Source organism: Klebsiella sp. 141153 (assembly GCF_032601995.1).
Classification (GTDB): Bacteria; Pseudomonadota; Gammaproteobacteria; order Enterobacterales; family Enterobacteriaceae; genus Klebsiella; species Klebsiella aerogenes.
This window is the reverse complement of the sequence record NZ_JAQIRJ010000007.1, coordinates 1-57671: the sequence shown is the minus strand read 5'-3', so window position 1 is coordinate 57671 and position 57671 is coordinate 1. Positions and strand designations below refer to the sequence as shown.

The window sequence follows — 57671 nt, the reverse complement described above, 5'->3', positions numbered from 1 at the left end:
AACGTTTCAAACAGGTAACGACGATGAAAATTGCTTTTGATGTCGATGTGATTCGAGATCTCGGGATCACCAGAATGGTCCAGCAGGTGGCGGAGTGGGGCTACAAATACATTGAGCAGTCGCCGCACCCGCAGATTAACCCGTTCTACAAGCATCCGCGCGCCAGCCGGGAGATCATGGCCGAATATAAGCAGGCGCTGCGTGACAACGGCGTTGAACTCTCCTCGTTCATCTGCGTTTATCGTTGGTCTGGCCCGGATGAGCTGCGCCGACAGGCGGCGGTGAAGAACTGGAAGCGGCTAATCGAAGTGGCGGTGGAGATGGGTGTGCAGGTTATCAACACCGAATTTTCCGGCGATCCTAACCAGCCGGAAATTTGCGAAGAGATGTTCTACCGCTCGATGGAAGAGCTGCTGCCGATATTCGAACGTGAAGGTATCCGCCTCGAAATCCAGGCCCATCCGTGGGACTTCTGCGAAGAAAACAACGAGACGGTGGATATCGTTAAGTCCTTCCGCAGCGACAACGTGAAGTATGTCTACAGCGTGCCGCACACCTTTTTCTACGACAAAGGCAAAGGTGAAGTTGAGAAGATGCTGCGCTATGCCGGGCAGGACCTGTCGCACGTGTTGATTGCCGATACCCGCAACCACACCAAACACTGCCGCTATATCGTTAATCCGCCGGGCGTTGATGCCGCCGTACACCAGCACGTCGGTGTCGGCGAGGGGGATGTCGATTTCAATGCTCTGTTTAGCACCCTGCGCGATATGCGCTTCGCTGAACAGACCTTCAAAGTTGGCGGTGAACCGATCGTCTGCACCTCGCTGTTTGGTTACCCGGAAAAGATGAAATACCAGGCCGTGGAAACGCGTGAACTTATCGAACGTGAACTGCTGCGCCGGTAAGGCGCGGCGGCAGGAGCATCAAAATGAACAAAGACAACGTCAAACTGGCTATCGCCCCTATCGGTTGGACTAACGACGATATGCCTGAGCTGGGGAGCGAAAACACCTTTCAGCAAACGGTCAGCGAAATGGCGCTGGCCGGGTTTACCGGCAGCGAAGTTGGCAGCAAATATCCGCGCGACCCGGCGGTGCTGAAGCCGATGCTGGATGTTCGCGGCATGCAAATTTGCAACGCCTGGTTCAGCACCTTCTTCGCGGATGGCCAAAGAGAAAAAACCATCGATGAATTCGTTAACCACATGAATTTCCTCCATGCGATGGGCGCGAAGGTGATTGGCTGCTCTGAGCAAAGCGGCAGTATCCAGGGGCTCGATAAACCGATTCTCGGCGATGCGAAGCCGTGCTTTAGCGACGAAGAGTGGCAGCGGGTAGCCGAAGGTTATAACGCGCTTGGCAAACTGGCGGCAGAGAAGGGGATGCAGGTTTGTCTGCATCACCATATGGGCACCGGCATTCAGACTACCGCGGAGATCGACAAGTTTATGTCGCTGGTGGACGAACGCGTCTTCCTGCTCTATGACACCGGTCACGCCTGGTATTCAGAGGGCGGCGAGGCGCCGATGCTGGCGATCCTGAAAAAATATCTGCCGCGCATCAACCACGTGCATCTGAAAGACGTCCGCCCCGCGGTGATTGAGCAGGTGCGCCGTGAAGGGCTCTCATTCCTCGACGGCGTCAAGAAAGGCACCTTTACCGTACCGGGAGATGGCGCCATCGATTTCCGTCCGGTTTTCCAGATGCTGGATGACTACGGCTATAAGGGGTGGATGGTGGTGGAAGCCGAACAAGACCCCGCGCTGGCGAACCCCTTCGAATACGCGGTGAAAGCGCGTAAATACATCCGCGAAACGGCAGGAATCTGATCGTTGATGCATTTCAGGCCACACAGCTGCGTGGCCTGCTTTTTCTAAACCTCAATTGAACCACACGATAACGACACGTCCGTGAGGCTGGAGGCCTCTGTATTCAGACAAGAGCATATCTTCCCCCTACAAGGTAGGTTACTGGAGTCTTCTATGTCACAGGAACAATATCTCACACTCAATAAAGCGTCGGGGCCGAATAGCGACGCCCCGGCAACGCCGTTTGTTAAGATCGTCGCGTTGATCGCCACCTTAGGCGGTTTACTCTTTGGCTACGACACCGGGGTGATTTCCGGCGCCCTGCTGTTTATGGGTAATGAACTGCACCTCACGCCGTTTACCACCGGGCTGGTGACCAGCTCGCTGCTGTTCGGCGCCGCATTCGGCGCACTGCTTTCTGGCCATCTGGCCAGCGCCGCAGGCAGAAAGAAAATCATCCTCTGGCTGGCGGTGATCTTCGCTATTGGCGCGGTGGGTACCGCCCTTGCGCCGGACGTCAACTGGATGATTTTCTTCCGCCTGGTACTCGGCGTAGCGGTTGGCGGCGCGGCGGCGACGGTGCCGGTATATATCGCTGAGATGGCGCCCGCCAACAAACGCGGGCAACTGGTCACGCTGCAGGAGCTGATGATCGTCTCCGGCCAGCTGCTGGCCTATATCTCTAACGCCACCTTCCATGAGCTGTGGGGCGGCGAGAGCACCTGGCGCTGGATGCTGGCGGTGGCGACGCTGCCTGCCGTGCTGCTGTGGTTTGGCATGATGTTTATGCCGGATACCCCGCGCTGGTACGCGATGAAAGGCCGACTGGCGGAAGCGCGCCGGGTGCTGGAGCGTACGCGGCGTAAAGATGATGTCGAATGGGAGCTAATGGAGATTACGGAAACTCTCGACGAGCAGCGCAATCTCGGTAAGCCAAAAATTCGTGAAATCATGACTCCGTGGCTGTTTAAGCTGTTCATGATCGGTATCGGCGTGGCGGTTATTCAGCAGCTTACCGGCGTCAATACCATTATGTACTATGCGCCGACGGTGCTGACCTCGGTCGGTATGACCGATAACGCCGCGCTGTTCGCCACCATTGCCAACGGCGTGGTTTCGGTACTGATGACCTTTGTTGGCATCTGGATGCTGGGGAAGATAGGCCGTCGCCCGATGACCATGATCGGCCAGTTCGGCTGTACCGCCTGCCTGGTGTTTATCGGCGCGGTGAGCTACCTGCTGCCGGAAACGGTCAATGGTCAGCCGGATGCGCTGCGCGCCTATATGGTACTGGCGGGAATGCTGCTGTTCCTGAGCTTCCAGCAGGGGGCGCTGTCGCCGGTGACCTGGCTGCTGTTGTCGGAAATTTTCCCAACCCGGATGCGCGGGATGTTTATGGGCGGGGCGGTGTTCTCAATGTGGATTGCCAACTTCCTGATCTCGCTGTTCTTCCCGATGCTGCTGTCGTGGGTCGGCCTGTCCGGAACCTTCTTTATCTTTGCGGCAATCGGCATCTTCGGCGCGATCTTCGTGATCAAATGCGTGCCGGAAACGCGCAACCGCAGCCTTGAGCAGATCGAGCACTATCTGCGCGAGAAGCTGGATACCAGCCCGGCGGGAAAAGCCTACGCGCGTAAATCCTGGGCTTCGTCGCAGGCGGATAAAATCTAAGGCTTCACAAAATCTCCCCGGCGCATCCTGCGCTGGGGGCGGTTGGTCACCCGGCCTGGGCGTTTACGCCGCAAGCCGGGCGCCCCGCAACCGATCTGTGCTACTTCACTTCTCCCAGCGCGGTCTTATCAACATAAGGTTTCATTAGCGCGTCAGCTTCCTTCTGTGCCGCCTGTACCGCGGCTTCCGGCGTTACTTTGGCATCGTTGACCACCGCCGCCAGCTGGTTCTCCATCGCCTTACGCACGGCGACGGTCTCCCTGGTGGAGTACCACGGATGCGCGTACTTCAGCTGTTCAAGGGCGATCGCCGCCCGCGGATCCTGCTGCAGATATGCTTTCATCTCCGGCGTATCGTAAGAAGCCTTGCGCGGCGAGAAGTAGCCGGTAAAGCGGCTCCACGCCCCGTTCACCTGCGGGCTTACCAGATAAGTCAGGAACTGGTAGGCCGCTTTCTTCTGCGCGTCGTTGATGCCTTTAAAGCTTACCAGGCTGGCGCCGCCGATCGGCACCGCGCGCTGCTCCTTGGCTGGTAGCATGGCGACGCCGAGTTCAAAATCTTTACTGTTCTCGCGCATAAAGCCCAGCGCGCCGGTGCTGAGCATCGCCATGCCAAGTTTGCCGGAGAAGAATGAAGCGCTGATCTGCTTCGAATTCAGTACCCCGGAAGGCATCACTTTGTCTTTGTAGATCAGATCCTGCCAGAAGCGCAGAGCGCCGATAGCGGTCGGCGAGTTGTAATAAACCTCACCCGGATAGTCTTCATTGAAATATTTACCGCCGTTGGCGCGCACCAGCGCCGAGAAGATCCAGCCGCCGTAGTCGTCGTTGGTCGACGGCAGCATGATCCCCCACTGGCCTTTGCTCTCGTCGGTCAGCTTTTTTGCATCGGCCAGCAGCTCGGCCCAGGTCTGCGGTGGTTGGGCGATACCAGCCCGATCGAACAGCGTCTTGTTGTAGTAGAGGATTGGCGTCGAGTTATGGAATGGGATCGCATAGGTGGTGCCCATCACCTGGGCGTTCTTATGCATCGCAGGCCAGAATTCCTTTTGCAGAAAATCGCCAGCCTTTTGATCGCCATATTTAAACAGTTCGTCCATCGGCAGGATCTCATCCTTCAGCGCCAGATCGGTAGTGAAGTTGGCGGACATGATCACCAGCGCCGGCGGTTGTCCGGCCTTCTGTGCGGATTCGGCTTTGATCTTGGTGGTGTCATAGTTGCCGGTGAAGATGCCGCGAACTTCGACATCCTGCTGCGAGTCGTTGAACGTTTTAATAACGCGTGTCATCTCCATCGTCAGCTTGCCGTCGACCGGGGCCGGGAACATGAAGTCTATTTTCTCTTTCGCCAGCGCCGCGCCGCTCAGGGCGAGGCTGAGCCCAACCGTCAGGGCGGTGAGGGGGTTAAACATGGTCTGTCTCCATCAGTAAATTATGCTGGGTCTCAGCATGAAAAAGATGCACATCGGCAGGCGAGAAGCCGAGGATCAGCGATTCGCCTTTTTCAGGTACCGTGCCGCGGTGGCGGCGGCTAAAGCGCAGGGTGCCGATCGGCGTTCTGACGTGGAGCAGATAATCGGCCCCCATCAGTTCTCGTTGCAGGACGGTGCCCGGCAGGCGCAGATGGCCTTGCTCCACGCGGTCGGTAATATGTTCCGGGCGAATGCCCAGCCAGACGCGGGTCTGGCTGCGGTGGCGCGGCGGTAGCGGATGGCGTAGTTCGCCAAGCTGAACGTTGCCGTCAACGCAGGGGAGCGATAGCAGGTTCATCGCTGGCGAACCGATAAATCCGGCCACGAACAGATTGGCCGGGTTGGCATACAGATATTCTGGCCGTCCTACCTGCTGCACGTGGCCGCCGTTCATCACCACGATGCGGTCGGCCATCGACATCGCCTCGGTCTGATCGTGGGTGACGTAGACGGTACTGGTTTTCAACTGCTGGTGGAGGTCCATAATGCTGTCACGGACTTCGCTGCGCAGGCGGGCGTCGAGGTTGGACAGCGGTTCATCCATTAAGAACAGCCGCGGATTACGCACGATCGCCCGCGCCATCGCTACCCGCTGCCGTTGGCCGCCGGAGAGCTTCGCCGGTTTGCGATCGAGCAGCGCCTCCAGCTGCAGCATCTGCGCGACTTTATCTACCCGCGGCTGCCAGCCGCTTTTCTCTTCCTTGCGTACCTTCATGCCGAAGGTGATGTTGTCGCGCACAGAGAGATGTGGAAACAGCGCATAGTTCTGGAAGATCATCGCAAAATTGCGTTCGCGCGGCGTGGTGTCGGTGATGTTCTCATCATGCAGCCAGATTTCGCCTTCGCTGACCTGATCCAACCCGGCAAGCAGGCGCAGTAGGGTGCTTTTACCACAGCCCGACGGGCCGACCAGCACCACAAATTCGCCTTCGTGGATATCAAGCGACAGCGCGCTGAGCGCTGGTTTACCGTCGAAATGTTTACTGATGTTTTGCAGACTGAGCATGGCGGTTAGCGCTCTTCCGTTGGACAACTGATGTTTTCGTCGTACAGCCACGGCCCGGCGTAGTGGGCCAGCGAGTGCTGGTAGCTTACCCACTGCTCGCCGACCTGGCGGTGCATCAGGCACGAAGCCGGCGAGAGATCGTAATACGGGCGAGTGTCTTCGTGGCAGTAAGGCACCTGATGGACAGTGCCGGGGAGGGTGGAGATCAGCGTCTGGCGATACTGGGTCATGGTCAGGCTATGGTTATGTCCGCAAAAGATGCGCGTCAGCGACGGGAAACGCTCCACCAACGCCAGCAGACGGTGGCCGTTTTCACAGGCAATCGGGTCCATCTGCGCATTGCCCAGCGGCAGCGGCGGGTGGTGCATAAACACCGTTGCCGGTTTGTCGCCGCCCTCGAACAGCTGCTCCTCCAGCCAGCTGATGGTCTCGTCGGTCAGCCAGCCTTTTGAAGTGCCGGCGCGGCTGGAGTCGATGAACAGCAGGCGGGTAGCGAAGTCGTCAACCGCATAGCGCATATTATTGGCATCGCTGCCGAGCTGCGGGCACAGCGGCTGCAGGTACTCCAGAAACAGCGCTTTATCATCGTGGTTGCCGGGGATCGGATACAGCGGATAATTCAGGCTGCCGAGGATCTGGCGGGCGACCTGATACTCCTCCGGGCGGCCGCAGTTGACGATATCGCCGCTCACCACCACCGCATCCGGGCGTTCGCGCAGCGCGTTAAGTTGAGAAACCACATCAGCATTGGCGGCATTGACGTCGATAAAACCGTACAGCTTTTCGCCGCGGCTGCGGAAATGGGTATCGGAAATGTGCGCTAACAGCATGAATAACTCCTTATTTGATCCCGGAGAAGCCGAAGCTTCGCAGGAACTGTTTCTGGAAAAGGATGAACGCCAGCATCAGCGGCAGGCAGACCATCAGCGTCCCGGCGCCGATGGTGCCCCATTGGCCGCCGGATTCAGCGCCCATGGCGAAAGAGACCAGCCCGACGGTCAGCACCTGCTTATCGGGATCGTTGAGCATCATCAGTGGCCACAGGTACTCGTTCCAGTGGTAGGTAATGCTGACGGTGGCGAAGGCCAGCACCGACGGCCAGGAGATCGGCAGCAGTACGCGGAATAGCACCTGCCACCAGCGGCAGCCCTCCATCAACGCTGCCTCTTCCAGCTCTTTCGGGATGGCGAGGAACGCCTGGCGCATCAGAAACACGCCGAACGCCGAGGTAAAGTAAGGCATCATCACGCCGGTCAGAGTGTTGAGCAGGCCGAAGGTTTTCAGAGTCAGCATGTTCGGCACCATCATCACCACCGGCATGATCATCAGCTGGACGAGGAACAGCAGAAACAGCGTTTTCTTGCCGCGAAATTCGTGGCAGGCGAAGACATAGCCGGCGGTGGTGATGGTGAGTAGCTGCACGAAGAAAGTGCCGAAGGTAAAGATAAGGGTGTTGGCGTACAGGCTCAGCCAGTCGGCGCTGTCCCAGGCGTCGCGGAAGTTATCGAGAGTCAGCGGCAGACGGGGCAGCAATGAGGCCATATCTTCGCCGAAGGTGGTGGCGCTGAACGAGGTCGCCAGCATCCAGATAAACGGGCTCACCCATAGCAGCGCCAGGCAGCACATGATTACCGTCAGGGTAAAGGGCTGTGAGCGTCGCAGGCGCAACCACAGCGGACGCGCAGCGGCGGGCGAGCGGACCATCAGCGGTGAGATTTCAGCGCTCATAGTGGGCTCCTTTTTCCAGCAATTTCAGGTTAATCAGCGAGAAGGCAAACAGCCCGGCCAGCGTCAGGAAGGTGGCGGCGGAGGCTTTGCCGAGGTCGTGGGTATCCCAGGCGAGATTCTGGATGTAATAGAGCAGCACTGTCGTGGCGTTATCCGGCCCGCCGCGCGTCATCACCGCGACGTGATCAATTTGGGTAATGGAGTAAATCAGCGCGGTGGTGATAACAAAGCTCAGCGTCGGGCGCAGCAGCGGCAGCGTGACCTTAAAAAACACCTGGGTGCGGCTGGCCCCTTCCATCAGCGCCGCTTCCCGCGTCGAGGCCGGAATGCTCTGCAGCCCGGCGAGGAAAAACAGCATGTAGTAGCCAGCGAATTTCCACACGCCAATCAGCGCCAGCGCCAGCAGCGCGCTGTTGCTGCGCCCCAGCCAGTTGTTGTTCTGAGGGCCAAATAGCTTCGCCAGATAGTGATCGAGCAGGCCGAGGCCGGGCATAAAAATAAACAGCCACAGCGCGGCGGCGCTGACCATCGGGATAATCATCGGGAAGAAAAAGGCGGTGCGCAGCCAGCGGTTGACGCGGTGATTCTCGCTCAGCGCCACCGCCAGCAGCAGAGCGAGCGTCACGCCGGGTACCACCGTCAGCAGGATATAGAGCAGATTATTGACCAGCGATTGCCAGAAAACGCCGTCGGCAAACAGGCGGGCGAAGTTATCCAGTCCGACGTACTGCGCGCCGTCGCTGGCCATGCGGGTATCAAACAGGCTGTCATAGACCGAACGGCCAAGCGGAAACCAGGTAAACAGCAGTAAAAACAACAGGGAAGGCGACAGTATCAGCCAGGGGAGCCAGCGCTTATTCATGGTGACGGGCGTCTCGTTCAGGCGTTTATGGAAGCCCGGATTGTGGGAAGCGATGACTACAGGGGAATGGCGGGGAGATGACGGTTTGATGAAGCAAGAAGAAAAGCGCCGGGCGCATGGGACGCCCGGCGGTAAATACCAATCAGAAGTCGGCTTTTAGTACCGCGCGATAGCGGGCTTTACCTTCGCGCACGTGTTTCAGCGCTTCGTTAATTTGCGACATCGGGAACAGTTCGGTGGTTGGCGCCACTTTGCTACGCCCGGCGAATTTCATCAGCTTACGCAGTTCGGACGGATTACCGGTCGCCGAGCCGGAGATGCTGCGGTCGCCGCCGATAAGGGTAAAGGCCGGTACCGGGAACGGCTTCATCACCGCGCCGACGGTGTGGAAGTTGCCGCCGTAGGCCAGCGCCTGGAAGTACGGCTGCCAGTCAAGGTCCACCGCCACGGTGTTGATGATCAGATCGAACTGACCGGCCAGCGCGGTTAACGCCTGCGGATCGCGGCTGTTCACCACGCGGTCGGCACCCATTGCCAGCACTTCCTGCTCTTTCGCCGGGTTGGAACTGAAAGCGGTCACTTCCGCCCCCATCGCCCGCAGCAGTTTAATCGCGATATGGCCGAGACCGCCGATACCAATCACGCCGACGCGGCTGGTGGCGGTCACGTGGTGGGTCAGCAGCGGTTTGAAGACGGTGATGCCGCCGCACAGCATCGGGCCGGCGGAAGCCAGATCGATGCTCTCCGGCAGCGGGATCACCCATTGCCAGTCGGCGCGCAGCTTATCGGCGAAGCCGCCGCGGTTCATGATGGTCGGTACCGAGCCTTCCAGGCAGTTGATCTGATTACCGCTGATACAGGCGTCGCAGTGGCCGCAGCTGCGAGCCGTCCAGCCGATACCGACCTTCTGACCAATCTTCAGCCCTTTATCCTGCGCCGCGCTACCCAGCGCCGCCACCCGGCCAATAACCTCGTGACCGGCGACCAGCGGGTAGCTCGACATGCCCCATTCGTTATCGATCATCGACAGGTCCGAATGACAAATCCCGCAGTACTCCACTTCGACTTCAACATCTTCCGGCAACAGTTCGCCGGCATCGTACTCCCATAGCGACAGATCGGCGCCCGCTTCTTTGGCGGCGTAACTTTTAATGATGCTCATGTTTGTTTCCTTGGGGTTGGCGTAGTAACGAAGAAAGTGTAGAGCATGGCAACAGGCGTCGCTTGGCATTAGGAGGGGTGGATAAGCGGGCGGACCAGCCGCCCGGGAGACGGTCAGCGGCTGGCAAGCGGCCACTGATTGAGGCGGATACCGCGCTGCGGCGCGCTCTCGGCAAAATCATCCAGCACCGCCTGCACATCCGGGTCAAGGTAGCCGACGTTATCGTGCTCGACGATCACCACGCTCTTTTCCGGAATTTTCGCCAGCAGCGCCAGCAGATGCGGATTGTGTAAAAAGGTCAGGTTCTGCTGGATGCGCAGCACGTAGTGGTCGTCGTAGCGCGCCAGCTGCAGCGAATGGCGATGGCTACGCCAGATGCTGAACGCCACCTGGGTGGCGAGGCCAATGCCGATCCCCGCCAGCATGCCGAAGCCGATAATTCCGCCAATGGTGGCAAGGAAGGGGACGTACTGTGCGGCGCCCTGGCGGAACTGTTCAATGAACAGCCGCGGCGTCGCCAGCTTATAGCCGGTATACAGCAGCACGGCAGCGAGGCTGGCGAGCGGGATTAACGTCAGCAGGCCGCTAAACCACAGTCCGCAGATCAGTAGCAGTACGCCGTGGATAAAGATCGACAGTTTGCTCTGTGCGCCGTTGCTGACGTTGACCGAGCTGCGGACGATGACCGCGGTGATCGGCATCGCCCCGAGTACGCCGGAGAGCAGGTTGCCGACGCCCTGGGCGACCATTTCGCGGTTCGGCGAAGGCGGCGGATTTTGCGGACGCAGTTTTTTCAGCGCCTCCTGGCTGAGCAGGGTTTCGAGGCCGGCGACCAGCGCGAGGGTCAGTGCCACCACCCACACCGACGGATTACGCCACGCGCTCCACGCAGGAGACTCCAGCTCGCCCAGCAGATCGCCGAGGCTACCGAACTCCGGCAGGGTAATGCGCGGCAGGGAGGCAAGCTGCTGTGGCGCGGCCTGGGTCATTAATACGGTGGTGGCACAACCGAGCAGGACAGCGATCAGCGGGCCGGGGATCCAGCGCAGGCTCGTCACCCGGCGGATAAGCGGCGAACCCCACAGCCATAGCACCAGCAGGCCGCCCAGGGCGACGGCGATAGCGCTGAGGGAGAAGGTGGCGTTACCCTGTACGATATCGGCGAGCCCGGTCTCTTCTGCGCTGCCAAGCGCGACGGGGATCTGCTGCATAATCAGCAGGATGCCGATCGCCGCAAGCATACCTTTGATGACGCTGGCGGGAACCAGCGAAATAAAGCGCCCGGCCCGCAGAATGCCGAACAGCAGCTGCAGCACGCCGGCCAGCACCAGCGCCATCAGGAAGATGGAGAAGGAACCCAGGGATTCGATGGCGGCGACGACGATGGTGACCAGTCCGGCGGCGGGGCCGCTGACGGCGAAGCGGGAAGGACTGAGGGCGGTGACGACCAGGCCGCCGATGATACCGGTCAGCAGACCGACAAAGGGCGGTAAGCCGCTGGCCTGGGCGATGCCGAGGCACAGCGGCAGGGCGACAAGGAAGACGACAATGCCTGCGAGAGAGTCCTGACGAAGAGTATTCATGGGGCATGCTCCTGAGGTGAGAGATGTTCGACGAGAGTGGTCAGATGGCCGGATGCCAGATCGTAGACGCAGCCGTGCAGGCTGAGCGGCCGTCCGCTGGCGAGCAGCGTCTGTACGGGGTCACAGTCAAGCAGGCGGCTGAACTGGGCGCGAACGTTGGCCTCCACCAGGGCGTTGAGCGCTTCGGCCGCGTCGGTGTCAGTGTCAGTGTCAGTGAGCGTCAGAGCAGCGATATCACCTTGCAGGGTATCGCGCAGCGAGCCGATGCGGCGGGCCAGCGCCGAGGACTCGTGGGCCAGCGGCATCTCCGGCAACGACAGCGCCGCCTGCACGCCGCCGCAGCCGTAGTGGCCGCAGAGCACCACCCGTTCGACCTCGAGATAGTGGAGGGCATATTGCAGTACGCTCATAAAGTTGTCGTCGGCAGGGTCAATCATGTTAGCGATATTACGGTGGACGAAGAGTTCGCCGGGATGGCTGCCGGTGAGCACTTCGGCGGGAACGCGGCTATCGGAGCAGCCAATCCACAGCGAATGCGGCCGCTGCCCGGCTACCAGTTTTTCAAAATATTCCGGGTCATGCTGGCACTTCTGCAGCGCCCAGCTGCGGTTACGCGCCAGTAAAGGTTTTAAGGTAGTCACAGTCTTTCTCCTGAGTAAATTCACCGAGTGAAGATGTCCATCGAGACTCGTACAGCGACTAGTAAAAATAGTATTTACCGGAACTTTCACGCCTGAGGAAAATCCTGGAATAAAGAGCGAAAACAAAACTTTTCATTAATGTAAAGTTATAAAAATATTGACGTAATTAATAAATTCTTAAGGATTGCGGTAATAAGAAAAAGCGATGGAGTAGTTTTTTATGGAATATATAAATTAATTACTTTAATTATTCTGGAATCTTATATTGAGTGTTTGAGGAAGCGTAAATGCTTATGGTTGGCGGCGATAAAACGTTGGCGCGATGAGGGGGTAATGTGAGATGGATTTGAGAAAAGTTGGGGCGGAATTGGTGATGTGTCGGTCGTAGGGGCAGGGAAGCGAAGGCCAGGGAGCCGGTTTGCTGCGCATTGATGACTGAAAAATGTGACGCCGCACCGCTCGTTTGTGGGATTGCGCTGTTTTTTTCAACACTTAGCACGACTGATGCACGCTGTCGCTTGCATGGCGGCTATCGACAGGTATAATCCAAAACGTTTTCCGTATCCCTTCAGTGCCGAAGTGGCGAAATCGGTAGACGCAGTTGATTCAAAATCAACCGTAGAAATACGTGCCGGTTCGAGTCCGGCCTTCGGCACCAAGTGATGCAATAATTAGCTGCCTAAGGGTGGCTTTTTTTGTGTCCATTTCCGTCCGAATTCGTCCATATCCGTCTGTAATTCAAAGATAATTTATTTTTCAGTAATAACCATTTTTATTTTGTGGTCTTTCCATGTTGGTCATTTTTCATCCATTGACATCCACACGATTTGGGGGCCAAATTGGGGGCTTAGACGTAGTTCGATAATAGTGAGGCCCCCAAATGGCATTAACAGATCGCGCTATAGTCCACGCCAAGCCTTGTGGCAAGCCGTATAAGCTCAGTGACTCGCATGGACTTTACCTGCTGGTTAACCCTAACGGTTCAAAACGCTGGTACATCAAGTACCGCTTTGTAAACAAAGAGAAAAAGCTCGCTTTAGGCCCTTATCCGCTTTTGACGCTTGCACAGGCAAGACGCATGCGTGAAGAGGCCCAATTACTGCTGATTTCCGGCATCGATCCGAGCGCACACCGAAAGGCTGAACGCCTTGCTATAACGCCGGAACACACGTTTGAGTCTGTGGCTCGCGAATGGGTCACCAGTAACGTGAACTGGTCGGCGGAACATAAGAAGCGGGTGCTGCGTTATTTCGAGCTTTACGTCTTTCCCACGAACGGCAGTTTCGACATCACCAAAATGAAGGTCAAAGATCTGCTGGTGCCCATCAAGGAGGTGGAGAAAGCGGGCAAACTGGATGTTGCTTCCCGGCTTCAGCAGCGCACTGCCTGCGTGATGCGCTATGCCGTCCAGAACGGCATTATCGATCATAATCCTGCATCAGATTTAACCGGTGCGGTCTCCACGCCCAAAGTACGTCACCACCCGGCGTTGGATCTGAATCTTATTCCTGATTTCCTGGAAAGAATCGACGATTACAAAGGCCGTCAACTGACTCAACTGGCGGTAAAGCTGGCGCTGCTGCTGTTTATCCGCTCCAGCGAACTGCGCTTTGCCCGCTGGGATGAAATTGACCTGCGTAACGCCATGTGGACAATCCCCTCCGAGCGTGAGCCGATCCCCGGCGTTAAATATTCAGTGCGTGGGGCGAAGATGCACTCCCCACACCTGGTCCCATTGTCACGTCAGGCCATCGAACTGGTGGAGTCAGGCCTGTGGGCAGCGACGCGGTAGAGCGCCAGATGAGCCATCAGGAGCGTAAGCGCGCGCGGGCGGCGTATATCCACAAGGCGCAGCATCTCGAAGAACGTCGGGAGATGATGCAGTCGTGGGCGGATTATCTGGATGCAAACCGGTTCAGGCATGTTGTGCCGTATGGCTTCAAAAAGTCGCCAGGAGGCGCACTCGATCATATGAGTTTCCAGGAGCGCAATGACCGGCAACTGGAGGAGCTGAAAGCCAGAATACTCGCTGACTCGGATTGGCTGACAGCGTCTGAATTATCGGCAAAAGCGGGTTTCCGTTCTGCCGATCCTGAGGCAGGCCCGAAAAACTGGAAAGCCGCCGGGATACTTACAGTTTAACCCCGGGTAGTAGTTGAAACAGTAAAAAAACGTCCCTGTTTCAGGGCTAATTAACCGCTAAATTCTGGCCATAGAGGAGATTTGGGGGATTTAACTGAATTAGAAATTAATAAATCATTATTTATAGGTGGAAGGCGTTTTATATTCCTGCATCATATCTCTGATACAGGAACAGTTACCGTAAATGGCTATAAATTATTAGTAAACAGAATGTCTATCTTTCACCTGCATGGCGGTACTTATGAATAGGCTCACCTGTTTGGGCGTGCACAGCTAGAACAGGGTAGACAAAGGGGCCGTGGCTGCTGGCGTCAGTAGCTTGTGCATATTCATCATCTGTTTTCGGCAGATTGTTTTCAGGGCATAAATAAAAAATCATTGGTGCACGAATGCTGAATTCAGATGGTTCAAGTATGTAATCCCGCTTAATTACCTCTTGTTGCGCTTTGTTTAGTGTTGGATTGGCGATAAAACGCACGGGGATTACGACCTCCCACGCGGAATCTTTGCGCGGAGGGGGGGGGGCAGGAATAATCAGTTCCGGTAAGTCCAGAAATCGCGCCAAAACAAAGTCCTTAAACGCCGAACTACCCCAGTCATAGGCTCGCACATGCTGGCGCCCGTTAACAGTGATAATTACCGTTGGGCTTAGTGTACGGGATATGCCTTCCGGGTTTTCCATTGACGCATAAGTCACTTTTACTTGTCCCTTCTGTTCGATTGCTGACAAAAAAATTGCCAGCGTGCGGCTATGTACTGCGCGATGGATGAGCGGAATTTCCTGCGCGTGGGCCGCTTGTGGCGGTTGAAATTCTACCGTCGCACGCCAGACCAGATCGTTGTCTCCAAGCAAAACAGGCGAAAACGTCATACTGGGGAAATACCCTTTTCGGCCGGCTCCCTTCTCAATAGCGTTGCCTGGAGCGACCTCCATATAGGTTCTTACATCAGTACGAGCTTGTTGCGCCGAGACGCCAAACTCTTCAGCAATCATGCGCGAAGTGACTTTTCGTTCCCACAGTAGCTGGCGCTCAATATAGCGCAAGCGCAACCATTGTGCGTGGCTGAGGGGGGATTTGTGTTTATCAAGAAACATTGAGTAGTACATATCAGTTTTATTCTTATTTGCAGGTTAATCAATTGCGGTTTGATATACGGACTAAGTATAGAAGGCGAATGTCATCAAAACAAATAACATTGTTACTAAAGAAAATTAAGCAAAGTTTCTTTGCTTAATTGGGCGGGGAGTACTATAGTGACTTCCGTCTCGGAGGGAGAATGTTATGTCACTAGGGTTTTTGGAGCAGGCTCGTAATGAATCTATGGCACGCCGCGAGCTGACGATTCAATCTCACGCGTTGCTTGTAGTGCGGACGCTGGATTCAATATACAGCGCCCTACAGCGCAATCCGTTTGATGGCTTCAAGCTTGATGCACTGGCGGCAATTATGTATCTCTTTGACGCCATGCTTTATTATGCTGACCGCGAGCGCCAGCCAGGTATGACGCGTAAAGAAGCGGAGCTATGTCTGGTTGGGCACCTCAATGAAGCCTATCCAGGGCAAGACGCGTCCGACTACGCGCAAGTTGCCAGCAAGATTTTTGCGGCGATCAAAGACCCTTTCCGTCTCAGTTATTACGACTTCTCGCAACGAACGCATTCCGAAGAGCAGATAGTCCGTCTGGTACGCTATGATCAGCTATCCGGCTCAGATGATATTCTCTGGTCGCTGACTGATGAAGGAATGCTTTTCTATACCCTCCGTTTGGATGAAACGCCGATAGAACGAGCTGCGATTCTGGCCTGGCGCACGCTTAAAACCATCCGTCGCGGTGAGATCGACAAGGCAGTACACCAGATCCAATCAACGCAGCGGCAACTGGAGCAATATCTCATTGGGATGCGGATGAAAGTACGCGCTGCCCAGTCTGGTGATTTGAGCGCATCTTATGCACACGATATCCGTCCCGTACTCAATGATTCCTTTGATAAAACCCGAGAGGTTTTGGAACATATCCAGAACTCAATGTCGGCCATTACCGAAATGCTGGTTGAAGGAAGTTCGAAATTAAATCCCGACAAATTAAATAAGCTACGTAAGGCACAAGAGATTTTTGCTGAGGTCTGCGCTTTTACGCAGCGCTATCAAGACTGCTTACTTGATGTTAACAAAGATTTTGAGCGTGCTCGTCTGAAACTCATTATTCCCAGAGATAATACCCTTTTCCGGGAAACGCTGGAAAAAGGTGTACTCAAGCCCTTACTGTCTCATTCCCCTGACACTGTCGAAAAGGAAATCGATGGCCTCACCGCACGCCTGTTGGCTCCCCGAAGACAGGATGATGATCGGCACATTCTGTTTGACCCTGAAGCGCTGCTGAACCTCTATCTCGATAGATTTGAACAGGCGCTTCCACATGAGATACGGGACCCCACCGAGCAGCCTGTAGCTATTGAAACCAACCTGCGAAATATCCCTGAATCCGTCATTAAAAAATGCAGCGATTGGGTTAGTGACCGATTGAAGAATTGGGGGCATGTGAGCTTTAGAGATGTTTTCGACGCCTATGAGTGCGAAGAATTATCCGAACAAGAACAACAGGTTTGTTTACTTCATATTGGCAGCCTGGCAGCTAACAGCGATCCCGCAATAGAAGTAGAGATAGACGACGCTATAGAAACAACGCTCTGGCGGGCTGACAATATCAAACTGTTAACGGTCGCTCCCTTACACCCCTTTGAGGAGTAGTTATGTACGACAACACGCATCACCAAGCTAAACGCTACGCCGAGATTGCCACGCAGGTAATTATGAATTCACTGGGATATAAAATGGGGGACGAGCTGATTCAACGTGCGCTTGATCTGCAAGGTGATGCCCTGTTCGCAGAGATTATCCGTGGCGTCGCGACAGGTATGAAATTGCGGTATCTCGGGATTCATGAGACCTACGGGGTATTACTGGCTGCAGATGGACGAGGTCCGTTTTCCCCATCTTTGGGTTGGCTGAACAAACGCTTGCTACCTGAAACAATGGCTGAGCAACAGGGTAAGGAACGGAAAGAACAGCGCCTGTTTGCAGGCTTAACACTGATTGCGTTGTTGGCTGATTTGTTTCCAACTCCAGACACCGTTCGTGTCGAGTTCGGTCAGAGTAACGCCATTAATGCCGCCTCGGTGGTAGCCAGGCTCAATAATGTTGCCGACCAGGTGATTGCCCAGCGCAAGGCCGAGGGTGACGATACCGTAGATGGCCTACTTATTACGGCCAGGTTTGTGCAGGAAGAACGTATTCCCCGTATTCACGACGAAAAGGTAGGGCGTGTCTCGAGTATTCGCTCGCAAACTGAAATGGCAACGCGCTGGATACAACTGCTGCAGGAGGAAGGCTTTCTGGCCGAAGACAGCAGTCTGTCGGGAGAGTCCGACTGGTATCCGACCCAAAAACTCAAACATTATCTGCGCCATACTGGCATTGAAGAGACGGTGCGTTTTGTCATGAGTATCAGCCCACCCGTAGAAGAACGGTCGTCCGTTTTAGCTGAAAGCGATATTGCAGCATTAGCTGATACCCTGGGGTTTCCTTCGCTCAATGAACGTCCAGTTACAACTGGAACCACAGAAACGCAACGCTTGACGGAGATTTAAGCATGTGGCTGATTAAACGGGTTTATATGGATGGCGCTGGCCATGAAGAAGCTTTCTACAAGGACCTCACACTTGACTATATTGGCCTGTCTCAAGCGGTCGGTAGCCCTGTTGTTGAAGGCCTGCGCTCGCCCGTCAGAAATGCGAAGGTGGTGACTAGTACTTATCAGCAGCTTGTAAATGGGGGCGGTAAGTCAACCTACATCGCGCTGCTGTTATCGATTTTTGAGCCGTCCGTTAGTGACTTCACCCAATATCTGGCAAATCATCGCCAGAGTGAATACCACTACCGCAATTACTTCTATAAAGAACTCTCTGTTGTTTTGGTTGAGATGGTCAATGAATCAGGACAAACGTTATTACTGGGACATGCTCATCAGCGTAATGGAGATGATGTTGACCGCACACTGTTTATTTGTGATGCGCCCGACTCCCTGATGGGCGCGCCGTTTGATGAAGTCCCTTCTTATTCCCGCGCGGAACGCAATTCTGAGCTGCGCCCCTATGCCAATAGCCTGCGCAGTTTTGATAGCTGGCTTAATCTCAAGGCCGATAGTGAAGGCGGCATGCATTGGCGTAAAACCACCAGACAGAACGAGTGGCGCGCATTTTTACTGGAACAACAAATTAACGTTGATCTTATTAAAACAATGGTGACCTTCAACTCCGAAGAAGGTGGCCTGACCCGTTTTATCGAATACAAAACTGAACATGATTTCCTTGGCGCGTTTTTCGCCTGCACCATGTCTAAAGATGCGGCTGAGCGGCTGCGGGAACTGGTAGCGCATGAAGTTGAACGTCAGGGAGAGTTAGAGGGGATCCGTCGTAACGAGTCCTTCCTGAAGGATGTACTGGCTAACTGGCTGGCGTTTCTTGATCCGGCTAAACAGCTGGAAAGCATCCAGGCGCAGCAGCAACTGCTGGATGATGGCTTCCGGGAAGCAATGCGCGATCTCGCAGCCTTTGTCGGGGATGTTCAGGTTGAACAGACGCAGCTTGAAGATAACATGGAGAGTTTGCAAACGCATATTTTCCAGACGATGTCTCTGCGTGAGCAGTTAGGTAAGCGCAGAGCACTGCTTGAATATGATCTTGCGCAGCATCAGTTCGACAAACAAAAAGCGATAGTCGATGCGCTTCAAGACGAAGCCGATATCAATCAGCGCCAGATTGAGATTACTCACGCTGCTATAGACTACAAAGCCTATGCTAAGGCCCTGAATGAGTATCGTCAGGCAGATGAAGATCTGAAGGTATTCCGAAGTGAAACGGAAAGGCCGCTACAGGTTATTTTCGAGCGTACTGCAGGCGAAGCCTTAGGCACATTAGAGTGGGCAATCGACAGACATCGCCAGCAGGAGGCTACGCTTGAGGAAGAATTAGGGCAGATGGATAGGGAAAGTAATACCCTTAAACAATCATACGACGAACTACAAAAGATGCTGGGTGGCCTGGAGGCGGATCGTGAGAGATATAAAAGAGACAAACAGCAGGGCGAATCGCAACGGGGCCAACTATGTGAAGCTGGGTTGATCCAGAAGGATGAAACACCAGTAGCAGCCCAATACCGACTGGAATTAACCTTACGCGATGCACAGCAGAGTGAAGAGCTGGCTAATACAATTCTTCATCAGAAAGAGCAGGCGTTGGAAGCACAGCTGAATGTTGTGCGGGAGGCATCAATTGAGAAAAGTGAGGCCCAGCAAAAACTCATTCTGGCTGAACAAAAACACCAGTCAGCTGTGGATAGTGCTTTAGTTTTAGCAAAAACCTATCAAAAACTGCCAACGTCAATGCAACATGATCTAGATATTGAAGACACGAGTTGGCACAGCGAGCTGTGTGGATTGCAGCTCGACAAGGTATTGAATGCGAACTCTCACACGCTGAATGGAATGAAAGAGCGTTTACTGCAAGCCCGGCACGAACTGGACGAGTTAAGGATGACGGGACATGAACTGGTCGCAAAGCAGGTCAATGAGGCACTTGAAGCGTTTTATGCGGCGGGTATTGCACGGGATAAGCTCTGGACATTTCCACACTATTTGGCCTCTGTTTACAACGATGATGCACAAAAGATTGCAGCGGTGATCGATCAAAACCCTGGCCGCTACCTGAGCCTGGTCGCACTCGACAATGTAACGTTTGAACAGGTCCATAAAATTAGTGAGATCTTGCCCTGGAAGAAGGCACCTATTGCTATTTACCTACTGGATGAAGCACAAGATCTCCGCCGAGAAACGTCTGAATTAGTACAGGTCGTCCTCTCAAACCACGATAAGCACGGATATAGCCAGGCCGCTTACGAAGCCCGGCTGCAAGACCTGGAGAATATCGTAGCGTCGCAGGAAGTCAGTGTGAAGGCGGCGAAGAGCGCATTCAAAGTACTGGAATCTTTCAGGAATGAATGGCGTCTACATTATGAACAGTATGGTAAGCATTGGGCGGGACTGCTTGACCAACGGGAGCAGGCTCTCTTAATACTGGAAAATGCTGATGCAGTACTTAAGCAAGCTGAGCATGATGAGCAAACACTGCGTGACGAGAAGACAGATGCCCAGCTGAGGTTAAACAACGCCCAACAGCAGAAAATTCGGGCAGAAAAAGCACATGATAAACTGAGTCTTTTTGTAGAAACAGAATGGGCGAAGCGTGAAACGGCGATAATGAAACTGGAGCAGTTAGCTGCACAGATTCAACGAAGCAAGGACACTATTTGCACCCAGAAAGAGAGACTGGAAAGGCTGAACGAAATCGAGAAGAACAAGCTCTCCGAGAAAACCCTTTTAAATATCCAAATGGGCAACTGGAGTAATCTGTGTAACGAGCCGTTCTATTCAGAGATTACGGCGACTGAAGGTATGGCCGGACGAAGCCCCGAAGATGCCCATGAGATGGCAGCTCAGGCGCACAAAAAATTGCTCGAAGCAGCCAACGGTGATCAAGTGACCGCTCTCAAGCAACAACTGAAAGATGCTGAACAGGCACAACGTTCTGCCTCTGAGCGTTTGACTGCTCAACCCACCTACAATACATATCCGGACGAGGTAAAAGCGGCGGCCATCAATGAGCTAACGGTCATTAATAACCGCATCGTACGCCTGAAGGAACAGCAAAAGCAATTCACGCAAAATCTAATTAATTCTCAGGTAACTCTGAAAAAATTTTCTCAAAGCTGTGAGGAGGCTAGTAAAGCAATTGACGAGGATTTTGTCTGGGAAGAGAAGCCCATTGAGATAGAGACAATCCAAACGTCTCTGGCTGAAATCGTCAACAGCCTCCATGAAATTGAATACAAGCTAAAACTTCAACTGGAGCAAAAGAAGCTGCAGTTGCAAAAGATGGAAAATGTGAAAGAACGGCTACAGAACGCCAAAACAGCTCAAGCGATGATCCAGCACATTACGTCGAGCTCTGCCGCGGGTTTACCTGGCAGGATCCTGAACATTACAGAATATGCTCAGGATCTGGCGACACAATGCCAAATGTATGCCGGTCTAAATGAAACACTAAAACAGCAAAATATACGCGTCTCTACGGTCTGGGGAAAATTCCGCAAACGGATCGAAGAAGAGTTGGCCAAGGATCCAAACGCCCGAGCCAGTCAGGAATACTTACGGCAGTTGGACTCAATCGCAACTTATCATGAAGTGCTGGGCGATTTGGACAGGGTCGGTACAGGGATCACGCAGGTATTCGAAGCTGTGCAGGATAGCCTGGAACAATTCCAGCGTTCGATTGATCTGACTGTCACCCATCTGACTGCTCATCTGGAGGGGGCTATTAAACTTCTCAAGCGCGCGATGTCGGTCAAAATTCCTGAGGATTGCCCCGTACTGCCTGGCCGGCCCATTATCAAAATGACCGACCGGCTGAATGATGTTGCCGCTGATCTCAGGGGTTTTGCCAGCAGCCGCTTGCAGCAGTGGATAGCCAAGGGACAGATACCCCGAGCGCCCAATCGGGACGCCTTGACAGCTGATTTGGTTCAGTCGGTATTTGGCGAAGGGGAGCTGGAGGTGCGTTTGCTGAAGACGAATGCCAGCCGTCCACAATGGACTCCTGTCACCCGACTTGAAGGTTCGGGTGGACAGCGCCTTACGTCTGCCTTTTTACTGTTTGTGACGGTTGGTAAAGTACGAGAGTACGATACGGGTATTTCAAGTGCAGGATTCTTGTTAGCCGATAACCCTCTGGGTAAATCGAATGCCGATGATCTAATGCGAATTCAAACCCAAATGGCCAAAGCCTATAAAATCCAGCTCATCTACCTGACTGGTATTTCGGATGAAAACGCCCAATCAATGTTTGATAACCATCTCTTCCTGAATAAAGTTCAAAAACTGAGGCGGCGCGATTTGGTCACCGTTGATAAAGAACGCCATGCCCTGTGGGCAGCTTCTCTGGCTGCTAAGCCACAGTTCGATCCCGTCATTTAAGGCTGATATGAGATGAGTAGCGTAATGATCTGGCTATCCCGACTGGAGTCGACAGCCAATAAACATCGTCTTGCCGCTGGTAAGGCCGCCCGTACAGTGAAAGCTAATGCGGTGCTGGATGAGGTATTACGCGCACACAATCAAGAGGCCTTGAGCCAGGAGGCGCCTGATTTGCTGAGCCAGGCTGTTACTCTATTGCTTGAGAGGGACTGGCGGGCTCAGCCTAAGCACAAAGCGAGTTGGCAGCGCTACTGGCGGGGTATGAGCCTGCCAAGTGCTTTTGTTTACGAAGGTGCCATCGTTCCTACGAAGACAACATCAGAAATAGCCTGGCATCCTTGGTTGGCCCGACGTATTACAGGACAACTGACCCAGCCAATCAAGGCACGCTTACAACAGCTGAATACATATCTTTTTCGCCAAACCGAGGGCGACAAGTCACTATTCCCGGGCTTGCTTGGGCATCGTGAGCGGTCTCTGCTTATATTTGGTGACGAAAAAGCGCTGGACTCCTTGCCACCTGATGGCTGGAAGCATGTCGCTCTGACTTTGGCTGATATGGGCGCGGTTCGATGTGCACCGCCTTTACCTTATGAGTCATCATGTTGCCATGATCTTCCGGCTATCATTGTTGAAAACTCCGATGTGTATTATCGACTATGTCAACTTAATCGAGTTCAGACTCGCTGGTCACTGGTCATTTACGGCGCAGGTAACAAAGTGTCCGGCCAGGCGGAGTGCGTGTCACAACTCCTTGAGGTCGAACAGGTAAAACAGCTACTTTATTTTGGCGATCTGGATGTAGCGGGCTTAAAAATCGCCCATCAGTTGCAGTGTAAGCTGCTTAGTGATTACGGTATCAGCTTGCATTTGGATGAATGGCTTTATAATGAACTGATCTTAAATGGTCTAATGACGCCAGAAGGGAACGCCAACAACGAACGGTTTGATTTTGAATTGCAGTGTAGGTGGATGCCACAGTTTGTTTTACGAGAAATGAAGACTCTTCTGGCGATCCATCGGCGTCTACCCCAAGAAGGCGTGGCTTCTTTAGGTTTAGTCATATAGTTCGAATCCTAACGTGTTTGATTGGTGAAAATGGTATGCCCGTATTTGCCTACTACTTCGCTAATGATTTTTTCGAGATCCGCGGTAAAGCATCCATGGATTATGTTATTGAGTCATATACTCACTTCAACGCGCTGATTGATATGGTGAACTGAACTTCGTCATATCGATTTCATACCATATTACAAACTCGTATAGTTAAATCGCATAAATATCAACGAGTTAATTCTTTTTGTTGCGCCGTATTGATGGGGGAAACTCCGCAAGTCAATCAATAACATATTATTATGGTTATTACGCTGTTGCGCGTAGAAATATGATGCGGTGGTATGCGATTTAAATCGGTGAGTTGGGGAAGGTAGAAAGTATGGGTCAGTGATGGAGGGAACGTTTGGGTGGGTTTTACAAATGACCACCCAGCGGTAAAGATGACTATTTATTATCATTATTCAGTGAGTTTTTTATAGTGATATATTTCATTGCAGCCAATAAGTAGGAGGCTTTGAATGTCACATCCTGATAGTCTTTAGCAGCCAAGCTTTCATTTTCTTCAAACCGCTCAACAAATGCTGCGACTTCTTTGGGGCCAATACGGCTGGTATTATCTTTTCCATTTCGAACAAATAGTTTTTGTTCTTCAACATAGAGAGTAAAAGGTACATTCCTTGACTCGGTGAAAAGCTCAACTGGTTGGGAAAAAGACTCCAACATCAAATGGTAAAAATCTTTATAAATCATGATTGCTGCTCCCTTGCTGTTTTAACGCTCAATAAACACATGGTTATTTGTTTAGCTGCTATGAGACTGTTACAGCCTTTTCACAGGGAAAACAGGGGAAAGAACCTTGCCAATCACCTTTCACTAATCTACCCGATTCAAGATCAAAGGGCACACACCATAAAGATAAATGTTCATCGAAACGAAACACCGGTAGCGGTACATCAAAGTACAGGTGATGTGGATAAATAAGCATCATATTTCCTTTCCCATGAATATACTTTTGTCCATAGGCGAACATCTGATACAGATCCGACTGGCTGATTTCATACTTCCTCAGACTGTCATCGGCTCTGCTATCTAATAGTTTCCATTTAGCATCAAGAACCAACGTCTGCCCGCCGGTTATAATAAAATCTGGCTTAAGCATGAACCATCGTTGAGATGACTTTTCACCAACAGGAACATGCTCTAACAAGTGCTGGCTCCTGGTCTGTCTTATGAGCTGATAATCGTGATGTAACGCACCAGCCAGGCCGTAGCCAACCCATCCCTCATATAACTTCTCCATAGGGAACAGCAGGGAAATACCCTGATGTGACCCATGTTGAAAATCTGGATTCATCTGTTCAAGAATGAGCTGGCACCACGGCTTTATAGCGCGATAGCCGAGGAGATATTTGCCGTCACTCCATTGCCTCATTGGTTGCGTTGTGCTGCCACAAATTGGGGCTATGTCATCCAGTTGATGGCTTAAAGAATTTGCCTGCCTCCAGTTTTGCCCTTGCCTGGTCATTTTAAGCGCCCAATCCAAAGCTGTCCGTAGCAGACGGTTCTCGATGCGCTGAGGGGAGAACTCGGCATAACGCACATGAAAATGAGTGCCTCTGCCCGGAGGCATTCTCATTTGCGCAGTGACATTCAGTTGACCACGGATAAACGCGCTATGTTCGTCCTCGATGAGGTGATAATCGAAACGCAGTCCTTTACGCACTAAATCAGCAAGATGCCGCAAGAACTCACTTATTATCCATTCATGTAGAGGCTGGTCACTATATTGCAATGCCGCCTGGTTCGCCTCACGGGGCGTAATACTTAAAGAAACGCTTAGCATTCGGCGCAAAAGCTGACGTAGAGGGACTACCTCAGTTGGCGCTTCAAATGTGGTTTTTGGCAGAATTTCAATTGACTCGCCATTCGGGGATTGTAGATAACCGACATAGCTTCCCAAACGCAAAAACCGCTTCCCTTCTCGGCTGAGAATGTGAGAAGTTCCACTCCACGTTTGTTGTAATTGCTCAAGCCAGGAAAACGTTGCCTCAGAGACAATCCCCAAATCCATACTGGCTGGTTGAGATTTATCACAGGTAAGCAGGGCATATTCCCGGACCTGGATCATCATGCGACAATACCCTGATAAGCTTCTGCCGACGCGAAAGCTTGTTCATTGATACGAAAACGCCTATCAGACAAACTATCAGCAATATCTTTCGGGAATAGTGCAGAAAAAGATGGCAGTTGTGCTGACTGTTGCAACAGGATAAAACGATATTCTTTCGCTTTCACCGAATCATTAAGCACCCATCCAATGCGTTCATAATCATCAAAGAAATACTCTCTCAGTAATGGAATGATTTTGTTCTGAAAGATGCTGGCAAGACAGGTTTCGCGGTCGGCGGAATTTTCTAATCTCATTAGCGGCATAAAGTAAGCATGGCCAATCATATGCTCACTATCTAGCAGCGCTTCGATACGCTGATTAATACGCGTTAGCAACAGTGCGGCATCAACGCCAAACGCAGTGACCCCGGCGAGCAACTCCGGTTGTGCAGGCATTTCGGTAAAGCTAAAGCGGCGTCTTAACGCCAGATCCATTTGAACTAACGACTTATCAGCCGTATTCATAGTGCCAATCACATAGACATTCCTGGGCACGGAAAACAGCTGTTTAGAATACGGTAACACTAAGGTACGGGCATCTTCGGCACCCGATCGTTTATCGGGTTCCAACAGAGTAATTAATTCACCGAAGATGCGGGCAATATTACCACGATTTATTTCATCGATGATGAGTACGTGCGGCAATGCTTGATTGTCAGTTGTTTCAACCGGAGCAAGTAGTTGTGACAGTTTTTCCCGATCAATTGAGGTGTCCCTCAACTCATACAGTGTCATCTGTGAAAGTGCTTTTAAAAACAGCTGTTCTTTCGGTAAGCTCGGCGAGTAGGTTCGTAGCCAGTTGACCTTACGCATTTGATGATAGCCTACGCGTTCATCATTGGGCAGATATTGATAATCGCCAGCGATCTCGGCAATGGCCCTAAATTTATGATTACCGTCGGAAATAATAACTAAATCACCATTTTTCATGATGTTTTTAAACATATTAACCGCAGTCAGCATGTATTCGCTTCGCTCAACCAGGCTATCACTCGCTCCATCTATGCGCAATCGGACATCAGCCGCTGTCGTGCAGCCACTAAAATCAAGATTATCTCCCCAACCTAATAGAATATAATTATTCGCAAGGCATTCATCGAAAATATAATCTTCACCGTCAAGCGTATTTCCAAGAGACATTTTCCAAATCCGTCTCCCATTCAAGGACAATGACTGGGTTGAACTACCGCGCGTTTTAACTTCAGCATTCAGGCACAGCTGTTTAAAAATACCATCGACCACTTCGTAGCGAAGCGTGCCCGATTTTTCATCAGTAGTCGCGCGGATCCCTTCGATAAAGTCTTCATAGGAGAAGCTCTGGTGGAAGGTGGTAAACATAATGCGCTGCTTTTCTACCAACGCCCTATAGCGTTCTTTTACCAATTCCCGTAAGTCATTACCATGATGTTCCCGTGTAGCCTGTTGGTACCAGGTATCATCGGCAATTTTGACCGCCATTTCAGTGGTACTGTAGGTTTTACCCGTGCCGGGTGGCCCGAAGAGAATCTGGTTTAAGGGATACATGAACGATTGCTCCTTGTTTTCGTTGTCTCTTTTTAGTCCCGGTTGGGGAGTTATAGATGGTTGGCCTCCCAGCAAAGCTACCAGCGCCTGTAACGCTTCAATTGATTCAACATCTGCCGCAAAACCATATTGGGACGTACCATTATCTTTCGGGTAACGGCGGTAGCTGGTGCTTTTTACTTTTTCCCAAAGGCAGTGGATACCCGCAATGCGATCAATTTCCGCTTTTAAGGTAAGGGTTTCTGGTGCAAGAACCAATGGGCTCTCGTTAACTACGCCGTCCCGACCGCGTTTGACATACAGATACTTTCCATTCCCGAGCGGATGTTCAGAAGCATAGCTTGGCTCGAAGTTTCCAGCCTCAAGCCGGTAACCCAATTCATTCAATGCCTGGTATATCTCGAAAGAATTCAGCATTCCTACACCACTCCTTGATGAAAAAGCGCTAAGCCCCTTTCAACATATCAAACACCACGCGGGCAAAGCCTTTCGCTAGCTCAGGGTTAGAGAGATATTGCACCATCATCTCCTGCTGGGCGTCGTTGCTGTCCATCACGGCATCGTCAATGGCTTTCGGGAAATCACCCAGCATCGCCTGTTCACGCGTGTTGTTCGCAATCTGGGTCATCACCGCCTGGTTTTCTGACAGTTTGTCGCGCACCGCAAAGGCATAGTTGATCATGTCTTTATCGGTGAGATTATCGGTGACAAACAGCTCATTAAGGCGCGCCAGGATATTAGATAGAAACTCTTCTTTCTTATCCTTCGGCTTGGCCGTTCCAACATTATTCCCTGGGGTGATTTTGTATTCCGCTGCATCTTCCTGTAGCTTCAGGTGTTGTTCGTGAAGTTTCGACAGGCGATAATGGCTCATCTCCACGTTGCTTAAATCAATCTCATCTTCTTCCACTCGTTGTTCATGTAGCAGTGGACGCAGGTGGCGGGCAAACAGGCTCAGCTTTTCCAGGTTCTTGTCATCGTAATCGACGATTTGCGACATAAACTCGTAAAAACGGACAAAGCTGCCGAGATCTTTCTTGAAGATATCCAGCTTACTTTTTTCTTTCTCGCAGTCCTTAAAGGTGTTTTCCGCATTGGTGATCAGCACAACATCGCCGGTTTTTTTAGTGCGTTCAAACATCTCTTTGGCCAGCACATATGCCTCAATCGCCGAGGTGTAGCGATGCTTCCAGCGCTCCACCGCAGGTTTGCAAATATTGCTAATAACCGCGTTGGATTTATTTTTGCTGAAGAACGCCTCGCAGAACTGCTCCACTTCGTTCCACAGGAAAATGCCGCTGGTACGCAGTTTTTCATAAAGCTCAAAGACTAACTGTGGATCGCTGACATCAGTCAGTTCCGCGGTCTGGTAGTACGGCTGGAAAGCCCCCAAAATATCTTCGGGTTCGTTGTAGAAATCGAGCACAAAGGTGCCGGACTGCACCTTCCCCGGATAGGTACGGTTTAGCCGCGACAGTGTCTGTACGCACTCCACGCCGCCCAGCTTTTTATCCACATACATGGCACACAGCTTGGGCTGATCAAAACCGGTCTGGAATTTGTTGGCCACCAGCATCACCTGGTAGTCATCGGTATCAAACGCTTTACGCATATCCCGGCCTTTCAGGCCTGGATTCATAGTGATCTCGGTGAATTTCTGGTTGAGCAGCGCAAGGCTGTTGTGGTCATCTTCGTGGAATTCCACTTCCCCGGAGAACGCCACCATCGCGCTGATCTTGTCGTATTTTTGCTCGGCGATGTATTTATCGAACGCCAGCTTGTAACGCACTGCCGCCTTACGCGAACTGGTCACCACCATCGCTTTCGCCTGGCCAGCCAGTAAATGCATCACGTGCTTGCGGAAATGCTCAACAATCACCTTCACCTTCTGCGACACGTTATGATCGTGCAGCGAGACCCACTGGTTCAGTTTGATTTTAGCTTTTTTGCTGTCCACTTCCCGGTCAGGATCGTCGAGCTTTTGCAGCAGCTTGTACGCCACTTTGTAGTTGGTGTAGTTCTTCAATACATCAAGAATAAAGCCTTCTTCGATGGCCTGACGCATGGAGTAAACGTGGAACGCTTCCGGTTTGTTCGTTTTCGATGCCGGTTCCTGTGGATTAGGGCGACGGCCAAACAGCTCCAGCGTTTTGGCTTTCGGCGTAGCGGTGAAGGCGTAATAGTTGAGGTTGTTGCTGCCTTTACGCGCGGCGACGGTGGCATCCAGAATATCTTCTGAAGACATCTCCACATCGTCATTCGCCTCTTCGGTCATCAACACTTCTTTCAACTGACGCGCTGTAGAACCACTCTGCGAGGAGTGCGCTTCATCGGCAATCACTGCGTATTTACGTTGCTTGAGGCTGACGCTGTTTTCAATCGCCTTCAGGACAAACGGGAAGGTCTGGATGGTGACAATGATAATCGGCTGCGAGTTTTCCAGCGCGCTTGCCAGCTTCTCTGATTTAGAGCCGTCGCCTTCTTTGTTATTGATCCGCCCGACCACGCCATCCTGATGCTCAAACTGATAGATGGTGTCCTGCAGCTGATCGTCCAGCACGGTGCGGTCCGTCACCACAATCACTGAGTGGAACTGCTTCTCGCCATTTTCATCGTACAGGCGGGAAAGCTGGTGGGCTGTCCAGGCGATAGAGTTCGATTTGCCCGACCCCGCGCTGTGCTGGATCAGGTATTTATTGCCGGTACCTTCCACCGTGGCGGCGGTGATCAGTTTGTTCACCACATCCCACTGATGATAGCGCGGGAAAATCAGGCTCTCGCTTTTGTACTTCAGGCCAATGGCATCTTCTTTTTCTACGATTTGCAGATGCACAAAACTGGAGAGAATTTTCAGCAGATTGTCCGGCAGCAGCACCTCATTCCACAGGTAGCTGGTGGCGTAGTCATTGGCATCTTCCGGGATATCATTCCCCGCGCCGCCGTCATGGGTGCCTTTGTTAAACGGCAGGAAGAAGGTTTTATCGCCCTCGAGTTTGGTCGCCATAAACACTTCGTACTGGCTGACAGCAAAGTGCACCAGCGCGCCGCGTTTGAAGGCTAGCAGCGGCTCCAGCTTATTGGTGCCGGGATCTTTCGGCAAACGCGTTTTCTTATATTGCGTAATGGCGTTTTGCACCGTCTGCTTAAATTCAGACTTCAGCTCCAGGGTTGCGATCGGCAGGCCATTAACGAACAACACCAGGTCGATACGCCATTTCTTCGCCTTTACGCCCGTTTCTTCAAAGGCGGCGTTCGACGCATGCGGGCTGTAAACCAGCTCCGGCACGATACGGCAGATATTCTGTTTGTAGCGCGCCAGGGTTTCCGGGTTGAGGTTATGTTCCGGCTTAAACTGGCACAGGGAAAAACGCGCATTATGGCTTTTGATACCATGACGCAGCACGCCGAGTGTGCCATAAGTGCGCGAAAGCACATCGGTGGCGTTGATGTCCGCTTTTTTTAGTTGCGCCACCAGCGCATCGAGGAAATGACGCTCGGTATCGGTAGGATAAATTTTAGCAAACTTCTCCCACTCCTGCGGCTGTGTGGTCTGCACAAAGGTCAGAGCATCCTGGGAGTAAAGCGCACGTTCGCGATCGTAGCTGTCCGTTTTGCCACAAATCCAACCTCTTGCGTCCATCTGAGCAATCATTTCATTCTGGAAAATCAGCTCTTTGGTGCTGTCCATGCTCATGCGGTGGCCTCCTGTGATGCCTCAACGTCCTGCTTGCCAGGGGCAACCCAATCGCGGACGTCGATTTTACCGGTGACGGCGGCGGAAATGAGGGCAGTGCGGCGTTCCCTTAAAAGTTCTATTAAATTGTGCGCACGATGATCCAAACCATCTAAATCAGATAATCTCTCATCTAAATAAGATGCTATTTTTATCTGTTCACTTTTGGGTGGATAAGCAACAAAAAGGTCTCGAATATCCTCTAAGCTTAATTGAACTTTAGTACCTCCGTAGCCAGCGCCTTGGAGTTGTTCTTTCGCAGTGTCTGAGAGCACAAAATAAGCTAACCAACGCGAAGATGCGACTAATCTACTAGGTCTACATAGTGAAACATGCTGACTAACATATCCTCCAGAAATTGATCCATCTGCTGCACAAACAGAACCTAAGTCAGCGGTAATCGAAATTAATAAATCGTTTTCTTTAATTTTTGAGCGTTCTCCCTCACTTCCTTTGGGAGGGGTGACATATTGGATTGAATCAAGTTTAGGGTTAATACTATCTCGTGTAAGATTTGCAATTCTAAAGAATAAATCCCCCTCATCAGAATAAAACCCAGCCCAACCACGAGATCCGCTTGTCACAAAGTTAAAAAGATTTTTACAACGCTTAATTTTCCAGTGTTCCGGCACTTCCCCCAACCACTCAACACCAGAATCTTTCATCGGCACATCAGGGTTTAGCCCTTTGGTAACGGCATAGCTAATCACTGCCTGACGTTTTTCTTTCAATAGTTCAATTAGTTGCTGTTGTTTCTCGATCAGGTTATCGATTTTCGCTGTTTCGTGATCGAGGAAAGCAGCGATTACATTTTGTTCTTGAACCGAAGATAATGGGAGGCTGAGTGCGCTGAACTGCTCATAGTTAATTGATTTTCCATCTCTTAAGCTATCTGTCGACGACTGTAATGCAGCAATAAAAGGCGTGCATTTCAAAAGATAGCGATAGTAACCATAGCTGATCGGTTTGGAGTTTTTCAATACAGTATATGCGGGCGATACACAGCCAGTGTACTGACTATATTCAATGCCGCCCTCAAAACTACGCAGACTAATAACAAAATTATTAGCTTCTACATGTCTGAATGATTCCGTCCCTTTTAATGCAAGCATCACTTTTGAGTCATTTAGTTGCATCATTAAGGATTGGGGAATTACCCCATACTTTTGGCTTGCTGCGAGCTGCTCATCACTTTTATATGCTGGTGTACGCACGCTTTGAAACATGCGTTTTGCCGATAATATTTCCCAATGACTGGGGACCCTCCCCAACCACTCAACCCCAGAATCCTTATACTCTGGATATGCCTTATACTTAGCCATCAGGAATGTACCTCCTGCAGCAGCTTCATAATCTCGGCGCTCACCGCATCCAGATCGGCATCAATCTCGGATAGCGGGCGCGGCGGCTGATAGACGTAGAAATGGCGGTTAAACGGTATTTCGTAACCGACAATCCCCACTTCACCATCTTTGGCATCGCGCTTATCGGCGTTGATCCACGCGTCATTCACATGCGGCAACACTTCCGCTTTGAAGTAGTTTTCAATCAGGTCGCTGGTAGACACTGCCGGGTTCAGCGGCACGTTCTCGTTATCGCGTAACTCACCATCCTGTTCAAACTCAACAACCTTGCCTTTGTATTCAAACGCACCGTACAGTGGCTGAGCGGCTTCTTTCAGCACCTTCTTCACCACCGGCTCGGCATCCGAGTTTTTGGTGGTGATAGCATCGATAAACTGCTTGTTCTCTTTCGCATCCAGCTTCACGCCAGCGGTTTTGATGGCCCCTTTCAGGGTCAGCAGGAACTGGTTGAAGTCATTGCTCACCAGCGTTTTGCCACCCGCCTGCGTACCCAGAGCCGTCTGTATATGCTGCGCTTTTTCCAGCAATCCGCGCTGCGCCAGCCACAGTTTGCTGTCGAGCAGGTCTTTAATCTGCTTCTCTTTCAGCTCGGCAAATTCGGCTTTGATAATGGCGCGCGCTTCTGCTTCCAATTCGGAGAAATCACCGTAGTTATCCGCCTGCCACTGGGCCGCAAACTCGTCATACAGGCGTTCCATCGGCGCGTTAAACGGCTTCGGCGCAAAGCGCAGTGTCGCAATCGCCTCATCCGTCACCTGAGCGGATAACCGCAGCGGGCGCTCAATGGTCAGGCGGCGATAGCCAAAGTCGGTGCTGTTAAAGATTTTGCTGGCGAAGGTTTTCGGCGCTTCGGTTTTGGCCGTTGCTGGCTGACGACCGCGGCTGGATTTTTGCTCGGCGGCTTTTTCCAGCCCCAGCTCTTCCTGGCTTGTGGCATCCACCACCTTAAAATCGCCGAAGGTTTGGGTGATCAGTTTGATATCGTCATCGCCCATCAGGTTACGCTTGGAACCCAGTGATTTACGCATCTTACCGCACAGGTTGGTGCCATCAATCAGCTGCACTTTACCTTTACGCTCAGGCGCTTTCTTGTTGGAGAGGATCCAGACGTAGGTGGCAATGCCGGTGTTGTAGAACATGTCCGTTGGTAGCGCGACGATACCTTCCAACAAATCGGCCTCCAGAATATAGCGACGAATTTCACTCTCACCGCTGCCCGCACCACCGGTAAACAGTGGGGAACCGTTAAGGATAATCCCGATACGCCCGCCGTTGCTCACGGTGCCATCCACGTTGTGGTTTTCGCGCATTTTGCTGATCAGGTGCATCAGGAACAGCAGCGAGCCGTCGGATACACGCGGCAGGCCCGGGCCAAAGCGGCCGTTAAAACCTTTCTGCGTATGTTCGTCGTTAATTTCACCCTCAATCTTTTTCCAGTCCACGCCAAACGGTGGGTTAGAGAGCATGTAGTCGAACTGATCCAGCGGCAACTGGTCGTTAGAGAGGGTGTTACCCAACTTAATACGGCTGACGTCCTGACCTTTGATCAGCATGTCGGCTTTACAGATTGCGTAGGATTCCGGGTTCAGCTCCTGGCCAAAGGCACGCATCACCGCATTAGGGTTCAGTTCGTGCACATATTCCATACTTGAAGAGAGGAAGCCGCCGGTCCCGGCCGTCGGGTCATAAATGGTGCGGATGATACCGGGCTGCGTCAGGGCTTCATCATCTTCCATAAACACCAGCGAAGTAGTCAGACGCACGATATCGCGTGGGGTGAAGTGCTCACCGGCGGTCTCGTTGGAGCTTTCAGCGAAACGACGGATGAGCTCTTCAAACACCAGTCCCATCTCATAGTTGGAAATCGCTTTTGGGCTAAGGTCGGTAGTGGCGAATTTCTTCACCACTTTGAACAGCAGGTTGGCATCCTCCAGCAGGCCGACAAACTCGCTGAATTTGAAGTGCTCGAAGATTTCACGTGCATCCGGTGAAAATGCCTGTACGTAGCTTTCCAGGTTGGCTTTGATGTCGTTCTGACCCATCTTGCCCAGATCCATCTTCGAGGTGTTGAAGAAGGAAAGCGTGCTTGCGCGCAGCAGAAACTTCTCTTTGGCATCTTTCGGCAGTGGGCTGGTTTTTAATTCATCATATTTCGCCACCACCGCATCTTTTGTCTCCGCCAACACACACTCAAGACGACGCAGCAGCGTAAAAGGTAGGATCACGCGCCCGTACTGAGACTGTTTGAAATCACCGCGCAATAGATCGGCCACCGACCAGATAAACGCAGCCGTTTGAGAAAAGTTAGTGTTAGTCATGAAGCCCTCGGAAGAGATTGCGGCCATGGAGCAAAATGCTCAGGCAAAAGTTCAGATTTGGAATGCTGTACGCAAAATAATACCTGCTACAGGGACTATCGCAACTGAATCGGCAGGAGCGGTCACTACAAGCCAATCAGTAAGGCAAGTATTAATCGGGTTATTTAGCCGTCATACGCTAAGAACTGTAGGAAGACAGTAAAAATAGACAAATAGCCATCTTTGCTGCTGGGTGGCTATTTGTTGTCGATTTTTACAATGCTTCCTTTTTAAAAAGCTCGGAATTGCTAGCATAAGGAACCTTACCAGAAGGAACAACTTTTGCAGCAGCAACCAAATGTACATCCTGGTCATCAAAGAAAATATGCGGTTTAAAGGCCTTCAGGACTTTCGTTTTCTCTACACCACCAAGAAAAAAAGCCTCGTCGACATATACCCCCCAGCTTCTCAGTGTCTTAATGACGCGCATTTCTGATGGGCTGTTTCTGGCCGTCACCAGCGCGATACGGACGGGAGAATACTCAACGCGGATCGGTAGTCGTTCCTGAAGCTTGGCTATTTTTTTAAGCAGGGTGGCATAGGGGCCCTCCTCCATAGGGATATCCTGCTGCGCGTCTTCCCGAGCATGAAAAGCGGCCATCCCTTGAGTTTTATAAACTAGCTCGCTTTGATCGGAAAAAAGGACAGCATCGCCGTCAAAAGCAATACGCACTTGCTCTTCTGGGATATCAGAGGCATCTGCTGGAGGCTCTTTCAATATAGCGGCGGCGCAATATCGGGAGTCAATAACCTTTTGCGCGTCTTCGACATTAGTGGTTAAAAACAGATCAACATCAAAAGCATCAAGGTAATCGGCAACGGTTTCACCAGCGGTAAAAGCTGAACGTGTAATGTCGAGTTTGTCATGGCGAATGGTATTCAAAACGCGGATACCCGTATCAGGGCTGTTACGCGACATGACAACAACCTCAACCAACGGTGATTTATCATCGGGTTGGCGATACTGATTCAGCCCCAGAAGCGCTTTAACCAAGGGATAACCTGTCCCGGGCTGTAAAGGCTGGTTTTCGTGTTCCAGCATGTAGGCACGATACTTTTCAATGGCGCTATCGGGATCGGTAGCATAGGTTTCGCGAAACATACGATCAGATTCGCTCATGTCAAAAAGTGCCGTTGCGCTAATGCCAATAACCAACGTGTTACTTAAATCTAAAGGCATAGTTATTTCCCTTAAATAATCATAAGTATTCTAACGACTAAGTTCATAATTGCGTCTGTCAGAGTGTCAGTCCCGGATATTATCCGGGACTATTCTATATAACTAAATTCATTTACACTTCTCTATTGATTTGACAACAATATCCTTAATTTGATCCTTGAATACTTTAAATTGCTCAGCTTGAGAGGCATCAATGACTGCATTGCTAAAAATGGTCGTTATATCCCGTTTCCTGCTAATAGTTGAACCGGTACCAGCTAGAAAATAGGATTCTTTCCATTTTTCATACGGTTCAGTAATTAACTTGTTGCGAATGAAACTAAGAATGAGCTTGTTGAATTCTCTCTTGATTTTATTAATGCTTTTTTGCTTCAAATTATCAATTGCTTCATATTTCCAACCTACTGGCGAAGTTAAAAATCCCCCAATATATTTGCTTACGGTTTCCTCAAAATCAGTAATAGGCATAAACATTCTAAATCCATCTATATTTGAATACATACGACGATTGAATGCTTCTATTGTTTTCCAATGTTCTCTGTCTAATAGTCTTTCATAATGTGTTTTAAAATCATTAGCAGTAGCATTGATATGCAGTGCTAATAACTCAAAGTCATACCTTGGCTCAATGAACACTTCGTCATTATTTATCGTGGAGACTGTGTTTTCAAATATGGAGTTGAAAGCCAATTCAAGCCGCTCGTTACGATCGGCTTTATCGAGATCCCCGATGAAATAAATATCACCAATATCAATGTTACACTTTACATCTTCTTTTTTTAATGCGTCCAGCACGTTATTGAGACCATCTTTTACATAATCGATCCGGTCATCATCTGTTGGCTCGTCTGAATCATAAGGTATAACTTCATCCAGTTTAGTGAATATCAACTTTAATTTCTCGCCATACCCACGCTGGAAAATACTTTTCAATGCATTTTTACCTCCAGCAATAAAAGGTTTTTTTGATTCTTCGATAAGTAATATTGAATTGACATCATAAAAGAAATCATAATGTCTGGAGTCTAATTGCGCCGTTTCTTTTGTATTATGCCCAATGCCTTCACCATCAATGATAACTATTTCTGCACTATTGCTCACCCATTCAGATTTGAGTTCTCCACTCAACCTTGCATACTCGACAACAGGAGATATAGATTCTTTATCACTGGATAATGTTTTTTTGCATTTTTTGATGAAGTCTTCTTTTTCAGTTGAAGTAAATTTATATACTTGTGACTCATTGCTTAACCTACTTCCATCACAAATAGACATTACATTCTTCTGAATGAGATCCATAATGTTATTTTGAATGCATTCAATTTTATCATTTAGTTCATCAATAGCAAAACTGATATAATCATCTTGATCTGTTATATCGTCGTTGAAAATTTCTTTTAGCTCATTTATTTTCTCAGAAAGAAGTGGTGTAAGTGAAATCACTTCTGCCGAAAAGTTTGTAATATCACGGGGATCAAGAAGATAGTATAAACGAAATCGCTGATCATTTGTTTGACGTAAACTTCTGAGTACATCCTCACCTTTTAATGACTTTTCAAATGCCTCTTTTAAAATTTCTCTGACATATCCATTAATTTCATTAAAAGATTTTAACAAAATTGTTAATTCATAGCTGGATGAGTTACATATTACATACTCAGTAGGTGCAACGGTTGTTCTGCTTTGTCTGGTAGTCGGGAATTTGGTATTTTCAGTTCCTAATATTCTTCGAATAAACGTTGTTTTTCCTGCTCCAGTATCCCCTAAAAGGTATACTTTAGGAATTCCTTTTGGGATTGGACTTACTTCATCTAACTGACGCTGTATTTCATTGTATTTACTCATGATTGCACCTCTTGCATGATGATAATGTATATATGGCTGGCAACGTTTTAGCCAGCATAAAACTGACATCATCCCATGATTTAAAATAATTTCCGTTTTTTAATTAACTCATTCGTCCCAGCGCTTTATGGGGGGCTTGTACCGACGTGGAGTCTGGCTAACCAGAATGTTCAATCCTGCGCGAATATTTTTACGTACCTGCCAATCCGGACGCAGGTTTCATGGCTCATAGCGGCAATCATTGCTCTGCCGTCCATTACGGTGTCGCGCTTCTCAACGTGAGCGGCCTGTACGGCAGCAAGCTGTTGAAGCCGTGGTTTTCTTGATACCTCTTCAACAGATACCCGGCTTTGTTCCAGCCTATTCGGTGCCATGGTGTTGATATCTGTCGATGCTCGCGAAATCCATAATTCTACACGGGTTTCCTTCGTGCTGAATATTAGGCTATACGGCATATGACTTATGTCGTAATTTCCACATAATCAGTTAACCATAGAAGGATGGGTGTTGTTATGTAACGTATATGGAATGTCTTGGTTGAATAATACAATCATCCAAATATTTTTTTGAAAGCCTTAATTATTATGTCCGTCATAGATGTTTGCTGATTCGAAGTAACGGTCTTACTTGGAATATTTTGGTGTTGTGATATCTGTTGTGAAGTCGTTGGTCTGGTTCGTGCTGCATAATGTGTCGAGGATTTAGCAGACGCTACAGGCTGCGTTTGCGCTCTCACCGTTGCTGAAGGTTGTACCGATGCTCTTATTTTATCAAGGACCGCCTGGTTCGTTGATGTAGCACTGATGCTTTTTGACTTAGGCGTTACGGTGATCCTCTTTCCCTTGATACGCTCCAGGGCTGCCTGATTGCTTTTTGTAGAATTTGGCATTTGTTGGATATAGCTCGGCCCTGCGAGACGCCAGTGGGCATCTTTTTCAGAAAGAACTGTGATTTGACCAACAGTCGTTACCGTAATTGAGAGATGTGAATAGTTGAATTTCTCATTGATGTAAGGCGGTTCCATAAGGCCGGTTACACTAATCCATTTCCCGATCCATGAAGTATTGGGTTTGGTAGGTAAAGCATCAATGCCTTCACTCCATATGGATATCTTAAAGATATTTCCCCGCCAGTCACCGAAATTAACGAAGATATATGGTTTTCCATTTTTAGCCTTATTAAGTTTAACCTCAATAATTCTACCGATAACTTCAACTTTATCTCCAACTCGTTGAAGACAAGCGCTGTAATCCAGGGCTGACAGGACGGTATAGGCGCTAATATAACCAGGTTTCAGTCTGCTTCTTGGAATATCCCCATTCATGCTAATAATCGCCAGGGATACGGGGATGTTTCTGCCTACAATAAAGTCAGCTAGTGAAGGCGTTTTATCCATCTCTGAAGCGCAGATCGCCGCGAAATTCTTTATAAAGGCGGAGAGTTGTGGAACACCCGCTAACATTCTTAAGATGGGTGATGAACCAGGATCAACGAAGTCATTAGCCCGAAAAACTATTGCGTCTAGCTCTGAATTTGATTTATCCCAAATGGATGGGGCGACTTGTAAGGTTTTAAGGGCCAGCCACAGTAATATCAGTGAAAAGCGATCCAGAGTATGATTAAACGGATTTGTCGCTTTACGCAAGGGGTGTTGAAAATTGACATGCCCTAGTTCTGCGCTGCCTAATGTCTTAATCTCATCAACATACATTCCATCATAGTCAATTAACTGAACGGTTGCCCCACCGTCAGATACCATCAGGTTTCCGGTCTGGAAATCACCATGCGCAATTTTTTCTTTTTCGAGATAGGCGGCGAGTGATTCTATCGACGCAGATAGTTTTGCCATTGTTTGTACTGAGTGCTTGTTGACCTCAAGAAACTCTCCTAGTGTTTCTCCCTTCGCCCATGCCATTTTAACAATAGGATACGATACACCTTCGACTTTGATACCTTGGGGTTGAAACTGGAAGTCGAGAAAATAAGGGGAATGAAGACTCTCAATTTTCCTTGAGATAGCCTCATAGCGACGTTCTAATGCTTTGGATTCCCTATGAAAACAACGAACGGCGTATTTCTTAGCACCCGAACTGATCGTATAGGTCAGCGCGAAACCACCACTGATTGCAAGAGGCATACCCAATCCTGTCGTAGCGACTGAGCCAGATTTTAATTCAGGATCGCTTAACAGCTTACTGTGTAGCTGAAATGCTTGGTTGTATTGTTCAAGAGATGGGTAAGGCATCTTTCTTTCCGCGTTAAAACGATAGTACTAGCAGTGTTGAGTCGTCGATACGCATACGTTTTGCTGCACGTTCCCTCAAGACTAATTCCACAAGCTGCTCTTCTGTTTGCAACGAAAGTAATTCAATAAAACCAGAACCCTTCGCCTGAGCTTGCGTCAGTGTCCATTCGCCGAGTGCATCGGTCATGCAGAGAAGTTTGGGCTGAATGAGTTTTTCGAGGTAAAAATTTTTCCCATGAATTGTCCAGAAGCAATTTCCGCCAACGAAATTATTATGAGTAGGGAGCGTGGCAAACAATGTTGGCCGTTCTTTAAATTTGATTGGGTTATCGAATGGCCATGCTCTAATCAATTTTTCGCCATCAACCAGCAACGTAATGCTATCTCCTACAGCAAGAATTTCTACCGACTGATGCTCTTCAAATTCCTTTATGCCTATTAGTGTCGCAAAACTGCCTCTTTCGAATGCGGCTTGCTTGGACCAGGACATAGATGGGAAGTCATGTGCGGCAGAATATTCCGCCATAGCAGATGTTATCCAATCAGGGTTGACCTCCGTGTCCGTAATGAATTTACGACTAAGAAGATCTGCCCATAACTTTGAATTGAAAGACTCGCTTGCTCCATCGCAGAGAGCGAGCCTTCTCCCGTCTCCGGAGAAGGCATATTTATCCTCGTTTGCCTCAGGGCATAGAGGATCTTTGGGAACGGTTCCTGAGAATTCCAGTTTCATTATGACTCAGCGTAACTGAGAAGCCCGGGTTCCGATGTCGAAAAAATCGACAAGCTCGGCAGCCTCAGCATTGAACATAAATCCACGAGATTCTATATCCACAGGATGGCCTTTTTCTTGCGCGAAATGTACCAGATGCTCTGGAAGAGGGCTGGACATGCGAAATAGCAACTTAGCATAGGCGTCTGGCAAACCGGCATCGGAGGAGGGGAATCTTATTGGATCATTACCGAGGGAACTGACGTGGATATTAAGAATCAGAACTTCACCGTCATTGGTGCGAATTTGCCGTAGATGATTGGCTATTTCTTCTGGATCTCCGTCGTTAGATTCACCGTCAGTGACATGTAAAATTGTAGGAGGATAGCAGTCCGGATGAGAGTCACACCAGGTCACCAATTCCTCGGCGGCTTTGGTAAGCGCTTCACGCATAGGTGTGCCGCCATTGGCGGTAGGATCAAACCATACTGGAAACTTAATTGTTGTTTCGATGATCCCGCCTGCTCCATCATCCATTTTCCGTTTACGATCTTCCACTCTGGCTGGATGTTGTTCCAGGGCCGAAATTGGATTGAGGACTTGCCCTCCCAATGGGCCGCTGAAACCATTAGAAACCCCTTGAGCACCGTAGCCTAAAACCCCAATCTCAAAATAGTCGCGCACCCCTTCAGATTTAGTACAGCGAGTGATGAGATTCATCAAAGTTCGATTGAGCGCATCGGAGACGAATTCCGCTTTACTACGACCTGAAGACATTTTATCGGACATTGAACCAGACTGATCGACAATGAAAAGAAATGCTGCAGGGTTATTACGGCTGATTTGAGCTTCGTAAGCCATGTGTCTTTTTCCTTTATGAGAATACTTTTATCGTATCAATTTATTAGACAATTGCGAGGAATGTCCAAAGAACAATTTAAATTATTCGTTGAGTTTTGACTAAAATCATAATACGACATTTCCTTAACGGTTAGTGATTAATGAAATATTCAGACTTCACTCGCTAAATAATTTAGCGTTGTTTATTAGATAGTTTAATTGAATGTATTGCTGGGGATTATTCACCTAATTTATTGAATTGATTTAAGGAGAACCTTTGAACAGAGGGGATAATATTTATTATGCGTCCATTTAAAATATTTTCCTTAAGCTCATTCCTTAAATACCGCCCTCCTGTGTCACTCCACAAACTATTCTTTCGGGCAACCTTTCCCTGAATACTCTTAGGAAAATGGGCTTACAGGCTCTGATGCGTCAGGGAGGTAATCAGCCTCTTATTTTTACTCAGCAGCGTGGAATGTGCTTCGTCAAAGCCTCTTGCTATGTGATAGGCCTTCAATTATTGGGGAGGGAAGCAGTTCCTGACACGCTTTTCTATGTCAGTAGCTATTGTAACGAATACACGCATCACCTTCCTACCAACGGTATAGCCTTGCAGCAGAATTTATTTCGGATAAAAATCTTTCCCTTGTCGATTGCATTGGCGTACGATAAATAAACAATACCGCTGCAATTCAGAGGGATTTTGAATGCCTGTAAACGAGAGGATTAACGTGACATCCGGGACACGTATTAAGCCCGGTGGAACGAGGCTTATAACCACTGGTGAGATTGGGTTAGCAAGAACGCTATTTAGCTACGGTCTCCGGTACAATACAGTGTGGATTCATCGGGAAAGTTATTTGCCGTTCAATCTGCAGCCTACTGATATTGCTATGAGCCCTAACGGAGAAATGTGGTTTAGGGAAGACACCTACTCCCATGATTTTTCAATGGAAGTTGATGTGCAGAAAAAACATAGATTCATGCATGAGTTAATGCATGTATGGCAAGCGCAGCACGGAATGTTTGTCAGAACCAGAGGGTTTTTCTCCCGATTTGCTGATTACAGTTATAGTTTAGACAAGGAAAACATACGACATTATAGCTTAGAACAACAGGCTTCATTAGTTAGTGATTACTGGTTGTTGCAAGCTTACGGTTTTAAAAATTATCTGTATCTGCCTGCATTACGAGATTATGATCATAAAGAATCTGACTATACATTGCTTCAAAAATATAAATTAGTTATGAAGGGATTTCCACAATGAAGAGATTCGCTATCTTACCTTTAACTTTTCTTATTTCCGGTTGTCCTGGTGGTAATCCTGCGCCACACCCAAGAGATACCATTATTAATGGAGAGCATCTTTGCTTTAGTTTGGATAAAAGGGATGTATTGAATTACTACACTATTGATTCAGGCGAAAACGGTAAGACGCAAACGGTAATGAGTTCTGGTTATAACAAGTTAATGTCATCATATCCTGACAATTGTATCGATATTGAATGGAAGAAGAATCATACTTATGTCATTAACTACGGTTTAAATAATAAAAAATATGTTCATGAATTCTTTATTGATAGTACCGGGGCGTTGACAAAATAGGGGTGGGGCGATTCCGTGCCATATATTCGCGTGCCTTACCTCACCCCCTAAATACCTCTCTCCTGTGCCACTCCACAAATCCCTCTTTCGGGTAACAGTCCTTCCCCTGAGGCAATCCAATTTGCTTACCATCAAAATCCCAGAACAGCTTTCCGACAATTCCACCGCCGTTAACCGCTGGAGAAATCTGTACCCGCATATGCTCATCCAGGCCAATCGAGCCTTTATCAAACGCTTTGTGGTGAATGGCGCATAGCGCCAGGCCGTTGGGAATTTCACATGGGCCGCCGTGCTGCTTCCATTTGATATGCGCAGCCTCCAGCGCGACGGAGTTATTGTCATGGCGCATATTAAAGCCGCAGATAGCGCATTCATAGTTATAAGCGCGTAGCACCTGTTGGCGGAACAGCGGGTCGCGTTCTTTGCGAATTTGCTGGATATCAAACCCCATCTCGTCGGCGATCTCTTCCTGAATACTCTCCGGGAAATGGGCCTGCAGGATCTGATGCGCCAGGGTGTTAATCAGCCTCTTATTCTTGCTCAGCAGCGCGAAGTGCTCTTCGTCAAAGCCGCCCGCGACGTGATAGGTTTCCAGTTCTTTAGAGGGTGGCTGTCTGCTGCCTTCAGTTGAACATTGCTCAGCGTTGCGTAATTCCCAGAAGCCGTCGCCTTTTAGACGCCAGAAAGGCATATCGGGGCGGTATTGCGCGCGCTGTGGACCAAAACGCTCCAGCAGGCTATGTAACTCATCACGAACCTCTGAGGCGTAATCGAACATCCGCGGATGTCCGTGCTGGTAATGCGACAGCACGTGCAACAACAGCAGAGGTTTATGCGGCGCGCGCTGTTCGCCTTTGCGCCAGATAGTGATATTGGCGATCGCTTGTTGCAGAGTTTTACTAGAAGGCATCGCGTTACGTATTTTGCTAAATAATTGCGATGATGCTCGCAAAACTGCTGTCGATCAAGCCACCGGGATTCGATATCCAACCCAGGTCTCTTTTCAACTATCACCATGATTTATCTATTCGAAATTTATTCCGCTTTCTATCTATAATGAGGTCACTCATCATCAAATAGCTCAGCCATATGAAACGGTTGCCAGATCATCTATCGCGAGAATGCATCATCGAAGCCATCCGCGCGTACGACGAGGGTATAGCGCATCAGTTTAAAGACGCGCGTCTGTATGAAGTCGAATTCGAAGGACGTCGTTATCCCTCTAAAGCTATCGTTGGGATAGCGGCCACTATGGCGACGAAAACGGAGTTCACGCCGGCGGATTTCAGCGGTGGGATCAAATCCAAATGCGTCCGTCTGTTGCTGGAGCAAGGATTCAAGATCGTTCAGGAGCGAGTAGATGATGCTGGTATTACCCCTTTCCCCGACGAGCTACAGACGAAAAGTGAGTTTGTAGAAGGGGCTGCGGTTCAGGTTATGGTTAACCGCTATGAGCGCGATCGCCAGGCCCGCGAGGCCGCGTTGCGCTATCACGGTACCCGGTGTCAGGTGTGCGGCCTTGATATGGCGAAGCGCTACGGTGATATCGGCCAGGGCTTTATCCACATTCATCATCTGGTGCCGCTATCGGAGATTAAACAGGACTATCGTCTGGATCCGAAAACTGACCTGATCCCAGTTTGCCCCAACTGTCACGCGATGCTGCATCGGCGAAACCCGCCATATACGCCAGATGAATTAAAAACTCTGATACAATCATAGTAATACTTTCATAAACGGATTTGAAAAATGGCATTATATAATATTGCTGATAAAAATTTAGTTGCGCTGGAAAAAACTACCTACTCAATAGAGGGGCTTCAGGAACGTTACGATTTGCAAGAAGCTATAAAAAATAATATTGATATCCTTGCACCTGATTGTCTTGTCATTGCTGAGGAGTTTTCAGATTGGGAGGACAGCAGAAGACGGATTGACTTATTAGCGATTGATAAGCAGGCTAATCTTGTCGTAATAGAGTTAAAGCGAGATGAAATCGGCGCTCATATGGAATTACAAGCATTGCGTTATGCAGCTATGATTTCTACAATGAGTTTTACAAAAGCATGCGAATATTATCAGTCATATTTAGGTACTGATTCAGATGTTAATGCTAAAGCAAAAATATTAGAATTTATTGGTCTTGAGGAGAATGAGCTCTCTGACTTTGGTAAGGATGTTAGAATTGTTCTTGCTTCAGCTGATTTTGGGAAAGAACTGACCACTACAGCGATTTGGCTGAGAGATAAAGGTGTTGATATTCGTTGTGTTCGTCTTACACCTTACAAGTTTAACGATGATATACTAATAAATGCGGAGCAAATAATTCCGGTTCCAGAATTAGAAGAATATCAAGTTAAGTTCAGGGAAAAGCTGGTTGAGCAAAATATAAGTAGCCAGAAGTCTGAAAAAGATTACTCTGAATATAGGTATAATGGTGGTGTTTATAATAAGCGTAAGTTAGCCCTTGAACTATTTACTGATTGGATAAATAAGCATAATCCCCACAGCCTTGAGGACATTTATACTAAGCTGGGTGAAATTCTCAAAAATCGAACAATTGTTTTGGCTGATCAAGTTCCTGATGGGCGAAAGAATCGATATCATTTGAGTGAAGATGCGGTAATTGAGCTTCAATCTGGCGAAGTTATCGCAATATCGAACCAATGGGGGCTTGGTAATATCCAGCGTGTAATTGATTTTTTACGACGCGATGGTTTTATTATTGAAAAAGTAGAGCAATAGGTAGTAAAAAATATTGCTCAACGCTGCGTTTGCAGACCTGGTGTTGAGCATATTGAGCGTAAATGTAGTGATAATAAATTACACCAACCCTACACCCCATAATCCCGGTACAGCCAATATCCGCCAACCAGCACCACAACATTCAGCACGATGCTAATAATGAAATATGTCCTGAATGGCTGCTTCTGGGTTTTGTGGCGAAAACACTGCTGCCCGGCAATCGCGCCGGGCCATCCGCCAAGCAGGCCGAACGTCAGCAGGGTGGATTCCGGGATCCGGTTCCAGGCTTTACGGGCGGCTAATTTATCGATGCCGTAGATAAGCCAGGTTAGCACGTTCGCCAGCAGGAACCACATGGCGATGGAATAGGGCAGCAACAGGCTGCCGACGGCGGCAAGGGCCAGCAGGAAGTAACAAAAATAACCGAGCTTCATACGATATCAACAGCGCTTAGCAGTGGCAGGGAGAGCAACTATATCTGGTTTGCTGACTGGCGGTAAGACGCCGATTGTTAATCGCGACAGGTCGACAACTTTACCTCTTGCTCCTTACCGGCAACCCATTTCCTGCGCCAGCGTCCCCGGCAGAGTCTTTAGCGATGTGGCAACAGAGGCCGGTAATGCCGACCACAGCGTCAAATGCGGACTGGTACGGCGCTCGATCTCTTCCACCGTCACCTGATAGTCGCAAAAATTAGCATCGCGCGGCGTTGCCTGGTCCAGCACAAATGCCGCGTACTTGCCGCTCTGCGGGCCATTATCGAGGAAAATAATCTTCCAGTAGCCGCTGGGGATCTCCACGCCCGGCGCGGCGGGCAGGGTGGCGATATGCCGCTCGAACAGCGGCCCGGTAACCGCATAAACCGCCGTCACCTCCGGGCGCTCGGCCAACGCGCGCTCCGCGTCTTCCAGCCGAGCCCATGCCCCCTGATTCAGCGCCGCTTCCTGCGGGGTGATATTCGACAGATAGTTTAGCGCAGGCCAGTCCTCCACGCCGCCGAGGCTCGCCAGCGGTGCCTGATGGCCGCGATCGACCGCCAGTAAAGTGTTGGCCCGGCGATAGTCGGCGGGCGCCAGGGTATCGGCTGCGGGTAAATCGGGGTCCTGCTTCCACACTCTTGCCCGGTTGCTGGCCTCGCAGGCACGGGTGATTTTATACGCTACCCAGTTGGCCAGTTTACGACTGGGGTTATTGTTCAGCGTGTAGGCCGCGCGGAAAAGCGTCTGTTGGCTGCCGCCGGTTGGGCAGCCAACTTCGCAATTATCCACCTTTACTGTCGCGGCATGGCAGGGGGATATCGTGCTCAGGGTGGAAAGTAATAACAGCAAAAATAAACAGGGTGGAGAAGGATTCAGGTTCATCGATAGCGCTCATTAATTTAAGGCCCACCTTTTCTCCGCGTGATAAATACGCAGCCTGGGTGAGCAGGAAAATCAATGAAGCTAAAGGGGAGAACGAGGAGTGAAGGTCGATTGGCGCAGAGGATGAGATAATATGAGAGCGGGTGAGGGTTAAATGAGGTAATTGCTTGTGGGTCTAATAATAAAAAGGCCCGCCGGTGAAATACCAACGGGCCTGCCTTTATTTATTCTCCGCGCTTGCCCCGATGCCGATACAGCCACATCAGCTTATATGCCGCCGGAATGATAAACAGCGACAGCAGCGGCGCGGTGATCATCCCGCCAATCATCGGCGCGGCGATACGGCTCATCACTTCTGACCCGGCGCCGGTGCCCCATAAAATCGGCAGCAGGCCGGCGATAATCACCGCCACGGTCATCGCCTTTGGCCGCACGCGCAGCACCGCGCCCTGGTACAGCGCCTCGTCGAGCTTATCGGCGCTGAAGGTCTGCGGGTTCTCCAGCGATGGCTCCGCCTCAATGGCGTGGCGCAGGTACATCAGCATCACCACGCCAAACTCCGCCGCCACCCCGGCCAGGGCGATAAAGCCGGTACCGGTGGCCACCGACAAATGGAACCCCATCCAGTAGAGGAACCAGATCCCGCCGACGAGGGCGAACGGCACGCTGGTGATAATCAGCAACGCCTCGCCGAAGCGGCGGAACGCCAGGTACAGCAGCACGAAGATAATCATTAGCGTCATCGGCACCATCAGCTTCAGCTTCTGATTGGCGCGCTCCAGCAGCTCAAACTGCCCGGAGTAGGAAACGCTGATGCCCGGTTTCAGCTTCACCTCTTTGCCGATGGCCTGCTGCAGATCGCGCACCACCGACACCATGTCGCGGTCGCGAGCGTCGATGTAGATCCAACTGGTCGGGCGGGCGTTCTCGGTCTTCAGCATCGATGGCCCGGTAACGACTTTAACCTCGGCGACGTCGCCGAGCACGATCTGCTGCTTCAGCGGCGTGAGGATCGGCATCTGGCGCAGGGTCTCCGGGCTGTCGCGATAGCTCTGCGGGTAGCGGATGTTGATCGGATAGCGCTCGACGCCCTCTACCGTTTCACCAACCATCGCGCCGCCGATGGCGGACGAGACGAACAGCTGCACGTCGCCGACGGTCATGCCGTAACGGGCCGCCTTCTCACGATGAATATCAATGTTGAGGTAGCGCCCGCCGACCAGCCGCTCGGCTAGTGCCGAAGTGACTCCCGGCACGGTGCGCGCCACCACTTCAATTTGTTCGGCGATGGCGTCGATATCGGCCAGGTTGGTGCCGGAAACTTTAATGCCGATCGGGCTCTTGATGCCGGTGGAGAGCATGTCGATGCGGTTGCGGATCGGCGGCACCCACAGGTTCGCCAGCCCCGGCAGACGCACGGTTTTATCCAGCTCCTCGACGATCTTCTCCATGGTCATCCCCGGTCGCCACTGATCCAGCGGCTTGAGCTGAATCGTGGTCTCTACCATCTCCAGCGGCGCCGAGTCGGTGGCGGTTTCGGCCTTGCCGGTTTTGCCGAACACCCGCGCCACTTCCGGCACCGTCATAATTAGCTTATCGGTTTTCTGCAGCATATCCGCCGCCTGCGCAGCGGAGATCCCCGGCAGCGTTGACGGCATATAGAGCAGATCGCCTTCGTTAATCTGCGGCAGAAACTCGCCGCCGACCCGGTTAAGGGGCCAAATCACCGTCAGGATCGACAGGAGTGCGATCAGCAGGGTAGTCTTCGGCCAGTGCAGCACCTTTAGCAGCAGCGGGTGATAAATGCGGATCAAAAAGCGGTTCAGCGGGTTGCTGTTCTCCGCCGGGATCTTGCCGCGGATCCAGAAGCCCATCAGGATCGGGATCACCACGATCGCCAGCAGCGCCGCCCCGGCCATCGCCCAGGTTTTGGTGAAGGCCAGCGGGCCGAACAGTTTGCCCTCCTGGCCTTCGAGGGTGAAAATCGGGATAAACGACAGAGTAATGATCAGCAGGCTGATAAACAGCGCCGGGCCGACCTCCACCGACGCATCGGTAATGATTTTCCAGCGGATGTCGTTGCTTAGCTTCTCTCCCGGGTGCTGATGTTCCCACTCCTCCAGCCGCTTATGGACGTTCTCAATCATCACGATGGCGGCATCGACCATCGCCCCCACCGCAATGGCGATCCCGCCCAGCGACATGATGTTGGCGTTGAGCCCCTGGAAATGCATCATGATAAAGGCGAAGCACAGGCCGAGCGGCAGCGAAATAATCGCCACCAGCGCCGAGCGCACGTGCCACAGGAACAGGACACAGACCAGCGCGACAACGATAAACTCTTCCAGCAGCTTGTGGCTGAGGTTGTTGATGGCGCGGTCGATAAGCTGGCTGCGGTCGTAGGTGGTGACCACTTCAACCCCTTCCGGCAGGCTGCTTTGCAGCGATGCCAGCTTCTCTTTGACCGCCGAGATCACCTCGCGGGCGTTCTTGCCGGAGCGCAGGATCACCACGCCGCCGGCGACTTCGCCCTCGCCGTTAAGCTCGGCGATACCGCGGCGCATCTCCGGGCCAATCTGCACCCGCGCGACGTCGCCGAGATAGACCGGCACGCCGTTATCGCCGGTTTTCAGCACGATATTTTTGAAGTCGTCGAGCGTCTGCAGGTAGCCGCTGGCGCGCACCATATATTCGGCTTCCGCCAGTTCGACGGAAGAGCCGCCCGCCTCCTGGTTAGAGGCGTCCAGCGTCGATTTCACCTCGCCGAGGCTGATGCCGTACTGGGTCAGCTTCATTGGGTCGACGACAATCTGATACTCCTTGACCACGCCGCCTACCGACGCCACTTCCGAGACGTTAGGAATGGTTTTCAGCTCATATTTTAAGAACCAGTCCTGTAGCGAACGCAGTTCGGCGAGGTCATGTTTGCCGCTGCGGTCGACCAGCGCGTACTCGAAGACCCAGCCAACCCCGGTGGCGTCAGGGCCCATTTCGGCGCTGACCCCGGCGGGCAGTTTGCCCTGCACCTGGTTGAGATACTCCAGCACCCGCGAGCGCGCCCAGTAAGGATCGGTGCCGTCTTCAAATATTACATACACGTAGGAGTCGCCAAACTGCGAGAAGCCGCGCACCGTTTTGGCGCCAGGCACCGACAGCATGGTGGTGGTCAGCGGCCAGGTGACCTGGTTTTCGACGATCTGCGGCGCCTGTCCCGGGTAGCTGGTTTTGACGATTACCTGTACGTCGGAGAGGTCCGGCAGGGCGTCTACCGGGGTGTGGATGATGGTCCAGGTTCCCCAGATGCTGAGAAACAGCGCCGCCATCATCACCAGGAAGCGGTTGGCTACCGAGCGGCGGATAATCCATTCAATCATTGTTCCGTTCCTCAGTGCGCGTGGGCGGCAGGAGCCGTGACATCAGGAGCCTGCGCGCGCATGCGCTCCAGCGCGCCGGAGATATTGGCTTCCGAGTCGAACAGGAACAGGCCGCTGGCGACGACTTTTTCGCCCTCCTGCAGACCGCTGCGAATGGCCGTGACGCCATTGGATTCGTGGAATACCTGCACGAGCTTCGGCACGAAGCGGCCCTCGTTATCCACGGTAATCACTCGCTGCTCGCTGCCGCTGTCGATCAACGCTTTTGATGGGATCAGCAGCATCGGCGCGCTTTCGCTGGTCAGTTTCAGATAGGCGTTCATCCCCGGCTTCAGCGCTTCATCCGGGTTGTTGACCTGCAGGCGTAGCTGCAGGGTACGGGTGGCGCTATCGACGCTGGGGAGAATGGTCCATTTGTTGATGCTGAAGGTTTTGCCCGGCCAGGCGGGAACCTGAATGGCGAACTGCGAGGCGTCTTTAATCAGCCAGGCGATGGATTCCGGCACCGCCACGCTGACCCACACCGGGTCCATGCCCTGAATTTTCGCCACCACATTATCTTTGACGATATTCATTCCGGCACGCAGATCGAAGGCGGTAATAACGCCATCGATCGGCGCTTTGAGGGTAAAGCGGGTCTGGATTTTACGTGTGGTTTTCAGGCGGCGGATATCGTCATCCGGCATGCCGGCGAGGCGTAGGCGTTCGAGGATCCCCTCAACCTGCGTGGCGGTGCCCCCGGTCTCCTGCAACAACAGATATTCGCTCTGCGCTTCCACCCAGTCCGGGATGGTCAGCTCGAGTAACGGCGTGCCTTGCTTGACTTTGTCGCCGACGGTCAACGGATAGACTTTATTAATAAAGCCCGCCGCCCGCGCCTGCATAATCACGTACTGATACTCGTTATAGCTGATGTTGGCCGGGAAGGTCTGGGTGTAGCGCAGCGGCCCGCGGGTGACCGCGGCGGTTTTTACGCCGAGATTCTGGGTCTGTGTCGGGTCGATACGCACCCCCGGCGCACCGGCGGCGGCACTCTCCTCATCAGCGTATTTCGGCACCAGATCCATATCCATAAACGGCGATTTACCCGGTTTATCGAAGCGGGTGTTCGGGTACATCGGGTCGTACCAGAACAGCACTTTACGCTGCTGCTCGGCCGCCGGGTCCGCCGTTGCGGCGTCGTGGATCGGCGCCCATCGGGTATACAGCGCCGCGGTAAGCGCGCCGCCAATCACCATGCTGCCGAGGATTAGCGCCGTATTTTTCAGTGTCAGGGATGCCATGTGTCGTCCATTTAGTCGTTGAGGAGCCTACCGTCGCCGGGCCGTTAGCGGGCGCGGATTTCCTGCAGCAGCGACAGATTGCCCTGCTGAACGAAAGTGAAGTCCACGCTGTCGCCATCCTTCACATTGTTGAGCTGCGTTTGCGGGGTGATGGTGAAGCGCATGGTCATCGGCGGCCAGTTCACCGCCGGGATGGCCTCGTGGGCGATGGTGATTTTTTTGCTATCCATATCAATGGCTTTAATGATGCCTTTGCCGCTGATACCTTGCGCCTGCGCGGCGGCGGGCTGCTCGTGCATTGTCATGCCGGCGTGCGGGTCGGCGGCCTGGGCCGCGAATACTGCGCCAGAGAGTAGGGTGAACAGGGCGATTTTAGACAGTGAATTCATAATCAAAACTCCTCGGGTTATTCCATCCAGCCGCCGCCGAGAGCGGTGAACAGGGTGATTTCATTCGCCTGACGGGAATAGTTGAGTTCCAGCAGGGTTTGTCGGGTGGTGAAAATGTCGCGCTGAGCGCTTAGCACTTCGATATAGCTGACCGCGCCGTGGCGATAGAGCGCAGTAGCGCGCCGCAGGGTGATATTCAGCGAGGCGAGATAACGCTGCTGCGCGGCAATCTGATCGGCCAGGCTTTGGCGCAGGGCCAGCGCGTCGGCCACCTCTTTAAAGGCGGACTGAATTTTTTGCTCATAGTTGACCACCTGCTGCTGCTGGCGGATCTCCGCCAGATCGAGGTTGGCCTGATTACGCCCGGCGTTGAAAATCGGCAGTTCGATTTTGGGGATGAAGTTCCACATCGCGCTGCCGGCGTTAAACAGGCTGGAGAGCTCGCTGCTGCTGCCGGAGAGCGAGCTGGTCAGGGTAATCGACGGGAAGAAGGCCGCCCGCGCGGCGCCGATATTGGCGTTGGCTGCCAACAGGCTGTGTTCGGCCTCTAAAATATCCGGCCGCTGCAGCAGGATCTCTGAAGAGAGCGACGGCGGCAGGGTTACGCCTTTCAGGTCCACCGCGCTGCTGGCGCTATCGTCCGGCAGCCGTTGATAGCTGCCGAGCAGTAGCTGCAGGGCGTTATTAGCCTGCGCCAGTTGGCCCTGCCGTTTGGCGATATCGGCGCGGGTGCTTTCGATCATGCCGCGCGCCTGTTCCAGCGCCAGAACGGTGGTGCTGCCGGTCAGCAGCTGTTTTTCGACGAAGGCGTAAGACTGCTGATAGTTCTGTAAGGTGTCGTTCGCCACCTGCAACTGCGCCGCCGCCAGCCGCTGGTTGAAGTAGCTTTGTGAAACGTTAGCAATCAACAGGATATGCACCGCGCGCCGAGCCTCTTCGCTGGCGAAGAAGTTCTGTCGGTCGGCCTCGCTAAGGTTTTTCAACCTGCCAAAGAAGTCGAGGTCGTAGCTGAGATTCAAGCCAGCGGCATAATCGCTGCTGGTGGTGGTGTCGCCTTTGAGCTTGCCGCCATAGGTGGTGCTGCCGTCGCCGTTAAGCTGCGGGTAGAGGTCGGCGTCGGTCACCCGGTACTGGGCGCGGGCCTCCTGCACTTTCAGCGTCGCCATCCGTAGATCGCGATTGTTGGTCAGCGCGGTGCTAATCAGGCTTTTTACCTGTGGGTCGACGAAAAAGGTGCGCCAACCGGTCTCCTGGTAGCCCGCCGTCGCGGTAACCAGTTTGTTCTGGCTGAGAGAGAACTGCTGCGGCACCGGCGCTGCGGGGCGCTGATAGTCCGGAGCAAGTGACAGGCAGCCTGTTAAGGCGAATATCACGCTGAGAGAAAGAAGCTTAATTGGGCGCATGGCGACAGACGGTTTTCGGCGATTTATCAATGGCGGATACTTTACGCAGCGGGCTCTGTTCAACGCGTGACAGGAAAATGACAAAGCTGTCATTTTCCTGATATTTCATTGCTATCCGGAGGGGCTCCTCTAAAATTGAATACCCGCACAGAGCGCGCGTGAAGGAGCCAGCCGTGAAGATTTTGATTGTCGAAGATGAGAAGAAAACCGGGGAGTACCTGACCAAAGGGCTTACCGAAGCCGGATTCGTCGTCGACCTGGCCGACAACGGCCTTAACGGTTATCACCTGGCGATGACCAGCGATTACGATCTGCTGATCCTCGATATCATGCTGCCGGACGTCAACGGCTGGGATATCGTGCGCATGCTGCGCGCCGCCAATAAAGGGATGCCGATCCTGCTGCTCACCGCGCTTGGCACTATCGAGCATCGGGTGAAGGGGCTGGAGCTGGGTGCCGACGACTATCTGGTGAAGCCCTTTGCTTTTGCGGAACTGCTGGCGCGGGTACGTACTCTGCTGCGTCGCGGGGCGGCGGTAATAGTAGAAAGCCAGTTTCAGGCGGCCGATCTCAGCGTTGATTTGGTCAGCCGCAAGGTGATGCGCGGCGCGACTCGTATCACCCTGACCAGTAAAGAATTCACTCTGCTGGAGTTCTTCCTGCGCCATCAGGGCGAGGTGCTACCCCGCTCGCTGATCGCGTCGCAGGTGTGGGATATGAATTTCGACAGCGACACTAACGCCATCGACGTGGCGGTGAAGCGGCTGCGCGCCAAAATCGATAACGACTTCGAACCGAAGCTTATCCAGACCGTGCGCGGCGTCGGTTATATGCTTGAGGTGCCGGATGGCCGCTAAGCGCCCCTTTTCGTTGGCCACCCGGCTGACCTTCTTTATCAGCCTCGCCACCATCATTGCATTCTTTGCCTTCACCTGGATCATGATCCATTCGGTGAAGGCCCACTTTGAAGAGCGCGACGTTCACGACCTCAAGCAGCTCAGTACCACGCTTGAGACGGTGCTCAACCATGCCGACTATCCGCAGGAGCGGCGGCTGGAGATCTTAAAAAACGTGATTGGCGGCTACGCTAACGTCTTTATCTGTCTGGATGATGCCGAGGGCAATATTCTGTTTCAGTCGCCAGACGGCCCGGAACTCAGCCATATTATGAGCACGCCGGGGCTGGCGATGAAGTTGCGTGACGGTAATGTGATTTCATGGACCGACCCGCAGCCGCGGGAAATGGTTCATGATAATCATCAAATGGAGACCCGCTCCTGGCGGCTAATCATGTTGCCGCTGGGCAAGCAGGCAGATGGCAAACCGGCCTGGCATCTGCTGATGGCCTTATCGATCGACTTTCACCTGCACTATATTAATGAGCTCAAAGCAAAGCTGATTTCCGCGGCGTCGATAATCAGCCTGCTGATCATCGCCATCGTGCTGTTTGTGGTCTATCAGGGGCATAAGCCGATTCGCCAGATCAGCCGCCAGATCCAGAATATTACCTCCCGGGATCTCGATGTACGCCTTGACCCACAGGCGGTGCCCATCGAGCTGGAGCGGCTGGCGCTGTCGTTTAACCATATGCTGGAGCGGATAGAGGATGTCTTTACCCGGCAGTCTAATTTCTCCGCCGATATTGCCCACGAAATCCGTACGCCGATTACCAACCTGGTCACGCAAACCGAAATCGCCTTAAGCCAGAGCCGCAGCCAGCAGGAGCTGGAAGAGGTGCTCTATTCTAATCTCGAAGAGTTTTCGCGCATGTCGCGGATGGTCAGCGATATGTTATTCCTCGCCCAGGCGGATAATAACCAGCTGATCCCTGAACAGCGGGCGCTGGATCTGGCCGAGGAAGTGAATAAGGTGTTTGAGTTCTTTGAAGCGTGGGCGGAAGAGAAAGAGGTGGCGCTGCGTTTTGTCGGTAGCCACTGCCGGGTGATTGGCGACCCGCTGATGCTGCGGCGGGCAATTAGCAACCTGCTGTCGAACGCGATTCGCTATACCCCTGCCGGCCAGGCGGTGACCATTCAGTTGAGCGAAAGCGCCGAGAAGATCCGCCTGGTGGTGGAGAACCCCGGCGCGCCGATTGCCGCTGAACATTTGCCGCGCCTGTTTGACCGTTTCTATCGCGTCGACCCCTCGCGCCAGCGCAAAGGCGAGGGCAGCGGCATCGGTCTGGCGATTGTAAAATCGATTGTCAGCGCCCATCACGGCAGCGTGGCGGTGCAGTCCGATCAACGATCTACGCGTTTTATTGTGGTATTACCAAAATATGCGCAATAACGACCTTATCTGACGGCTTCGTCATAATGCGGTCACGCTGGCGACAGAGCCATTATTTTATCCTTCCTGTTGATGACTCACTATTTGTTAATCTGCAGGGAGTAATAGAATGAACACAGTACGCACTATCGTGGCTATTAGCGTTATTTTTGCAGCAAGTGTGGCGAATGCTGCGGAAATGACCCATCACAACGCGGCGTTGGCGCATGAGATGATGAACAACGGGCAGTCGCCGGCCCATCAGCAGATGGCGCAGGGGCATCTTGCGCAGGTGGGCGACAATCTTGCCTCCCCGAAACAGCCGCGTTCTTTTTCACAAATGAATGAACATGAACAGGCTGCGGTATTTCATGAATCGCTGAATAATGGCCAGGCGTTTGCCCATCAGGCGGAAGCAAAAGCGCATCGCCAACAAATTCCAGCTCTCTAATCAGTGGTGGAGGTGATGGGGGCGAGTTGTCTGGATAATGTCTGAGAGATAGCGGGCAGCGCCAGGTGGCTGCCCGCAGTATTGCCGTTCTCTTACTCTTCGAAGTACCAGTAGCCCTGATTAATCAGGCGCGTCAGTTCGCTAACGAATGCCGGATTTTGCAGGCCGCTGCCGAGCTCTTCTTGACCTAATGAGGTATAGCGGCACAATGCATCCAGCGCTCCGGCATCGGTGGTATCCAGCTGTTCGCTATGTACGAAGAAGCTGTCGCCGATATGCAGAACGCGCAGGCCGCTCAGGCGAGAAAGCTTTTCGCCGCCCAGCAGCGCATCGACCACTTCCGCTTCTTCATATGCCGGTTCCGCCGGAGCAATGTCCAGCTCGTGACGCGGCGTGGTGACGAAACTGCCGAACCACTGCTTGAAGTCTTCGGGTTGGCGAATCATGTCGATCATCATGTTGCGCAGACGTTCGAGTTCATACTCTTCAACCCGGCCCGGATGCTCGCGGCAGGTGAGATCAGGATCGCTGTAGTGTTCGCCGCCGAGGTCGTTTTCCAGCACATAGTCGGCGAAGCTGCTGATCAGGTCGCGGCCGTTTGGCCCGCGGAAGCCGACGGAGTAGTTCAGTGCCGTTTCGTGGGTCACGCCGTCGTGCGGGAATCCCGGCGGAATATAGAGGATGTCGCCCGGCTCCAGATCTTCATCAATGATCGGTGGGAACGGATCGACGTGCAGCAGAGCCGGATGCGGACAGAACTGACGCATCGGCAGCTTATCGCCCACGCGCCAGCGTCGGCTGCCCATGCCCTGAATAATAAAGACGTCATATTGATCGATATGCGGACCCACGCCGCCGCCGGGGACGGAGAAGGAAATCATCAGGTCGTCTAAACGCCAGTCCGGCAGCACGCGGAAGGGGCGCACCAGCTCGGCGGCAGGCATATGCCAGTGGTTAACCGCCTGGGCCAGCAATGACCAGCCGCTTTCGCCCAGCCCGTCGAAATGTTCAAATGGACCGTTACTGGCCTGCCATTTACCGTTAACCAGGCTGACCAGCCGGCTATCGACTTCCGGCTCCATGGCTAACCCGGCCAGTTCGTCTGGCGTAATGGGGTCGATGAAGTTCGGAAACGCCTTCTTTAATACGACCGGCTGCTTTTGCCAGTACTTCTCTAAAAACTCGGGCCAGTTAATGTTGAGTTGATAAGCCATAGATTATTACCAATAGGAAGAAACGGCTCTGATTATAGAAAGGAGAGGAAGTTGAGCGCTTTGTCATGGGTCAAGAGTGGTGCTTAATTCACCATTGGCGTGATAGCGGCGGTGGGTGAACGAGAAAAATCGCGTTTTCGCAAAAAAGTAGTTTCGGTAGAGAATGCGCTGCAGGCCGCATGAATACTGGGTTTTATCGGTTCTGTCTTAACGAGGATAAACGTGAAAAGTTTAATTAATGAGCGCTTGATAAGTTTTTTGTATTTTAAGGCTTGCTATATCTCAGCAGCTCCCTATAATGCGCACCCACTGACACGGCAGATGTGAATCACTTCACACAAACAGCCGGTTCGGTTGAAGAGAAAAATTCTGAAATTCAGGGTTG

General features: G+C 51.6%; 44 protein-coding genes, 1 tRNA gene and 1 pseudogene. 16 read left to right on the top strand and 30 right to left on the bottom strand.

All coding sequences use genetic code 11. The features are described 5' to 3' along the window. Positions 1 to 23: 23 nt before the first annotated feature. From PGS10_RS15090 to PGS10_RS15080, 3 genes are all read left to right on the top strand, one after another. Positions 24 to 908 carry a sugar phosphate isomerase/epimerase family protein gene (locus tag PGS10_RS15090; protein WP_315712410.1) on the top strand — a complete coding sequence of 295 codons (885 nt, stop codon included), beginning with the start codon at positions 24 to 26 and terminating at the stop codon, positions 906 to 908. 23 nt (positions 909 to 931) lie between these two features. Then, a complete protein-coding gene (gene iolE, locus PGS10_RS15085) occupies positions 932 to 1831 on the top strand; it encodes a myo-inosose-2 dehydratase (RefSeq protein ID WP_316423200.1) in 900 nt (299 codons plus the stop codon). A gap of 153 nt (positions 1832 to 1984) precedes the next feature. Continuing rightward, positions 1985 to 3481 (top strand): sugar porter family MFS transporter, encoded by a 1497-nt coding sequence (locus PGS10_RS15080; RefSeq protein WP_047066015.1) that lies wholly within the window; start codon positions 1985 to 1987, stop codon positions 3479 to 3481. Positions 3482 to 3581: 100 nt separating this feature from the next. On the opposite strand, the gene PGS10_RS15075 is transcribed toward PGS10_RS15080, so the two are convergent. The 8 genes from PGS10_RS15075 to PGS10_RS15040 all read right to left on the bottom strand — a co-directional run bounded on the left by PGS10_RS15075 (position 3582) and on the right by PGS10_RS15040 (position 11934). Then, positions 3582 to 4892: an ABC transporter substrate-binding protein gene (locus tag PGS10_RS15075; protein WP_316423199.1), complete on the bottom strand. Its 1311-nt coding sequence runs from the start codon at positions 4890 to 4892 to the stop codon at positions 3582 to 3584. After that, positions 4885 to 5958 (bottom strand): ABC transporter ATP-binding protein, encoded by a 1074-nt coding sequence (locus PGS10_RS15070; protein WP_316423198.1) that lies wholly within the window; start codon positions 5956 to 5958, stop codon positions 4885 to 4887. Before PGS10_RS15070 ends, PGS10_RS15075 begins: the two co-directional genes overlap by 8 nt. 5 nt (positions 5959 to 5963) lie before the next feature. Beyond that, positions 5964 to 6788 (bottom strand): phosphodiesterase, encoded by an 825-nt coding sequence (locus PGS10_RS15065; RefSeq protein ID WP_316423197.1) that lies wholly within the window; start codon positions 6786 to 6788, stop codon positions 5964 to 5966. A 10-nt stretch (positions 6789 to 6798) separates the two neighbouring features. Next, the gene (locus tag PGS10_RS15060; RefSeq protein WP_047037316.1) at positions 6799 to 7686 is read right to left on the bottom strand and encodes a carbohydrate ABC transporter permease; all 888 of its coding nucleotides are present in this window, start codon (positions 7684 to 7686) and stop codon (positions 6799 to 6801) included. Continuing rightward, complete coding sequence (locus PGS10_RS15055; RefSeq protein ID WP_015368525.1) at positions 7676 to 8548, bottom strand: carbohydrate ABC transporter permease; 873 nt, start codon at positions 8546 to 8548, stop codon at positions 7676 to 7678. The genes PGS10_RS15060 and PGS10_RS15055 overlap by 11 nt, the downstream gene beginning before the upstream one ends. Positions 8549 to 8690: 142 nt before the next feature. Beyond that, positions 8691 to 9710 carry an NADPH-dependent aldehyde reductase Ahr gene (gene ahr, locus PGS10_RS15050; protein WP_032709732.1) on the bottom strand — a complete coding sequence of 340 codons (1020 nt, stop codon included), beginning with the start codon at positions 9708 to 9710 and terminating at the stop codon, positions 8691 to 8693. A gap of 113 nt (positions 9711 to 9823) precedes the next feature. After that, positions 9824 to 11293, bottom strand: a complete 1470-nt coding sequence (locus tag PGS10_RS15045; RefSeq protein WP_316423196.1) for a SulP family inorganic anion transporter — start codon at positions 11291 to 11293, stop codon at positions 9824 to 9826. Next, the gene (locus PGS10_RS15040; RefSeq protein WP_316423195.1) at positions 11290 to 11934 is read right to left on the bottom strand and encodes a carbonic anhydrase; all 645 of its coding nucleotides are present in this window, start codon (positions 11932 to 11934) and stop codon (positions 11290 to 11292) included. The genes PGS10_RS15045 and PGS10_RS15040 overlap by 4 nt, the downstream gene beginning before the upstream one ends. Before the next feature lie 573 nt (positions 11935 to 12507). Here PGS10_RS15040 and PGS10_RS15035 point away from each other — a divergent pair. Together PGS10_RS15035 and PGS10_RS15030 are read left to right on the top strand one after the other, a co-directional pair. After that, positions 12508 to 12592: transfer RNA gene (locus PGS10_RS15035), tRNA-Leu, on the top strand. A gap of 222 nt (positions 12593 to 12814) precedes the next feature. Then, positions 12815 to 13881: pseudogene (locus tag PGS10_RS15030) on the top strand (tyrosine-type recombinase/integrase); the annotation flags it as partial. Positions 13882 to 14290: 409 nt separating this feature from the next. Here the strand turns inward: PGS10_RS15030 and PGS10_RS15025 are convergent. Then, on the bottom strand, positions 14291 to 15184 hold the full coding sequence (locus tag PGS10_RS15025) for a WYL domain-containing protein (RefSeq protein WP_047046169.1): 894 nt from the start codon (positions 15182 to 15184) through the stop codon (positions 14291 to 14293). 175 nt (positions 15185 to 15359) lie between these two features. Between PGS10_RS15025 and PGS10_RS15020 the strand changes: the two genes are divergently transcribed. From PGS10_RS15020 to PGS10_RS15005, 4 genes are read left to right on the top strand one after another with little or no spacing between them, the layout of a single operon-like run. Further along, positions 15360 to 16826, top strand: coding sequence for a hypothetical protein (locus PGS10_RS15020; protein ID WP_047046167.1), 1467 nt, complete (start codon positions 15360 to 15362; stop codon positions 16824 to 16826). A gap of 2 nt (positions 16827 to 16828) precedes the next feature. After that, entirely contained in the window at positions 16829 to 17725 is an 897-nt protein-coding gene (locus PGS10_RS15015) for a hypothetical protein (protein WP_047046164.1), read from the top strand. A gap of 2 nt (positions 17726 to 17727) precedes the next feature. Next, positions 17728 to 22164 (top strand): hypothetical protein, encoded by a 4437-nt coding sequence (locus PGS10_RS15010; RefSeq protein WP_047046162.1) that lies wholly within the window; start codon positions 17728 to 17730, stop codon positions 22162 to 22164. A 24-nt stretch (positions 22165 to 22188) separates the two neighbouring features. Beyond that, entirely contained in the window at positions 22189 to 23232 is a 1044-nt protein-coding gene (locus tag PGS10_RS15005) for a Wadjet anti-phage system protein JetD domain-containing protein (RefSeq protein WP_047046159.1), read from the top strand. 432 nt (positions 23233 to 23664) lie between these two features. Here the strand turns inward: PGS10_RS15005 and PGS10_RS14995 are convergent, their stop codons facing one another. From PGS10_RS14995 to PGS10_RS14945, 11 genes are all read right to left on the bottom strand, one after another. Further along, complete coding sequence (locus PGS10_RS14995; protein WP_047046156.1) at positions 23665 to 23970, bottom strand: hypothetical protein; 306 nt, start codon at positions 23968 to 23970, stop codon at positions 23665 to 23667. A 58-nt stretch (positions 23971 to 24028) separates the two neighbouring features. Next, positions 24029 to 25351, bottom strand: coding sequence for an McrC family protein (locus PGS10_RS14990; protein ID WP_047046152.1), 1323 nt, complete (start codon positions 25349 to 25351; stop codon positions 24029 to 24031). Then, positions 25348 to 27330 carry an AAA family ATPase gene (locus PGS10_RS14985; protein ID WP_316423194.1) on the bottom strand — a complete coding sequence of 661 codons (1983 nt, stop codon included), beginning with the start codon at positions 27328 to 27330 and terminating at the stop codon, positions 25348 to 25350. Before PGS10_RS14985 ends, PGS10_RS14990 begins: the two co-directional genes overlap by 4 nt. Before the next feature lie 28 nt (positions 27331 to 27358). Then, positions 27359 to 30607 carry a type I restriction endonuclease subunit R gene (locus PGS10_RS14980; protein WP_316423193.1) on the bottom strand — a complete coding sequence of 1083 codons (3249 nt, stop codon included), beginning with the start codon at positions 30605 to 30607 and terminating at the stop codon, positions 27359 to 27361. After that, positions 30604 to 31968, bottom strand: a complete 1365-nt coding sequence (locus tag PGS10_RS14975) for a restriction endonuclease subunit S (RefSeq protein ID WP_316423192.1) — start codon at positions 31966 to 31968, stop codon at positions 30604 to 30606. Before PGS10_RS14975 ends, PGS10_RS14980 begins: the two co-directional genes overlap by 4 nt. Further along, complete coding sequence (locus tag PGS10_RS14970; protein WP_316423191.1) at positions 31968 to 34328, bottom strand: type I restriction-modification system subunit M; 2361 nt, start codon at positions 34326 to 34328, stop codon at positions 31968 to 31970. Before PGS10_RS14970 ends, PGS10_RS14975 begins: the two co-directional genes overlap by 1 nt. A 253-nt stretch (positions 34329 to 34581) precedes the next feature. Then, on the bottom strand, positions 34582 to 35547 hold the full coding sequence (locus tag PGS10_RS14965) for a 5'-nucleotidase (protein WP_316423190.1): 966 nt from the start codon (positions 35545 to 35547) through the stop codon (positions 34582 to 34584). A 108-nt stretch (positions 35548 to 35655) separates the two neighbouring features. Beyond that, positions 35656 to 37392, bottom strand: coding sequence for a hypothetical protein (locus PGS10_RS14960; RefSeq protein WP_316423189.1), 1737 nt, complete (start codon positions 37390 to 37392; stop codon positions 35656 to 35658). 550 nt (positions 37393 to 37942) lie between these two features. Then, a complete protein-coding gene (locus tag PGS10_RS14955; protein WP_316423188.1) occupies positions 37943 to 39637 on the bottom strand; it encodes a serine/threonine protein kinase in 1695 nt (564 codons plus the stop codon). 13 nt (positions 39638 to 39650) lie between these two features. Next, complete coding sequence (locus PGS10_RS14950) at positions 39651 to 40370, bottom strand: hypothetical protein (protein ID WP_047046132.1); 720 nt, start codon at positions 40368 to 40370, stop codon at positions 39651 to 39653. A gap of 6 nt (positions 40371 to 40376) precedes the next feature. Next, a complete protein-coding gene (locus PGS10_RS14945) occupies positions 40377 to 41210 on the bottom strand; it encodes a TerY-P anti-phage system-associated VWA domain-containing protein (RefSeq protein ID WP_047046130.1) in 834 nt (277 codons plus the stop codon). A 689-nt stretch (positions 41211 to 41899) separates the two neighbouring features. Here PGS10_RS14945 and PGS10_RS14940 point away from each other — a divergent pair. Both PGS10_RS14940 and PGS10_RS14935 read left to right on the top strand, forming a co-directional pair. Continuing rightward, positions 41900 to 42460 carry a type IV secretion protein Rhs gene (locus tag PGS10_RS14940; RefSeq protein WP_316423187.1) on the top strand — a complete coding sequence of 187 codons (561 nt, stop codon included), beginning with the start codon at positions 41900 to 41902 and terminating at the stop codon, positions 42458 to 42460. Continuing rightward, the gene (locus PGS10_RS14935) at positions 42457 to 42798 is read left to right on the top strand and encodes a putative T6SS immunity periplasmic lipoprotein (protein WP_316423186.1); all 342 of its coding nucleotides are present in this window, start codon (positions 42457 to 42459) and stop codon (positions 42796 to 42798) included. Before PGS10_RS14940 ends, PGS10_RS14935 begins: the two co-directional genes overlap by 4 nt. Before the next feature lie 40 nt (positions 42799 to 42838). Here PGS10_RS14935 and PGS10_RS14930 read toward each other — a convergent pair whose 3' ends face one another. Beyond that, positions 42839 to 43708 (bottom strand): phosphorothioated DNA-binding restriction endonuclease, encoded by an 870-nt coding sequence (locus PGS10_RS14930; RefSeq protein WP_316423185.1) that lies wholly within the window; start codon positions 43706 to 43708, stop codon positions 42839 to 42841. Between the two features lie 179 nt (positions 43709 to 43887). On the opposite strand from PGS10_RS14930, the gene PGS10_RS14925 reads away from it, so the two are divergent. After that, entirely contained in the window at positions 43888 to 44520 is a 633-nt protein-coding gene (locus tag PGS10_RS14925) for an HNH endonuclease (protein ID WP_015368497.1), read from the top strand. Between the two features lie 27 nt (positions 44521 to 44547). Continuing rightward, complete coding sequence (locus PGS10_RS14920; protein ID WP_045386873.1) at positions 44548 to 45543, top strand: membrane protein; 996 nt, start codon at positions 44548 to 44550, stop codon at positions 45541 to 45543. Positions 45544 to 45632: 89 nt separating this feature from the next. Here PGS10_RS14920 and PGS10_RS14915 read toward each other — a convergent pair whose 3' ends face one another. The 8 genes from PGS10_RS14915 to PGS10_RS14880 all read right to left on the bottom strand — a co-directional run bounded on the left by PGS10_RS14915 (position 45633) and on the right by PGS10_RS14880 (position 53462). After that, positions 45633 to 45977 carry a DUF1294 domain-containing protein gene (locus tag PGS10_RS14915; RefSeq protein WP_316423184.1) on the bottom strand — a complete coding sequence of 115 codons (345 nt, stop codon included), beginning with the start codon at positions 45975 to 45977 and terminating at the stop codon, positions 45633 to 45635. 114 nt (positions 45978 to 46091) lie between these two features. Continuing rightward, complete coding sequence (locus tag PGS10_RS14910) at positions 46092 to 46811, bottom strand: DNA/RNA non-specific endonuclease (protein ID WP_410477091.1); 720 nt, start codon at positions 46809 to 46811, stop codon at positions 46092 to 46094. Further along, positions 46804 to 46932, bottom strand: a complete 129-nt coding sequence (locus PGS10_RS14905) for a hypothetical protein (RefSeq protein ID WP_264753184.1) — start codon at positions 46930 to 46932, stop codon at positions 46804 to 46806. Before PGS10_RS14905 ends, PGS10_RS14910 begins: the two co-directional genes overlap by 8 nt. A gap of 196 nt (positions 46933 to 47128) precedes the next feature. Beyond that, positions 47129 to 50278: a CusA/CzcA family heavy metal efflux RND transporter gene (locus PGS10_RS14900; protein ID WP_316423183.1), complete on the bottom strand. Its 3150-nt coding sequence runs from the start codon at positions 50276 to 50278 to the stop codon at positions 47129 to 47131. A gap of 11 nt (positions 50279 to 50289) precedes the next feature. Continuing rightward, positions 50290 to 51561, bottom strand: coding sequence for an efflux RND transporter periplasmic adaptor subunit (locus PGS10_RS14895; RefSeq protein WP_316423182.1), 1272 nt, complete (start codon positions 51559 to 51561; stop codon positions 50290 to 50292). Between the two features lie 44 nt (positions 51562 to 51605). Continuing rightward, positions 51606 to 51950: a cation efflux system protein CusF gene (cusF, locus tag PGS10_RS14890; protein ID WP_316423181.1), complete on the bottom strand. Its 345-nt coding sequence runs from the start codon at positions 51948 to 51950 to the stop codon at positions 51606 to 51608. A 17-nt stretch (positions 51951 to 51967) separates the two neighbouring features. Beyond that, entirely contained in the window at positions 51968 to 53353 is a 1386-nt protein-coding gene (locus tag PGS10_RS14885) for an efflux transporter outer membrane subunit (protein WP_316423180.1), read from the bottom strand. After that, positions 53340 to 53462, bottom strand: a complete 123-nt coding sequence (locus PGS10_RS14880; RefSeq protein WP_257394921.1) for a hypothetical protein — start codon at positions 53460 to 53462, stop codon at positions 53340 to 53342. Before PGS10_RS14880 ends, PGS10_RS14885 begins: the two co-directional genes overlap by 14 nt. A 64-nt stretch (positions 53463 to 53526) precedes the next feature. Here PGS10_RS14880 and cusR point away from each other — a divergent pair, with 64 nt between their 5' ends. From cusR to PGS10_RS14865, 3 genes are all read left to right on the top strand, one after another. After that, positions 53527 to 54210, top strand: a complete 684-nt coding sequence (cusR, locus tag PGS10_RS14875) for a copper response regulator transcription factor CusR (protein ID WP_047046104.1) — start codon at positions 53527 to 53529, stop codon at positions 54208 to 54210. After that, positions 54200 to 55642, top strand: a complete 1443-nt coding sequence (locus PGS10_RS14870) for a Cu(+)/Ag(+) sensor histidine kinase (protein WP_047078540.1) — start codon at positions 54200 to 54202, stop codon at positions 55640 to 55642. The genes cusR and PGS10_RS14870 overlap by 11 nt, the downstream gene beginning before the upstream one ends. 109 nt (positions 55643 to 55751) lie before the next feature. Then, positions 55752 to 56072, top strand: coding sequence for a hypothetical protein (locus PGS10_RS14865; RefSeq protein WP_045394792.1), 321 nt, complete (start codon positions 55752 to 55754; stop codon positions 56070 to 56072). 92 nt (positions 56073 to 56164) lie between these two features. Here PGS10_RS14865 and PGS10_RS14860 read toward each other — a convergent pair whose 3' ends face one another. After that, entirely contained in the window at positions 56165 to 57286 is a 1122-nt protein-coding gene (locus tag PGS10_RS14860; protein WP_047078538.1) for a cupin domain-containing protein, read from the bottom strand. Between the last annotated feature and the right edge of the window lie 385 nt (positions 57287 to 57671).

Bases quoted from the DNA above. Each gene is read 5' to 3' on its own strand.
- PGS10_RS15090 (WP_315712410.1), top strand. From the start codon at position 24: ATGAAAATTGCTTTTGATGTCGATGTGATTCGAGATCTCGGGATCACC.
- iolE (WP_316423200.1), top strand. From the start codon at position 932: ATGAACAAAGACAACGTCAAACTGGCTATCGCCCCTATCGGTTGGACT.
- PGS10_RS15080 (WP_047066015.1), top strand. From the start codon at position 1,985: ATGTCACAGGAACAATATCTCACACTCAATAAAGCGTCGGGGCCGAAT.
- PGS10_RS15075 (WP_316423199.1), bottom strand. From the start codon at position 4,892: ATGTTTAACCCCCTCACCGCCCTGACGGTTGGGCTCAGCCTCGCCCTG.
- PGS10_RS15070 (WP_316423198.1), bottom strand. From the start codon at position 5,958: ATGCTCAGTCTGCAAAACATCAGTAAACATTTCGACGGTAAACCAGCG.
- PGS10_RS15065 (WP_316423197.1), bottom strand. From the start codon at position 6,788: ATGCTGTTAGCGCACATTTCCGATACCCATTTCCGCAGCCGCGGCGAA.
- PGS10_RS15060 (WP_047037316.1), bottom strand. From the start codon at position 7,686: ATGAGCGCTGAAATCTCACCGCTGATGGTCCGCTCGCCCGCCGCTGCG.
- PGS10_RS15055 (WP_015368525.1), bottom strand. From the start codon at position 8,548: ATGAATAAGCGCTGGCTCCCCTGGCTGATACTGTCGCCTTCCCTGTTG.
- ahr (WP_032709732.1), bottom strand. From the start codon at position 9,710: ATGAGCATCATTAAAAGTTACGCCGCCAAAGAAGCGGGCGCCGATCTG.
- PGS10_RS15045 (WP_316423196.1), bottom strand. From the start codon at position 11,293: ATGAATACTCTTCGTCAGGACTCTCTCGCAGGCATTGTCGTCTTCCTT.
- PGS10_RS15025 (WP_047046169.1), bottom strand. From the start codon at position 15,184: ATGTACTACTCAATGTTTCTTGATAAACACAAATCCCCCCTCAGCCAC.
- PGS10_RS15020 (WP_047046167.1), top strand. From the start codon at position 15,360: ATGTCACTAGGGTTTTTGGAGCAGGCTCGTAATGAATCTATGGCACGC.
- PGS10_RS15015 (WP_047046164.1), top strand. From the start codon at position 16,829: ATGTACGACAACACGCATCACCAAGCTAAACGCTACGCCGAGATTGCC.
- PGS10_RS15010 (WP_047046162.1), top strand. From the start codon at position 17,728: ATGTGGCTGATTAAACGGGTTTATATGGATGGCGCTGGCCATGAAGAA.
- PGS10_RS15005 (WP_047046159.1), top strand. From the start codon at position 22,189: ATGATCTGGCTATCCCGACTGGAGTCGACAGCCAATAAACATCGTCTT.
- PGS10_RS14995 (WP_047046156.1), bottom strand. From the start codon at position 23,970: ATGATTTATAAAGATTTTTACCATTTGATGTTGGAGTCTTTTTCCCAA.
- PGS10_RS14990 (WP_047046152.1), bottom strand. From the start codon at position 25,351: ATGATGATCCAGGTCCGGGAATATGCCCTGCTTACCTGTGATAAATCT.
- PGS10_RS14985 (WP_316423194.1), bottom strand. From the start codon at position 27,330: ATGCTGAATTCTTTCGAGATATACCAGGCATTGAATGAATTGGGTTAC.
- PGS10_RS14980 (WP_316423193.1), bottom strand. From the start codon at position 30,607: ATGAGCATGGACAGCACCAAAGAGCTGATTTTCCAGAATGAAATGATT.
- PGS10_RS14975 (WP_316423192.1), bottom strand. From the start codon at position 31,968: ATGGCTAAGTATAAGGCATATCCAGAGTATAAGGATTCTGGGGTTGAG.
- PGS10_RS14970 (WP_316423191.1), bottom strand. From the start codon at position 34,328: ATGACTAACACTAACTTTTCTCAAACGGCTGCGTTTATCTGGTCGGTG.
- PGS10_RS14965 (WP_316423190.1), bottom strand. From the start codon at position 35,547: ATGCCTTTAGATTTAAGTAACACGTTGGTTATTGGCATTAGCGCAACG.
- PGS10_RS14960 (WP_316423189.1), bottom strand. From the start codon at position 37,392: ATGAGTAAATACAATGAAATACAGCGTCAGTTAGATGAAGTAAGTCCA.
- PGS10_RS14955 (WP_316423188.1), bottom strand. From the start codon at position 39,637: ATGCCTTACCCATCTCTTGAACAATACAACCAAGCATTTCAGCTACAC.
- PGS10_RS14950 (WP_047046132.1), bottom strand. From the start codon at position 40,370: ATGAAACTGGAATTCTCAGGAACCGTTCCCAAAGATCCTCTATGCCCT.
- PGS10_RS14945 (WP_047046130.1), bottom strand. From the start codon at position 41,210: ATGGCTTACGAAGCTCAAATCAGCCGTAATAACCCTGCAGCATTTCTT.
- PGS10_RS14940 (WP_316423187.1), top strand. From the start codon at position 41,900: ATGCCTGTAAACGAGAGGATTAACGTGACATCCGGGACACGTATTAAG.
- PGS10_RS14935 (WP_316423186.1), top strand. From the start codon at position 42,457: ATGAAGAGATTCGCTATCTTACCTTTAACTTTTCTTATTTCCGGTTGT.
- PGS10_RS14930 (WP_316423185.1), bottom strand. From the start codon at position 43,708: ATGCCTTCTAGTAAAACTCTGCAACAAGCGATCGCCAATATCACTATC.
- PGS10_RS14925 (WP_015368497.1), top strand. From the start codon at position 43,888: ATGAAACGGTTGCCAGATCATCTATCGCGAGAATGCATCATCGAAGCC.
- PGS10_RS14920 (WP_045386873.1), top strand. From the start codon at position 44,548: ATGGCATTATATAATATTGCTGATAAAAATTTAGTTGCGCTGGAAAAA.
- PGS10_RS14915 (WP_316423184.1), bottom strand. From the start codon at position 45,977: ATGAAGCTCGGTTATTTTTGTTACTTCCTGCTGGCCCTTGCCGCCGTC.
- PGS10_RS14900 (WP_316423183.1), bottom strand. From the start codon at position 50,278: ATGATTGAATGGATTATCCGCCGCTCGGTAGCCAACCGCTTCCTGGTG.
- PGS10_RS14895 (WP_316423182.1), bottom strand. From the start codon at position 51,561: ATGGCATCCCTGACACTGAAAAATACGGCGCTAATCCTCGGCAGCATG.
- cusF (WP_316423181.1), bottom strand. From the start codon at position 51,950: ATGAATTCACTGTCTAAAATCGCCCTGTTCACCCTACTCTCTGGCGCA.
- PGS10_RS14885 (WP_316423180.1), bottom strand. From the start codon at position 53,353: ATGCGCCCAATTAAGCTTCTTTCTCTCAGCGTGATATTCGCCTTAACA.
- PGS10_RS14880 (WP_257394921.1), bottom strand. From the start codon at position 53,462: ATGAAATATCAGGAAAATGACAGCTTTGTCATTTTCCTGTCACGCGTT.
- PGS10_RS14870 (WP_047078540.1), top strand. From the start codon at position 54,200: ATGGCCGCTAAGCGCCCCTTTTCGTTGGCCACCCGGCTGACCTTCTTT.
- PGS10_RS14865 (WP_045394792.1), top strand. From the start codon at position 55,752: ATGAACACAGTACGCACTATCGTGGCTATTAGCGTTATTTTTGCAGCA.
- PGS10_RS14860 (WP_047078538.1), bottom strand. From the start codon at position 57,286: ATGGCTTATCAACTCAACATTAACTGGCCCGAGTTTTTAGAGAAGTAC.